Consider the following 57,671-nt stretch of genomic DNA (forward strand, 5'->3'; position numbering starts at 1 on the left):
CATCTGACCGAGCGCAACGCGCCGAACCGGCGGCTGGACGTGGTCTTCCGCCTCTATGACGACGGCCTCGGCTTCCGCTACGAGGTCCCGGAACAGCCGGGGATGACCACCGTCAACATCGCCGCCGAATTGACCGAGTTCGCCGTCGCCGACGCCGGGACGGCCTGGTGGATTCCCGCCTTCGAATGGAACCGCGAGGAATACCTCTACAACCGCACCCGGATCGACGCCGTCGGCGTGGCCCAGACGCCGTTGACGGTCCGCACCGACGACGGTCTGCACGTCTCGATCCACGAGGCGGCCCTGACCGACTATTCGGGCATGAACCTGCGCCGGGTCGAGGGCGGGCGGTTCAAGGCGGCTCTGACCCCTGGCCTGACCAATGCGGCGGTCCAGCTGACCGCGCCCTTCGTCACCCCGTGGCGCACCATCCAGATCGCCGACAAGGCCGCCGATCTGGTGACGTCCAGCCTGATCCTGAATCTCAACGAGCCCAACGCCCTGGGCGACGTCAGCTGGTTCAAGCCGATGAAATACGTCGGCGTCTGGTGGGAAATGCACCTGGACAAAAAGACCTGGGCCTCGGGTCCGAAGCACGGCGCAACCACGGAAAACGTCATCAAACACATCGACTTCGCCGCCGCCCACGGCTTCGGCGGCGTGCTGGTCGAGGGCTGGAACAAGGGTTGGGACGGCGACTGGTTCGGCAACGGCTGGGACTACAGCTTCACCGAGACCTATCCCGATTTCGACATCGAACGGATCGCCGCCTACGCCCGGTCGAAGGGCGTGGAAATCATCGGCCACCACGAAACCGGCGGCAACGCCTTCCACTACGAGCAGCAGATGGATGCGGGCTTCGCCCTGTACCAGCGGCTGGGCTGGCACTCTGTCAAGACCGGCTATGTCGCCGACGCCGGCGGCGCCCGCGTGCGCGGCCCCGACGGTTCGCCCAGGTTGGCCTGGCACGAGAGCCAGCCCATGGCGCAGCACCACCTGCGCGTCGTCCAGGCCGCCGCCCGCCATCAGGTCGCCGTCAACGCCCACGAACCGTTCAAGGACACCGGCCTGCGCCGGACATATCCGAACATGATCTCCCGCGAGGGCGCGCGCGGCATGGAGTTCAGCGCCTGGGGCCAGCCCGGCAATCCGCCCGAGCACGAGGTGAACCTGGTCTTCACCCGCCTGCTGGCCGGACCGATGGACTACACCCCGGGCATCTTCGGCATGGAGACCCGGGCGCCTGACGGGATCGCCACCACCTGGGCCAAGCAGTTGGCGCTCTATGTGACCATCTATAGCCCCATCGTCATGGCCGCCGACCTTCTGGAGAATTACGAAGCCAACCCCGGCCCGTTCCAGTTCATCAAGGACGTCGCCGTCGACTGGTCGGACACCCGCGTGCTGAACGGCGAGGTCGGCGACTTCGTCACCATCGCCCGCAAGGACCGCAACTCCGACCAGTGGTTCCTGGGCGCCATGACCGACGAGCATCCGCGCGTGCTGGACGCCTCCCTCTCCTTCCTCGACCCCGGCCGCCGCTACCGCGCCGAAATCTATAGCGACGCACCCGACGCCCACTGGAAGACCAACCGCGAGGCCATCGTCATCGAGGCGCGCGAGGTCACCGCCGCCGACACCCTGGCCCTTCGCCTCGCCCCCGGCGGCGGTCAGGCCATCCGCTTCGTGCCGCTGGGCCGGGGCCGCCGCGCATGACCGAGACTGACAACGTCTGGCGTACGCGCCCGCGCCTCAGCGGCCTGTCGATCTGGAACATGTGCGTCGGCTTCTTCGGCATCCAGATCGGCTTCGGCCTGCAGAACGCCAACACCAGCCGCATCTTCCAGACCCTGGGCGCCGAGGTGGATTCCCTGGCCATCCTGTGGATCGCCGCCCCCCTGACCGGCCTGCTGGTCCAGCCGATCATCGGCTATTTCAGCGACCGCACCTGGACGCCGTTGGGCCGCCGCCGGCCCTATTTCCTCGTCGGCGCGATCCTGACGACCCTCGCCCTGATCGTCATGCCGCATTCCCGTGAACTCTGGATCGCGGCCTCCATGCTCTGGATCATGGACGCCTCCATCAACATCACCATGGAGCCGTTCCGCGCCTTCGTCGGCGACAACCTGCCCCAGGAGCAGCGCGCGACCGGCTATGCGATGCAGAGCTTCTTCATCGGCGCCGGCGCGGTCTTCGCCTCCTGCCTGCCGTGGATCCTGTCCAACTGGTTCGACGTCGCCTCGACCGCGCCGGAGGGCGTGGTCCCGCTGAGCGTCCGCATTTCCTTCTACGTCGGCGCCGCCGCCCTGCTGGCCGCCGTCCTCTGGACCGTCGTCACGACACGCGAATACAGCCCCGAACAGATCGACGCCTTCGAGAAGGCCCGCGACGCCTCCCATGCCCCAGCCGCCGCCCGCTCGCGCACCGCCTGGTATGCGGGCGGCCTGTCCTGGGGCTTCGCAGGCGCCGTCGGGTCGGGTCTGATCGCCGCCTTTGGCCTGCAGAAGGAGCTCTACGTCCTCGCCGGATTTCTCGTCGCTTTCGGCCTGATGCAGATGGCCGTCGGAGCGCTGGCGGCCGCTGGCCGATCCAATGCCCTGACCGACATCATGGGCGACATCTTCGCCATGCCCGGGACCATGCGCGGCCTTGCGGTCGTGCAGTTCTTCAGCTGGTTCGCGCTGTTCTCGATGTGGATCTACATGACCCCGGCGGTCACGGCCGTGCACTACGCCTCGCCCGACGCGGCCTCCGCCGGCTACGCGGAGGGCGCCGACTGGGTCGGGGTGCTGATGGGCGTCTACAACGGCGTCGCGGCGCTGGCCGCCTTCGTCATCCCCGTTCTGGCCGCGCGGACCGGTCTGCGCGGCGCTCACGCCGTCAATCTGACGCTCGGCGCGGCCGGCTTCTTCGGCCTGTTCCTGATCCGCGATCCGGCCCTGCTATGGATACCCATGATCGGCGTCGGTTTCGCCTGGGCCTCGATCGTCTCCCTGCCCTACGCCATCCTCGCCAACGCCGTGCCGGGCCGGAAGATGGGCGTCTACATGGGGGTCTTCAACATCTTCATCGTCGTGCCCCAACTGGTCGCCGCCACCCTTCTCGGCGCGACGCTCAAGGCCCTGTTCGCGGATCAGGCCATCTGGGCCCTGGTCATCGGCGGGGTCAGCTTCCTGATCGCCGCCGGCGCCAGCCTGATGGTCCCCCGGGAGGAGTTGTGACCCCGGACCGCCGCACCCTGCTGGCCGCCCTCGCCGCCCTTCCGCTGGCGAGCGCGGTCCGCGCCGAGGCCCCGACCGAGGGCCGCCTTGTCGAGCATCCGCGGATGGCCTCGGCCCATGTCCAGCCGCGCGACGTCACCGTCTGGCTGCCCCCCGGCTACGACGCCTCGGACGCCCGCTACCCCGTCCTGTACATGCACGACGGCCAGAACCTGTTCGATGGTTCCCGCGCGGCCTACGGCAAGGAATGGGGTGTCGATGAACACGTCGCCCGCCTGTCCGCCGGCGGCCAGATCCGCACCCCCATCGTCGTCGGCATCCACAACACGCCGCTGCGCCTCCGCGAATACGTCCCCGCCGACCTGATCCGCTCCCTGCCGGGCGACATGCGGGGGGACATTCAGGCCATCTATGGCGGCGAGCCCCTGTCCGACGGCTATCTGCGTTTCATGGTCGAGGAGCTGAAATCCTTCATCGACCAGACGTACCGGACCCGGACCGGTCGCGACGACACCGTCGTCATGGGTTCCAGCATGGGCGGGCTGATCTCGCTCTATGCCCTGATGAAACACTCCGACGTGTTCGGCGCCGCCGGCTGCGTCTCGACCCATTGGCCCATCCGCATCGACCAGATCACTGACGAGGCGGCGCTCGCCCCATGGCGCCAGCGGCTGGTCGCGGCCTGGACCGAGGTAGTCCGCGACAGCCTGCCCGACCCGCGCAGCCATCGCCTCTATTTCGATCGCGGCGACGAGACGCTGGACGCCTTTTACGCCGTCTTCCAGTCGCGCATCGACGAGACCATTCGCGCCGCCGGCTGGGGCTCCGACCGCTTCCGCAGCCTCGTCTTCCCCGGCGCCGAACACAACGAAGCGTCGTGGAACCAGCGCCTCGACGTCCCCCTCGCCTTCCTGCTTCCTCCTGCCTGACGAGTCCCCCCATGCGCATGATCTTCCGCCTCGCATCCGGCGTCGCCCTGGCCGCCCTCGCCGGCTGCGCAACGCACGACGCCGCACCGGTCGCGGACACGCCGGCGCCGGTCGTCTCTTCCGTCGCCCCCCGCGCGCCCGGCGACCGGCCGACCTGGGTCAACGCGGCCAAGACCGGCGTCGGCGCCTCGTACGAGGCCTATGTCGACGGCCAGTATCGTAACGGCGGACGCACCGGCGACGTCAGCCGGGTCTGGTTCTCCATCGCCGACGGCGTCCTGACCGAGACCATGTACGGCCTGATCCACGAGGCCCAGATCAAGCAGTTGCGCTTCGCCGTCGTCACCGACACGGGGTTGTCGGTCGAGGGGGCGGACACCAGCAGCCGCACTGAATATCTGCACACGGACGATCAGGGCCGCCCGCTGTCGCCGGCGTATCGGGTGATCACCACGGACCGGCAGGGCCGCTACGAGATCGAGAAGCGGATCTTCACCGACCCGGACTCCCAGTCGCTGGTCGTCCGCGCAACGATCCGGGCCCTGAAGGGCCGGATCACGCCCTACGTCCTGCTCGAACCGCACATGGCCAATACTGGCGTCGGCGATTCCGGCGAGGCCCAGCGCGGCGCGCTCTACGCCTCGGAAGGCGATGTCCATCTGGCGCTCCGGCCGACCTTGCCATTCGAGACAGCAAGCGTCGGCTTCGTGGGCGCGTCTGACGGCCTGACCGATCTGGCCGACGGTCGCCTGGGCCAGGTCCACGAGACCACCGGTAACCAGCCGGGCAACATCATGTTGACGGGCGGCTTGCCGCAGCTGGGGCCGAACCAGTCCTTGAGCCGCGACTTCGTCATCGGCTTCGGCTCGACCCGGACGGCCGCCAGCAGCGCCGCGAACCGGACCGTGGCGACCGGCCTCGACGAGGTGCTCGCCCGCTTCAATGGCGAAGGCGACCGCGTCGGCTGGGAAGACTATGTCGCCTCGCTGGGCGACCTGTCCCGCATCGCCGAACAGTCCACCGACGGCGGCAAGCTCGCTTACGCCTCCGCCCTGATGCTGAAGGTGCAGGAGGACCGCACCTACGCCGGCGCCCTGATCGCCTCCCTGTCCAATCCGTGGGGAGACACCGTCGACGCCACCGAATCCTCGACCGGCTACAAGGCCGTCTGGCCGCGCGACTTCTATCAGGTGGCCATGGCCCTGATGGCCTTGGGCGACGCCGAGACGCCCGTCGCCGCCTTCCGCTACCTGCCCCAGGTTCAGGTCCGCGCCGACACGCCGGGCAATACCGGCGCCACGGGCTGGTTCCTGCAGAAGACCCATGTCGACGGCCAGATCGAATGGGTCGGGGTCCAGCTCGACCAGACGGCCATGCCGATCATGCTGGGCTGGAAACTGTGGAAGGCCGGCCGGATCGGCGACGCCGAACTGGCCGTCATGTACGCGCGGATGATCAAGCCCGCCGCCGACTTCCTCGTGGACGGCGGCCAGGCCGGCATCCTGTGGAACGACCGCCAGATCACCCCGCCCTGGACCCAGCAGGAACGCTGGGAGGAGCAGGAGGGCTACTCCCCCTCCACCACCGCCGCCGTCATCACTGGCCTGACCGTCGCCGCCGACATCGCTCGCGCCTCGGGGGATCCGACCTCCGCCGCCCGCTACCAGGCCGCCGCCGACGACTATGCGTCGAAGGTCGAGGCGCGGATGTTCACCACCGACGGCGAATACGGCGACGGCCGCTACTTCCTGCGCCTCAGCCGCAACGAGGACCCCAACGACAAACTGCCGCTGGGCGAGAACAACGGTCAGCCCGCCATGCCCGAGGACCGCATCATCGACGGCGGTTTCCTGGAGCTGGTGCGCTACGGCGTGCGCGCCGCGGACGCGCCCTCGATCACCGCCAGCCTGCCCGAATACGACGACCAGATGCGCGAGGCCCGGTTCCGCGTCCGCTACGATCTGAACGGCGTTCCCGGTTTCCGCCGCTACGGCAACGACGGCTACGGCGAGAACACCGACACCGGCGGCAACTACGGCGTGGGCGGGATGACGCCGGGCCAGCGGGGCCGGGTCTGGCCTATCTTCACGGGCGAACGCGGCCACTACGAACTGGCGGCCCTGCTGGCCCATCCGTCCGCCGATCAGGACTGGAACGCGGCGCAGCTGAACCTCATCCGCCAGACCTATGTCCGCGGCATGGAGTCCTTCGCCAACGGCGGCCTGCTGCTGCCGGAACAGGTCTGGGACGGCGTCGGCGACGACACCCCCCGTGACTACCGTCCGGGCGAGGGCACCAACTCCGCCACCCCCCTGGCCTGGACCCACGCCGAATACGTCAAGCTGCTGCGCTCACTGTCCGATCGCGCGGTCTGGGACCGCTACGCGCCGGTCGAGGCGCGTTACGCGTCGCCGGGAGGGCGGAACCCTCGCTAGACATGGTTCCGGCCTCGATGGCCGCGGCGCGTTAAGGCGGATCAGGCTCCGGTCCGGTCGAATCGCTCAAGCCGGAACGGCGTCAGATCGATCGCCGGATCGCGGCCCTCGGCGAGAGCCGCCATCAGCTCGGCCGTGATCGCCGCCATTGTCAGACCCAGGTGCTGGTGGCCGAAGGCATAGAGGATGCGCGGCTCGCCCTTCAGCCGGCCGATGGCGGGCAGATAGTCGGGCAGGGTCGGCCGTGGCCCGACCCAGCGGTCCGGCTCGGGCGGGAAACGGATGCCGAGGTCGGAGAGCCGCTGCTCAAGCATGCGCCATTTGCGCGGATCTCCCGGCGCGTCAGGCGATCCGAACTCGACGAAGCTGGAGGCGCGCAAGCCGCTGGTGAAGCACGACACCACCATCGAATGTTCCTCGAACACAGTCGGCGGCAGGGCCTGATCCCAGCCGTGCTCGGCGCTCTGCACCGAATATCCGCGCTCGGCGATAACCGGAGCCTCGAAGCCGAGCCCGCGCATCAGCCGGCCCGCCCAGGCGCCGGCCGCAACCAGCGCGCCCTCCGCCTCCCGCTCGCGGCCATCGTCGAGGTGCGCCACGACGCGACCGCCGGTTGACAGGCGTTCAACCCGGGCGTGGACCACCTCGCCCCCGCGCGCCAGGAACGCGGCCATGAGGGCGTCACGGGCAGCCTGGGGTTCGCTGACCTGGGCGGTGCCGGAAAAGCGGATGCCGCCGGCGGGGGGCCGCGCCATGACCGCCGCCCAGGAGTCGAGTTCGTCCTCCCCCAGGGGCCGAAAGGCTGCGCTGCCCGTTGCGGCCCCTTCCCAGCTCCGGCGGCCCGCTTCCGCCGCCCGCTCCGACATCCAGACCACGGCGTGGCCGTCGCGGCCGACGACGTCCGGCGCGCCCGAAAACTCCGCCAGCCGCCGCCACGCCGGCAGGGCGTGGGCGAGAATGGCGGTCAGGGCCTGCTGTCCCCGCGCATGACGAGCCGGATCCGAGGCCGCGATGAACCGGATGGCCCATGGCGCCCAGAGGCCGGCGTCCCGCCAGCGGAAATCCAGCGGACCGCCGAGGCCGAACAGCCGACCGGGAAAGGTTCGCAGGCTCTCACGCGACGCCAGCGGCGAGACCTGCTCGGCCGCGATATGGCCGATGTTGCCGAATGACGCCCCGCGCCGGCGATCTCCCGGATCGATCAGGGTCACGGCGAAACCCGCCGCCTGCAACCGCAGCGCGGAAGCGGCCCCGACCAGACCGCCGCCGACCACGAGATAGGACTTCGGCTGCATCGGATCCCGTTGCCTCGACCTGAAGATCGTATACGATAATGACTTAATTCACCGGAGGCGAGCGCCGCATGTCGATTTCCTGGGAGGGCGTAATCCCCGCCGCCACGACTCAGTTCACGGCGGATTTCTCCATCGATTTCGGCTCCACCGCCACGGTGCAGGACGGATTGATCCGCGACGGGGTGCACGGCCTGATCGTCATGGGCACGGTAGGCGAGAACAATTCGCTGGACGCCGACGAGAAGCGCGCCGTCCTGACCGCCACGGTGAGGACGGTGGCGGGCCGGGTCCCGGTCATCGCCGGCGTGGCCGAACTGGACACCCGCCGCGCAGCGGCCTTCGCCCGCGACGCCGAGGCGATCGGCGCCGATGGCCTGATGGTGCTGCCCGCCATGGTCTATGTGCCCACCCAGGCCGAACTCGCCGCCCATTTCCGGACTGTGGCCGAGTCCACCGGCCTTCCGATCATGCTCTACAACAATCCGCCGGCGTATCGCGTCAGCATCGGTTTCGAGGCCCTGCACGCCCTGTCGGATCTGCCCAACGTCGTCGCGGTCAAGGAGAGCGCCCCCGACTCGCGCCGCTTCACCGATCTGCTGAACGAATTCGGCGACCGCTATGTGCTGTTCGCCGGCCTCGACGACGTGGCGCTGGAAGGCCTGATGTTGGGCGCGCGCGGCTGGGTCTCGGGCCTGACCAACGCCTTCCCGAAGGAATCGCTGGCCTTGTGGGACGCCTTCAGGCGTGGCGACATGGAGAAGGCGCTCGCCATCTACCGCTGGTTCATGCCCCTGCTGCACCTCGACGCCGAGCATGACCTGGTCCAGTCGATCAAGCTCGCCGAACAGATCATGGGCCGGGGCCATGAACGGGTCCGCCCGCCGCGCCACCCGCTGGTCGGCGCCCGCCGGGCCGAGGTCGTCGCCATGGTCGAAAAGGCCGCGGCGTCGCGGCCCGTCCTCTAGCCATGGCGCGCCACGTCTTCCGCTGCATCGACGGTCACACTGCCGGCAATCCCGTGCGGCTGGTGATCGAGGGCGCGCCGGCGCTGGACGGCGCCACCATGAGCGCGCGGCGGCAGGACTTCATGACGCGCTACGACTGGATCCGCACCGGCCTCTGTTTCGAGCCGCGCGGCCACGACATGATGAGCGGCGGCTTCCTCTATCCTCCGACCACGCCCGGCGCCGATGTCGGCATCCTGTTCATCGAGACCAGCGGCTGCCTGCCGATGTGCGGCCACGGAACCATCGGCATCGTCACCTTCGCCCTGGAAAACGGCCTGATCACGCCGCGCACGCCCGGAAAGGTCACCGCCGAAGTCCCCGCGGGCGTGATCGAGCTCGACTATGTTCGCGACGGCGGGCGCGTCCGGTCGGTTCGCATCCGCAATGTTGCGTCGTGGCTCGACCGGCAGGGGATCGAGATCGAGGTGCCCGACTTCGGCCCGCTGACGATCGACGTCGCCTATGGCGGCAATTTCTACGCCATTATCGAGCCGCAGGGCGCCTATGCCGGGCTGGACGACCTCGGCGCCGCGCGGATCCTGCAGCTGTCGCCGGTCATTCGCTCTCTGGTGCGCGAATCCTTCACCCCCGTCCATCCGCTCGACCCGACCATTCGCGGCGTGTCCCACCTGCTGTGGGCTGACAAGCCCAAGGGCGAGGGAGCGGACGGGCGCAACGCCGTCTTCTATGGCGACAAGGCCATCGACCGCAGCCCCTGCGGCACCGGCACCTCGGCGCGGCTGGCCCATCTGCACGCAACCGGCCGCCTGCCGGTCGGTCAGGCCTTCGTCCACGAAAGCTATATCGGCAGCCGCTTCATCGGCCGGGTCGAGGCCGAGACCGAGATCGGCGGCCGGCCCGCCATCATCCCCTCGGTCGAGGGGTCGGCCATTGCGACCGGTCTGAACGAGATCTGGATCGACGACGAGGACGTCTTCGCCCACGGCTTCCAGGTGGTCTGAGGATGACCAGCCGCGCGTCCCGCCCCCCGCCCGACCAGGTCTTCGCCGAGGCGCGGGAGCGGATCCTGTCCGGTCGCCTGCCCGCCGACACGCCGATCCGTCAGGACGCCCTGGCGCTGGAACTCGGCGTCAGCAAGATTCCGCTGCGCGAAGCCCTGGCGCGGCTGGAAAGCGACGGACTGGTGGTCTCTCACCCCAACCGCGGCTTCATCGTCCGCCCGCTGTCGCGCGCCGACGCCGAGGATGTGTTCGACCTGCGCCTGCGCATCGAGCCCAACGCCTGCGTGCTGGGCGCGCTCGAGGCGGATCAGGCCGCGCATGACGCCGCCCGCGCGGCCTTTGACGCTCTCGATGCGGCGCTTCGGAACGGCCTCGCCGATATCGGGCGGCGCAATCGGGAATTCCATCTCGCCCTGGTCCGCCCGTCTGGCCGGGGCGTCACGATCGAGACGGTCGACAGGCTGCTGGCCTTGTCCGAACGCTATGTGCGGGTGCACCTGGGCGAGCACCGCCGGCTGGACCGCGCCAGCCATGAGCATGAAACCCTGATGCAGGCGTGGCTGGACCGCCGAACCGAAACCGTCCGCCGCGAGGCACGGGTCCATATCCGCGCGACCCTGGTCGACCTGCGCGCCCAGTTGCCCGAGGCCTAGGCCGCCGGCCAGGCCGGAACGTCGGCGAAGGGTTCCTCCAGACTGTGCTGCGGCTGTGTGAACCACTCGGGTCCCGTGTCGGTCATGTGGAAATGGTCTTCCAGCCGCACGCCGAACTTCCCCGGTACGACGATCATCGGCTCGTTGGAGAAACACATGCCCGTCGCCAGCGGGGTCGTGTCCCCCTTCACCAGATACGGCCCCTCGTGGATATCTAGGCCGATGCCGTGGCCCGTGCGGTGCGGCAGCCCGGGCAGGCGATAGCCGGGACCGAACCCGTCGGCCTCCAGCGAGCGCCGCGCCGCCGCGTCGACGGCTTCGCAGGCGACGCCGGGCCGGGCGGCTTCGAAGGCCGCGGTCTGGGCCCGCTTCTCGGCCTCCCAGACGGTCCGGACCTCGGGCGTCGCCTCGCCGAACACATAGGTTCGGGTGATATCAGAGCTGTAGCCGTCGATCCGCGTGCCCGTGTCGATCAGCACAACGTCTCCGGCCGCCAGGGCCCGATCGCCCTCGCCGCCGTGCGGCAGGGACGTGTCCTCGCCAAAGGAGACGATGCAGAAGGAATTGCCCGATCCGCCAAGGGCGCGATGCTGGTCGTCGATGAACCGGACCACCTCCGAGGCGCGCTGGCCAATGTGAAGCTGTTCATGGGCGCGGCGGTGGACCTCGATCGTGATCGCCTTGGCGTGGCGCATCAGGGCGATTTCGGCCGGCGACTTCCGGCTCCGCAGCGGATGTATCAGCGGCGCGGCGTCGGCGAGGCGGGCGTCGTCGATCTCGGCTCTCAGACTCCGGTACATGGCCAGGGCGATGCGCTCATCGACGGCGAGACGGCCCTTCGCCCCGATCCGGTCCGCGACCAGCCGCCAGGGACTCTGGTCCTCCTCCCAGGTCTGTATCCCGCCAGGGAGACTGATCAGCCCCTCGACCTTCTCCAGCTCGAAGCGCGGCGCGATGTAGTCCAGTCCGCCAGAGACATGCACCACGGCGCCCAGCAGGCGTTCGGATGGATACCAGTCGATCCCGGTGAAATATCGCAGGCTCGACGTCGAACCGAGCAGCACGGCTTCCACGCCCGCCGCCTCCATGCCGCGCCGAAGGCCGGTCAGACGAGCCTGCCGTTCAGCCGACCCGACAGGGGCGGGAACCGATCCCGTAACGTTCGCCATCGTCCGCTCCCGCCTTCACCAGATTGAGTATCGTATACGATCGTGCTCAGGTGGGCGGCGAACGGCAAGGGGGAAGACCTTGGTCCTGACAATTCTGCTGACCGCCCTCGCCTTGCTGGCGGCCGCCTTCGTCGTGGTGCTGGGCCGCGCCGCCCTGAAGCGCGGCGTCGGCGCGCCGGGGCCCGAATCGATCCTCCTCGGCGCGGTCGCCAATTTCTTCGACACCCTGGGCATCGGCTCCTTTGCGCCGACGACCGCCTGGCTCCGCTTCCGCAGGATGACGCCGGACAGTTTCATCCCCGCCACCCTGAACGTGGGCCACGCCCTGCCGACCATGGTCCAGTCGGCCGTCTTCCTCGTGCTGCTGGGCGTGCATGTCGACCCGATGCTGCTCGTGGCCTGCATTGTCGCCGCCGTCGCCGGGGCCGTGGTCGGTGCGCCGCTGATGGTCCGGGCGCCGGTCCGCGTCGTGCAGGGGGTGGTGGGCGTCGCCCTGCTGATCGCTGCCGCCCTCTACGCCATGAGCAACCTCGATCTCATGCCGATCGGAGGAACCGCCACGGCGCTGGAGCCCCGTCTGCTCTGGATCGCCGTCGCCGCTCACTTCGTCATGGGGATGCTTATGGCCTTCGGGATCGGCCTTTACGCCCCGTCCCTGATCCTGCTCAGCCTGCTGGGCCTGGACCCGCGGCTGGCCTTCCCGGTGATGGCAAGCGCCTGCGCCTTCCTGATGCCGACGACCGGCTTCCGGTACATCCATGCCGAGCGCATCGACCTGCGGATCGTGATCGGCGTCGCCCTTGGCGGTATTCCGGCCGTTCTCGTCGCCGCCTTCGTGGTCAAGGAGATGCCGATCGAGCCGCTGCGGTGGGCTGTCGTGGTCGTGGTGCTCTACGCAGCCCTGCTGCTGCTGAGAGCGGCGTTCTCGCCCCGACCCGACAGGTCCCTGAAATAGTCGCTGCGGCTGCCTGACACCGCGCAAGGTGTTCTGGCTCCGCATCTCCTGATAGGTGCTTTTACGTGGCGTGGCTGTTCACCGCCGCGCCGTCCTTTTTGAAGCTGCGCCATCTTGGAAGCCCCCCTGCCCTCATCCATTCGACCGCTGTCCCCGGCCTCGGCCCTGGCGTTCGTGCGCGAGACGAGGGCCGGCGTCCTGCTGTGCCTTGCGGTGACCTTGGCCGCCGTCGGTCTCACCAGCCTTGAGCAGTATCTGACCGGAGGCGTGTGGCTGGAGACGCTCGTGCTGGCGATCCTGCTGGGCGCGGGTCTGCGCGCCGTCTGGACGCCGGATTCGCGCTTCGAGGTCGGCATCGCCTTCAGCGCCAGGACCCTGCTGGAAATCGCCGTCGTACTGCTCGGAGCGTCGGTCAGCGCCGCCACGCTGTCGGCTCTGGGGGCGACTTTGGTGTTCGGCATCCTCGCCCTGGTGGCGCTGACCATCGTCATCGGTTTCGCCATCGGACGGATGCTGGGGTTGAACACCTCCATGGCCCTGCTGATCGCATGCGGCAACGCCATTTGCGGCAACTCGGCCATCGCCGCCGTCGCTCCGGTGATCGACGCCGACGGCGAAGAGGTCGCCACCTCCATCGCCTTCACGGCCGTGCTGGGGGTGGTCGTGGTGCTGACCCTGCCGCTCCTCGGGGGGCTGCTGTCCATGACCGACATGCAGTACGGCGTGCTGGCCGGGCTGAGCGTCTATGCGGTGCCTCAGGTTCTCGCCGCAGCCGCCCCGTTCGGCCTCGCGGCGATCCAGACCGGGACTGTAGTCAAGCTGGTGCGGGTGCTGATGCTGGGACCGGTGATCCTGGTCCTGTCCTTGCTGTTCCGCGACCGCACCCGGCCGGGCGGCAGGCCGGGCCTGCACCGCCTGCTGCCCTGGTTCATCATCGGCTTCATTCTGATGATCGGCCTGCGCTCGATGGACCTGATCCCGCAGACCTTCCTGCTGCCGCTCGCCGCCGCATCCAGCCTGCTGACCGTGATCTCCATGGCGGCGCTGGGATTGCAGACCGACATCCGCGCGGTGGCCCGCGCCGGCGGCCGGGCCGTCGGGACCGTCACCCTGTCCCTGGCAGTCCTCATTGTGCTCGGCCTGGCGCTGATTCGCCTTCTGGGTCTGTAGTCGCAGGCGTCAGCCCGGCGAGCTCATGCCCGGCGCGCGCTGACGGAAGCCTGCCCGCCGATCTTCGGCAGAAGATGGCGAAACTCGCGGACGGCGATGGGCCACATCTCGATCAGGCGGAGCGCGAGCGGAGACCGGGTTTCCGCCGCATGTCGCGCGACCAGCGCCTTCAGCCGCTCCGCCGCCTCGCCCGCGACGCCGCCGCCCGCGACCGAGTCGCCGTTGACCCGCACAAGGGCGGTTCCGTCGGGATCATGGATGAAGGCCTCGCCGCCCGACATCCCGGCCCCGAAATTCCACCCGGTCGAGCCGAGGATCACGACCGTTCCGCCGGTCATATATTCGCAGCCATGCGCACCGCATCCTTCCACGACCGCGTCGGCGCCGGAATTCCTGACCGCGAACCGCTCGCCCGCCGCGCCCGCGGCGAACAGGGCGCCCGAGGTGGCTCCGTACAGGCAGGTGTTGCCGATCAGGGCTTCCCCGGCGGCCCAGGCCGAAGGGCGCACGATGATCTCCGCGCCCGACAAACCCTTGCCGACATAATCATTCGCCTCGCCGTCCAGTTCGATGCGCAGGCCCCCGACGCCCCAGGCCGCCAGCGACTGCCCTGCCGCCCCGCGCAGCTTCAACGTCAGATGACCGGCGGGCAGTGTCGAGCCGTAACGCCGTACGATATGCGATGAAATCCGGGCTCCGATCGCTCTCTGCGTATTGGCCACGGCATAGGTCAGCGACATCTTCTCGCGCTGTGTCAGAAAGCCGGCCGCATCCTCGACGATCCGCGCGTCCAGCGTGTCCGGAACGGCGTTCCAGGGCGGCTCTGCGCAGCGTGTCTCTCCGTCCCCGACCCGCACCAGCAGCGGGTTCAGGTCGAGATCGTCCAGGTGGGCATCGCCGCGCGACACCTGGCGCAGCAGGTCGGTCCGGCCTACCGCCTCATCAAGGGACCGCAGTCCCATGGCGGCCAGCACCTCGCGCGTCTCCTCGGCGATGAAGCTGAACAGATTGACCACCTTCTCGGGCGTGCCGGTGAACATGGCGCGCAACCGCTCGTCCTGAACGCAGACGCCGACCGGACAGGTGTTGGAGTGGCACTGGCGCACCATCAGACAGCCGACCGCGATCAGGCTGGCCGTGCCGATGCCGAACTCCTCGGCGCCCAGCATGGCCGCAATGACGATGTCCCGCCCGGTCCGCAAACCGCCGTCGGTCCGCAGACGAACCCGCCCCCGCAGACCGTTCAGGCTCAGCACCTGATGCGCCTCGGACAGGCCCAGTTCCCACGGCAGGCCGGCGTGTTTGATCGATCCCAGCGCCGAGGCGCCCGTTCCGCCGTTGTGGCCGGCGATCAGGATCACATCGGCCTTGGCCTTCGCCACCCCGGCCGCGACCGCGCCGATGCCCGACTGGGCCACCAGCTTGACCGTCACCCGCGCGTCCGGATTGACCTGTTTCAGGTCGTAGATCAGCTGGGCCAGGTCCTCGATCGAATAGATGTCGTGGTGCGGCGGCGGGCTGATCAGGCCCACGCCCGGCGTCGAATGGCGCATGCGGGCGATGAATTCGGTGACCTTGAAACCGGGGATCTGGCCGCCCTCGCCCGGCTTGGCGCCCTGGGCCACCTTGATCTCGATCTCGCGGCACTGGTTCAGATATTCGGCGGTGACGCCGAACCGGCCCGAGGCGATCTGCTTGACCGCGCTGTTGGCGTTGTCGCCGTTGGGACGCGGCGTATAGCGTTCGGGGTCTTCCCCGCCTTCACCCGAGACGGACCTCGCCCCGATACGGTTCATGGCGATGTTCAGCGTCTCATGCGCCTCGGGCGACAGGGCGCCCAGGGACATGCCGGGGGTGACGAACCGGCGGCGAATGTCATTGACGCTCTCGACCTCGTCGACGGCGACCGGAATGGCCTCGCGGAAGTCCAGCAGGTCCCGCAGGGCCGTCGACGGCAGCTCCCGGACCCGACGTGAGTAGGCCTTGAACCGCCCATAGTCGCCGCGCGTCGTCGCGTCCTGAAGCCGGTGGATCAGCTCGGCGTCCCAGCCGTGGGTCTCCTCGCCCGCCCGGATGCGATGCGAACCGCCGATGCGCAGCGCGGGCCGCCAGGCCTCGAAGCCGCGCGCCGTCTTGCGGATGACCTGCGCCTCGATCCCGGCCAGGCCGATGCCCGAGATGCGCGACGTCATGCCCGGGAAGAATTCGGCCACAAGGGCGCGGCTCAGCCCCAGCGCCTCGAACTCGCACGCCCCGCGATAGGCCGAGATGACCGAGATCCCTTTCTTGGCGAGGATCTTCATCAGCCCGGCCTCGACCGCGGCCTTGTGATTCAGGCAGGCGTCGCGAAGCGTCAGGCCCGGATAGCGCCCGCTCGCCAGCCGCTCGAGGAAGGTTTCCTGCGCCAGCCAGCCGTTGACCGCCGTGGCGCCGCATCCGACCAGGACCGCGAACGTGTGGGCGTCGATGGCCTCGGCCGCGCGCACCACCAGCGAGCAATAGGTGCGCAGCCCCTCGTCAACCAGCCGGCCGTGCACGGCGGCCGTGGCCAGGATCATCGGGATCAGCGGCCGGCCCTCGCCCATCCGCTCGTCGGTCAGCACGATCAGGCCTGCGCCGCCCTTCGCCGCCGCCACCGCCTCGTCCCGGATGCGGTCCAGCGCCTGTTTGAGCGCGCCCTCTCCGGCGGGGAAGGTGCAGTCGACGACCGTGGTCGCCCCGGCCCCGACGACATCCAGCATCCGGTCGTACATGCCGGTCGTCAGCACCGGACTGTCCAGCACGAAGACCTGCGTCTGGGTCTCGTCCTGGGCGAGTATGTTGCCCAGGTTCTTGAACCGCGTCCGCAGGCTCATCGCCCCCGCTTCGCGCAGGGAGTCGATCGGCGGATTGGTGACCTGGGCGAAGGCCTGGCGGAAATAGTGGGCGAAGGGCCGGTCCTGAAGCGACAGCACGGCGGGCGGCGCATCGTCGCCCATGGACGCCACCGCCTCCTTGCCCTCCCCGGCCATCGGATCCAGCAGGGTGTCGATATCCTCCTGGGTCCAGCCGACGGCGGCCTGGAAGCGCGTCAGCGCCTCGCCCGACAGGCGGCGTGGCTCGGGCCCGGGACCGACCAGCGGCTCCAGCTCGACCATGTTCGACAACCACTGGCGGTACGGCAGCGCGGCCGCCAACCGGTCGACGGTCTGCGTCTCGTCGTAGAGGACGCCCGCCTCCAGATCGACGGAGATCATACGCCCGCCGCCGATGTGCAGACGCCGCTTGATCCGGTCGTCCGCGATCCCGGTCATCCCGACTTCGGAACCGCAGATCAGCAGGCCGTCGACCGTCTCGGCCACCCGCAGGGGACGCAGGCCGTTGCGGTCCTTGCCCGCCACCACCCAGCGTCCGTCCGTGGCGCAGATCGCCGCCGGTCCGTCCCACGGCTCCATGACCGCATTGCAATAGGCGTAGAGGGCGCGGTGGTCGTCGCTGATCACCCCCTCGATCGGAGCCTCCGGCATGAGCAGGGCCTTGACCATGGGTGCGGGCCGGCCGGCGCGGACCAGAACCTCGAATACATTGTCCAGCGCCGCCGAGTCGGAACCGCCCGCCTGTATCACCGGCTTGACCGTCGCGTCGTCGGCGCCGAAGGCCTCGGCCGTCATGCGGATCTCGTGGCTGCGCATCCAGCCGGCGTTGCCGCGCAGGGTGTTGATCTCGCCATTGTGGGCCAGCATCCGGAACGGCTGGGCCAGTCGCCATTCGGGGAAGGTGTTGGTCGAATAGCGCTGATGGAACAGGGCCACATTGGCCTCGACCCGAGGGTCGTTCAGGTCCGGATAAAAGTCCGCCAGCGCCTGAGCCAGCATCATCCCCTTGTAGATGACCGACCGCGCCGACAGCGAGCAGACGTAGAAATGCTGCAGACCCGCCGCCGTCGCCCGCGCCTCGATCCGGCGACGCAGCAGGTACAGCGCCCGCTCCAGCGCCTCCCCCTCCAGACCTTCGGGCGCGCTGAGCATGATCTGCTCGATCTCGGGCCGGGTCGCGGCGGCGCGCTGGCCCAGCACCGACACATGGGTCGGCACCTGCCGCCAGCCGTAGAGCCAGAAGCCCGCCGCCATCACCTCGCGCTCGACGATGGTCCGCGCCCGTTCCTGCGCCCCCAGATCGACCCGCGGCAGGAAGATCATGCCGACGGCTATGGGTCCCGGGCGGGGCTCGTGACCGGCGTCGCGCACCTGGGCTTCGAAGAAGGCGCGCGGCAGACCGATCAGGATGCCCGCCCCGTCGCCGGACCTGCCGTCCGCGTCCACCGCCCCGCGATGCCAGACGGCCTTGAGCGCCTTCAGGGCCAGGTCGACCACTTCACGACGCGGTCTCCCGTCGATGGCGGCGACTAGACCGACGCCGCAGGCGTCGCGCTCGGACGCCGGGTCATAGGCGTGGGCGTCGATCAGCCGCTGGCGGTCAGCCTGATATTGCCCGGGATCGAAGGTCACGCCGCCGCCCTCTCGCGGCTGGTCAGCCATGCCTCGATCTCGGCCGCCGCGTCCTGTCCGTCGCGCACCGCCCAGACCACCAGCGAGGCTCCGCGCACGATGTCGCCCGCGGCGAACACGCCCTCCAGGGTCGTCGCCTTCGTGCGGGCGGCGGTGCGGATCGTCCGCCATTCGGTCAGGGCCAGATCGGGCTCGGCGAACAGTCCCGGCATGTCCTCGGGATCGAAGCCGAGGGCCTCGATGACCAGATCGGCGGCGAGGTCGAACTCCCCGCCCGGAACAGGTTCGACGCTCCAGCGCCCATCGGCCGACTGCGCCGCCAGCGCCATCCGCTGCGCCCGCACCCCGGTGACCCGCTCGGCCTCGCCCAGCACGGCGCGGGGCGCGGCCAGCCATTCGAAGACCACCCCCTCCTCCTCGGCGTTCGCAACCTCGCGCGCGCTGCCCGGCATGTTGTCCCGGTCGCGGCGGTACAGGCAGGTCACGGAGGCCGCACCCTGGCGCACGGCGGTGCGCACGCAGTCCATGGCCGTGTCGCCGCCGCCGATCACCACCACCCGCTTGCCCGAAGCGTTCAGGGCGCCGCCGTCAAAGGCCGGCACGGCGTCGCCGAAGCCCTTGCGGTTCGAGGCGATCAGATAGTCCAGCGCCGCGACCACCCCGTCCGAGCCACACCCGGGCGCGGTCAGCCGCCGCGCCTGATAGACGCCCGTCGCCACCAGCACTGCGTCATGGGCCGCCCGCACCTCGCCGAACGGCAAATCTCCGCCGACGTCGACCCCCAGCCGGAACCTGACCCCGCCCTCGATAAGCCGGTCCAGCCGGCGCTGAACCACATGCTTCTCCAGCTTGAAGCCCGGGATGCCATAGGTCAGCAGACCGCCCGCGCGGTCGTGCCGGTCATAGATCGTCACCGCATAGCCCGCCGACCGCAGCCGGTCCGCAGCCGCCATCCCGGCCGGCCCGGCGCCGACGATCCCCACCGAGGCGCCGCGCTCGACCCGCGGCCGGATCGGATCGACCCAGCCGTTCTCGAAGGCCATGTCGCCCAGCCAGCGCTCGACCGAACCGATGGTGACCGTCTCCCAGCCCGCCTGTTCCAGGGTGCAGCTGCCTTCGCACAGCCGATCCTGCGGACAGATGCGGCCGCAGATTTCGGGCAGCGTCGACGTCGCCTCGACCTGCCGCCACGCCTCCTCGGCCCGGCCTTCGGCGGCCAGCCTCAGCCAGTCGGGAATGTTGTTCTGCAGCGGACAGCCCGTCTGGCAGAAGGGCACGCCGCACTGCGCGCAGCGGCTCGACTGCCCCTTCCCCGCAACCGGCGTGAAGTCCGCATGGATTTCATCGAACCCGCGCACGCGATCGGCGGCGCCCGCCTTGGCCGGCCCGATCCTCGGAGTCACGACAAAAGTCTGGTTTACGGACGACACGTCGATCCCTTCGCTATTGCACAAGAACTACGGCCGCGAGTGGAGCATAGCAACTTCCGTGCAAGCCGTGCACGTCATGCGGATCGACACGCAAAATCACACCGATCATGCACGAAAAATAGCAACACCCCACCAATCTGCCTTGTGCGACGCATTCAGAACAGGGACTCGATTCAGCCACGGCGCAGACGCCGGAAAGCGGCCCAGTCAGGTCGTCGTCATGATATCGGACATAGATCGCGCCAGGTCGGTGACGACGTACGGAGAGGGACGCGCCGCTTCTGCAAGGCGATGCTCGCACTGCAGCATCTATTGCCGTCCCGCGCCGGTTCGTGGAGTGGCATCGCCGGTCCGCCGGTGTTGGAGGGCGTCTCCCTGACCGGCATGGGCAAGACCATCCTCGCCAGCCCTCAGGCCGTGGCCTGGGGCGAAGCCGGGAAGTCGTAACGCTGGGGAACCGGCGACCATGAGTTCGGCCCCTCGCGAGTCGGCGGATACTCTGGGCCGTCGCGCGGAACAGGCGTTGACACCGGTTACCATGCACCCCCATTCTGGGGTCGGATGTCGCCGACAGCCGCTCGGAAACAGGGCGGATCGGCCGGGAAACACGGGACGAGGCGATCATGAGCAACGTTGCAGGCGCGACCGCGAACCAACCCGCGCCCGCGGGCAAATACCGCTGGGTGGTGGTGTGGCTGCTGTTCGCCGCCATGGTCATCAACTACGTCGACCGTCAGGCGATCGGGGTGCTGAAGCCCACCCTGATGACCGAGTTCAGCTGGACCGAGGGCGACTTCGCCAACATCATCTTCTGGTTCCAGGCCGCCTATGCCGTGTCCTACCTGTTGTGGGGCCGGATCGTGGACCGGATCGGGGCCCGCTGGGGCTTCGGCCTGGCCTTCATCATCTGGCAGATCGCCTTCATCGCCCACGCCGGAATTCGCAACATCAACCACGCCATCTTCGCGCGCGTGGCGCTTGGCGTCGGCGAGGGCGGAGGCTTCCCCGCCGGCATCAAGGCGGTCACGGAGTGGTTCCCCAAGCGGGAACGCGCCTTCGCCGTCGGCCTGTTCAACGCCGGCACCAATATCGGGGCGATTGTGACCCCGCTGATCATTCCACTGCTCGCCTCGGTCTGGCTGGGCACGGCCGAGGATCCGAACTGGCGGATGGCCCTGATCATCACCGGCGTCGCCGGCCTGATCTGGGTGCCGATCTGGTTCATGGTCTACAAGCGGCCCCACGAGCACAAGCAGGTCACGCCCGAAGAGCTGGACTACATCGCCCAGGACGCGCCCGACCCGGCCCACAAGATTGGCTGGCTGAAGCTGCTGACGGTCAAGGAAACCTGGGCCTACGCCCTGGGCAAATTCCTCATCGATCCGATCTGGTGGTTCTTCCTCTTCTGGCTGCCGGGCTTCCTGGGAACCCAGTACGATCTCAACCTGCTGACCTTCGGTCCACCGCTGATCGCCATCTATCTGCTGAGCGACGTGGGCTCGATCGGCGGGGGCTGGCTGTCCAGCCAGTTCCTCAAGCGCGGCATGAGCCTGAACGCGGCGCGCAAGCTGACCATGCTGATCTGCGCCCTGGCCGTTATTCCGGTCGCCTTCGCCGGCATGGCGTCCAACGTATGGACGGCGGTCCTGATCATCGGCATCGCCACGGCCGCCCACCAAGGGTTCTCGGCCAACCTCTACGCCATGCCGGGGGACGTCTTCCCGCGCTCGGCGGTGGGCTCGGTCGTGGGCATCGGCGGCATGATCGGCGGCTTCGGCGGCATGGCCATGGCCAAATACGCCGGCTACGTCCTGGACAAGATCGGCAGCTACACGCCCATCTTCGTGGTCGCGGCCTCGGCCTATCTGATCGCCCTGCTGGTCATCCACCTGCTGTCGCCGCGCTACGAGCCGGCCAAGGTCTGATCCCCTCCCTGAGGCCGCCGCGCCTGTGCGTGACGGCCTCAGCCGGCGGGCCTTCCGTGAGGTAACCCTATGAATAATCACGTGCCTGCCGCGCGCACGGCGTTGTAGGCTGGTCGCCGTCCCATCCCCGGAGCGACCCGATGCCGTCCCTCAAGCCCTCGTATCCCCTATATCTGGCCAATGAGGCGCTGACCCCCAATCAGGATCTGGCGGTCACCGACAAATACTCGGGCGAGGTGGCGACGCGGGTGGCCATGGCCGACGCAGCGACCATCGACAGGGCCATCGGCGCGGCCGTCGAGGCGACCCGGCCCATGGCGGAAATGGCGTCCTATGAGCGTCAGGCCGTCCTCGCCCACTGCGTGACGCGGTTCCAGGAACGGTCCGATGAACTGGCCTACGCCCTGTGCATCGAGGCGGGCAAACCGATCAAGGATTCCCGCGGCGAGGTCAGCCGGCTGATCGACACCTTCCGTATCGCGGCCGAGGAATCGGTACGCATGACCGGAGAGGTTCAGCCGCTGGACATCTCCCCCCGCGCCAAGGGGTATCAGGGCATGTGGAAGCGCGTGCCGATCGGCCCCTGCTCCTTCATCTCACCGTTCAACTTCCCGCTCAATCTCGCGGCCCACAAGATCGCGCCGGCGCTGGCCGTGGGTTGCCCGTTCGTGATGAAGCCCGCCTCGCGGACGCCGCTGGGCGCCCTGATCATCGGCGAGGTGCTGGCCGAGACCGACCTGCCGAAGGGCGCCTTCTCCATCCTGCCGGCGACCCGCGACGGGGCCGACCTTTTCACCACCGACGACCGGCTGAAGCTACTGTCGTTCACGGGCTCGCCCGAGGTGGGCTGGGCCCTGAAGGCGAAGTCCGGAAAGAAGAAGGTAGTGCTCGAGCTGGGCGGCAACGCCGCGGTCATCGTCGACCGCGACTCCGATCTGGACGACGCGACCGACCGGATCATCTTCGGCGCCTTTTACCAGTCGGGCCAGTCCTGCATCGGCGTCCAGCGCATCCTGATCCATGACGAGGTCTATGACGCCCTTCGGGACCGGCTGGTCGCGAAGACCCGGGCGCTGGTGTCCGGCGATCCGCAGGACGAGAACGTCTTCATCGGCCCCATGATCGACGAGGGAGAGGCGCGCCGGCTGGAGGACTGGATCGCCGAGGCGACCGCCGCGGGCGCGACCCTGTTGTGCGGCGGACGACGCGAGGGCGCGATGCTCGAGGCGACGTTGCTGGAAGGGGTCGGACGCGGCCTGAAAATCCGCGAGGAGGAAGCCTTCGGGCCCGTGGCCATACTGTCGCGCTTCTCCGATTTCGAGGCGGCGCTGGAAGAGGTCAACGACAGCCGCTTCGGCTTGCAGGCCGGTGTCTTCACCCGCGACATCCACAAGGCCATGCGGGCATGGGAGGTGCTGGAGGTCGGCGGTATACTGATCGGCGACGTGCCCAGCTATCGCGTCGACAACATGCCCTATGGCGGCGTCAAGGACTCCGGGCTTGGCCGCGAAGGCGTCCGGTTCGCGATGGAGGACATGACCGAGATCCGCAATCTCGTCATCCGGAAGCGGCCCTAGACCACGCCTCGCCCCTCCTCAGGTGCCCGGCTGGATATAGGGGACGTTGGCGAAGAAGCGGCGCTCGTCTCCACGCGGATCAGTCTCGAGGCGCGTCTCGACATCGAACACCATCGTCTCGCGGCCGGGCAGCCCATAGGGCGTCCAGGCGGGAAGTCCGGCGTGGTTCGGATCGCCCGACCGCGCGAAGGCGATGAAGGCGTCGCTCAGGCCGGCGGCGACGGCGTGGGCCCCCGGGCCCGCGACCCGCGACCCGACGGCGTCCACATTGTCGAACGCCAACGGGATGTCCACCGTGTGGAAGGCGCCCGACCGGCCGTTTTCAAGCGTTCCGGGGAAGTCCATCTGATAGACCCAGGCGGGCGCGCCCTGAACCGCCCGGGCCTCGGCCTCGATGACCGCGGCGCGCCACGAACGTCCGGCTGTCGAGGCCCCGATCAGGACCTGATCGGGCGACCAGTCGGGATACAGACGGCGGTATTCGGCGATGACGATTTCGGGCGCGACGTCGATGCGCATGACATCGGGCGACATCCGCGCCGGCAGGGTCTCCCACGTCAGTCCGGCGTTGGCGGGATCGCCGCCCAGGAAGGCCAGGGTCTCCTCGCGCGTGTTGCCGATGATCATCGGCAGGCCGGCCGACCGGGGCGGGGCGTCCGGATAGAAGGGGTGACGGAACAGGGTCTGGTGATCCACCACGGGGCCGAAATACAGGCTGCCGTAGCCGAGGACCGGGTCCGTGGCCCGCGCCGCCTCAAGTAGGACTTCGGCCGGCAGGTCGAGCAGGTCGCGCACCCTGTCCGGCGCGACGCCGGCGGCCTCAAGCCATGCGCGCGTGCGCCGCGTGGCGTTCAGCGGCCCGGACGCCGTCACCTGCTGGCCGCTCATGGTCGCGGCGCGGTGAAACAGGCCGGCGGCGGATGGCGTGGCCATCAGGGTCGCGATCTTGGCGCCCCCGCCCGACTGGCCGAAGAGCATGACCCGGCCGGGATCGCCGCCGAAGGCCGCGATATTGCTCCGCACCCACTGCAGGGCCTGAATCAGATCCAGCTGTCCCGCATTGCCCGAATGGGGGAAGCCCGCATCCAGCCGGGCCAGGTAGGCATAGCCGAACAGGTTGAGCCGGTGGTTCAGCGTGACCACGACCACGTCGCCGCGCGCGGCCAGCCTCGAGCCGTCATACAGGGGCGACGACCCCGAACCCGTCGAATAGGCGCCGCCGTGGATATAGACCATGACCGGCCGCCGTCCCGCGTCGAGGCCCGGCGTCCACACATTGAGGAACAGACAGTCCTCGGATTGTTTGGCTTCGCCGCCCGACTGCGGAGAGGCATGGCCGTAGTCGAGCGCTTCGACCGGCCGGGTCCATGGCGCAGGCGGGCGCGGCGGCTGGAAGCGGACGGGCTGCGTGTCGGCGCCGTAGCGGACACCCTTGAACGACAGGACGCCGTGATCGCGCGATCCGATGACGGGACCGGGGATCGTTCGCACGCGGGGCGATGGGGCCGCAGCTCGCGCAGGCGTGACCGAAACGGCGGTCGCCGCCAGCGCCCCGAGGGTTTCGCGGCGGGTCAGCGTCACCGGATAGAGCGGCCGTCGCCGCCGGCCAGCAGGGCCGCGATCTCCTCGCGCGACACCATCGAGGCGTCGCCGGGCGTGGTCATGGCGAGAGCCCCATGGGCGGCGCCCCAGGCCACGGCTTCGGAAACCGACAGACCCTCCATCAAGGCCCAGGCCAGGCCGGAGACGAAGCTGTCCCCGCCCCCGACCCGGTCGAGGATTTCCAGATCCGCCCAGACCGGCGCCGTATGCAGTTCGCCGCCGCTCCATGCCGCCGCCGACCAGTCGTTGCGGCTGGCCGTGGAGGGCCGGCGCAAGGTGGCGGCGACCACCTTCGCCTGAGGATATAGGGCGGCGAACGCCCCGGCGGCCGCGGCGAACGCCGACGGGTCGAGCCCGACTTCGCTGTCGGCCTTCGGCTTCTTCACGTCGATCCCGAGGCAGGTTTCGAACCCGTGGCCGTCGCCGATCATCACATCGACGGCGCCGGCGATGGCGCGGTTCACGCGGCGCGCGGCGTCGGCGTCCGGATGGCTGTCCCACAGGCTGGCGCGATAGTTGAGATCGTAGGACACGACTGTCCCGTGCCGCCGGGCGGCCTCGACCGCCTCGATGGCGACCTCGGCCGTCGACGACGACAGGGCGGCGAAGATGCCGCCGGTGTGGAACCAGCGCACTCCCTCGTCGCCGAACAGCCGGTCCCAGTCGATCTCGCGGGGGCGCATCTGGCTGGCCGCCGAATTGGCGCGGTCGGACAGCCCCCGCGCGGGCCGGACGCCGAAGCCGCGCTCGGTGAAGTTCAGACCCAGCCGGGTGTTGCGGCCCATACCGTCCGCTTCGCGCCACGAAATGTGGCTGCGATCCACCCCGCCCTGGGCGATCAGATCGTCGGCGAGCCGGCCCAGGTCATTGTCCGGCAGGGCCGTAACGATCGCGCCGCGCAGGCCGAACGATTTCGCCATGGCCCGGACGACGTTGTATTCGCCGCCCCCCTCCCAGACGTCGAAGGATCGCGCGTTGCGGACCCGTCGTTCGCCGGGATCGAACCGCAGCATGACCTCGCCCAGGGCGACCATATCCCAGCGGCATTGTTCGGGCGGGCGGAGGTTCGGCAGGGCAGACATACTGGATTCCTATACGCCGTATCCCGACGGCGGTAGCGACCAGAAGAAAGAAGAGCCGGCGACTTTCGCCGCCGGCCCGAAGTGACGTTCAGGAGAACGCGTTTCTAGAAGCGATAGCGGGCGCCGACGAAAATCTGACGTCCTGTGTGATGGTAGACCGAGGTGCTTTCGCGATCGGCGCCGTCGCCGACGAACTGGTGGTTCGCCTCGTCCGTCAGGTTCAGGGCCTCCAGGGTCAGTTGGACCTGGTCGGTGATCTGGTAGGAGGCAGACGCGTCGAGGTTGAAGGTTTCCTTCTTGCCCTCAATGTTGTTGCCGTTCCGGCCAGGCACGTTCTGGAGATAGGCGTCCCGGACGGCCGCAGAGATCCGCGCCGAGAACTTGTCATCCTCGTAGTAGAGGGTCCCGTTGTACGACTGGGGCGACAGGTTGATCAGGTCAGCGGTGACGAACGTCAAGCAGGTCGCGTTGTTGCAATAGTCGATCTCGGACTCGACGTGGGTGTAGTTCAACTGCACCCCGGTGTTGGCCAGGAAGCCCGGCAGGAAGCGGAAGGGCTGCTGGTAGCTGATCTCGAAGCCCTTGAGCGGGCCGCCTTCGGTGTTCACCGCGGCGGTCAGCTGGAAGATGGTCGAGGCGGTGCAGGTTCCGGTGCAGAAGCTCGGGGCGAAGGCCGACGGGTTCAGGGCGGTCAGGGCCGAATAGGGCAGGTCCTGACGGACGAGCTGAATGTAGGTGTCGATGTCCTTGTAGAAATAGGCGAAGGACAGCAGGCTTTCCGGGGCGAAATACCATTCGACGCTGAAGTCGTAGGTGTCGGCCCGGAACGGCTCCAGCTTCACATTGCCGATCGTGGCGGTGAAGTTCGGCCCGGTGTTCAGCGAGGTGGTCGGAACGAGGAAGTTGGTGCCGGCCAGGTTGTTGTTGATCGGCGGCCGCGCCATCACCTTGGCCGCGCCGAAGCGCAGGAACAGATCCTCGATCGGCTCCAGCACCAGGTTCAGCGACGGCAGGGTATCGGAATACTCGTTCTCGCCGGTCACCAGGGTGCCGCCGCCGGTCGAGCTGTAGCCCTGCGCTTCAAGGACCGTATTCGCGTGGCGTACGCCGATGTTGCCGCGCAAAGGCATGTCGAAGACTTCGGTGTCGAAGTCGGCCTGGATGTAGAAGGCCAGGTCCTGTTCGTGGATCGACCGGTTGCCGCCGCGGGCGTTGCCGTTGGTGATGCTGGCCAGACGGAAGTCGCCGCCGGGCACGCCGGTGTCGCAGTTGCAGTAGATGTTGAACAGATCGGCGATGGCCTCCAGGTCCGGACGCAGCCAGCTGGTATCCGTTCCGGTGGGGACCAAATCCTGGCCGAAGCCCGTCAGCAGGCTGGAGATGTCGGCGACGGTGACGCCGGCCGGCAGTTGCGGCACCCGGGTCTCGTCGGCGCGACGCGATTCATGGGAATCAGAGTCGTACGTCTTGAAGTTGACGCCCGCCTTGAAGGTGACGAACTCGGTGGCGTCGTATTCGATGTCGGCCTGGGCGGTGGTGAACCGCGTGTCCACGCCGTTGGGCCGCAGGCGGATTTCCGAACGCGGCAGCGCGGCGACGCCCGTGCCCAGGTTTGCACCTCGCCAAGCCCAGTTGGCCGGGTTGGCGACGTCAAACCCGTAGCTGATCAGCGGCGCGTCCGGGTTGCCCCGGAAGTCCCATGAATAGCCTTGGGTGTTCTGCCGGTCGAAGGTGACGGTGGTCTGGATCGGGTTCTCGAAATTCGACGTCGCATTGCCGTAGTAGAAGCTGCCGCGCAGGCGGTCCGAGAAGTCATGCTCGGCCGTGAAGTCGATCTGGGTGTACTCGGTCGTGAGCACGTCGAACCGGCTTTCCGAGCGGATGTCGACGTTGTCGAACAGGCCGTAGACCAGCATGTTGTTCTCGACCACGGCGTCGCGGACGTGGATCTGGGTCTGGCCGCCGGCCGCGGCGTTGCGGCTGAAGGACAGGGCTTCAAGGAAGTCCTCCTGACGCGTGGCGTCCAGTTTTGAATACAGGACATCCACCGTGAACAGGGTGCTGTCGGCCGGCCGCCACTGGAAGGAGCCAGTGACGCCCAGACGCTCCTGTTCGTGGGTCAGGCGACCGTAGCGCGGCAGGCGCGGAATGAAGACGTCGGCCTGGTTGGCGGTCGTATAGGCGGTGTTGTTTGCCGCGGTGTTGGCGGGACGGGCGACGCCGGTGGCGCAGTTGGCGGCGTTCGAGCCATTCGCGCCGCTGTTGCCCGGGGTCTGGGGCGAGAAGCCGACCGGGGAACAGAAGCCGCCGCTGTTGGTCGCGCCAGGAGCGGCGGCCGGCGCCCAGCGGACGGAGCTGAAGCCCTCTTCCAGCAGGCTGCGTTCACTGTAGGCCAGCGAGATCAGCGCTCCGAACTCGTCATTGGCGCCGAAGGTGTTGCTGAGCAGGAAGGCGTAGCGCGGGTTGTATTCCTCGGAGAGGTCGTTGTAGCCGGCCTGGACCGAAGCGGCGGCGGTGAAGCCGTCCCGGTCGAACGGGCGCGTGGTCAGCAGATCCACGGTGGCGCCGAGCGAACCCTCTTCTGTTTCGGCCGCGGCGGTCTTGCGCACGGTGATCGAGTTGAAGAGTTCGGAGGCGAAGATGTTGAAGTCGAAGCCGCGGCCGCGGTTGGCGCCGCCCGAGGAGTCGGTGCCTCCGGCGGTGGCCTGGGCCTCCATGCCGTTCAGACGGGTCCGGGTGAAGTCGGGGCCAAGGCCGCGAACAGTGATCGTACGACCCTCGCCCGCGTCGCGGTCGATGGCGACGCCAGGAACGCGCTGGATCGACTCGGCCAGGTTCAGGTCAGGGAAGTCGGCGATGTCCTCGGCGACGATCACGTCGACCATGTTGTTCTCGCGCCGCTTGGCGTCGAGGCCGGCGCTCAGGCTGGCGCGAAAGCCGGTGACGACAACCTCGTCCACTTCGGTCGGCTCATCCTGCGGCGCAGTCTGTGCGGTAGCGACGCCAACCCCCAGCGACAGGGCGACGGCCAGGCCGGACGCTCCTGCAAACAAGGTACGGCGAAAGGCGCGGGTCATCCCCGGCTGAATGGCTTGCATCATATGCCTCCTCCCAATTGGGCATACAGAACGCCGAGGTGACCCCGGTCTATCGATTTTTGCGGTTGGACCTTGAACTGGCCGCCCCGTTTGACACCGGTGTCATATTCGCGTGGAGTAGTTTCTGACACCGGTATCAATCGGAGCCTACCCTCATGATCCGCGTTTTGGGAAGCCCTCTTGTGCGCACGACGCTGGCAAGCGCGGCCATAACGCTGGTCTACGTGACTTTGGGAGCACACCCGGCGTGGACGCAGGACGCCGCCGCCGGACCCGTCGCCTTTCCCGGGGCCGAGGGTGCGGGCAGGATGGCGGTCGGCGGACGCGGCGGACGCGTGCTGCGTGTGACCAATCTGGGCGACGCCGGCCCCGGCAGTCTGCGCGCCGCGGTCGAGGCGGACGGTCCGCGCACGGTCGTTTTCGATATCGGCGGGACGATCCGGCTGACGTCGCCGCTGACGATTCGGCGTGGACGGATCACCGTGGCGGGCCAGACGGCGCCCGGCGGCGGGATCACCCTGCGTGATTATCCGCTGGTGGTGGCCGCCGACGACGTCGTCGTCCGCCACGTCCGGTCACGCCTGGGCGACGAGAGCGGGATCGAATCGGACGCCGTCTCCATCGAGCGGGGCAGCCGCATCATTCTGGACCATGTCTCGGCGTCGTGGTCGGTCGACGAGACCCTTTCGGTCGGCAGCCGCTATGACCCTCCGGAGCGCGGCGTCTACGACGTCACGGTGCAGTGGTCTGTCATCGCCGAGTCCCTGAACGCCTCGCGCCACGCCAAGGGCGAACACGGCTATGGATCACTGATCCGGGGCGGGCACGGCGCGCGGATGACCTTCCACCACAATCTGTGGGCGGCGCACCGGGCGCGGATGCCACGGCCGGGCAACTACAATTCGCCGCCGGTCGACCCCGAGGGACCACGGCTGGAGTTCCGCGAGAACGTCTTCCACGACTGGGGCGGATCGCACTCGGGCTACAACGCCGACACGGAGAGCCTGTCGGTCTACGCCTTCATCGGCAACGCCTACATCCCCGGTCCGGACTCGACCGGCCGGTACGCGTTCGAGGAGTCCAATCCCCTCGCCCGGGCCTGGTTCGAGGGCAATGCGATGGACGGCGAGGTCCCGGCGGACCCCTGGAGCCTCGTCAAGGATTCGGAGCGTCCCGACTACCGGCTGACGTCGCGGCCGGACTGGGCCGCAGCCGCGACCGGGACAGCGATCGAGGTCGAGGCGGCGGTGCTGTCCCGGGCCGGGGCGGGTCCTGTTCGGGACGCCGTGGACGAGCGGATCGTCGCGGGCGTGCGAGCGCGGGCGCTGCGCATCATCGACAGCCAGTCACAGGTCGGCGGCTGGCCCGAACTGGCGACCGGAACACCGTGGGCCGATGGCGACGGCGACGGCATGCCCGACGGTTGGGAAACCGCGAACGGCCTGAATCCGGCCGACGCCGCAGATGGTCCTGCCGACCGCAACGGAGACGGCTGGACCAATCTGGAAGACTGGCTGAACAGTCTGGCGGGCTAGCGCGCCAGCCAGCCCCCGTCGACGGCCAGCACCGTTCCATGAACATAGCTGGCGGCGTCTGACGACAGGAAGACCGCCGCCCCCGCGAGATCCGAGGGCTTGCCCCAATGGCCGGCGGGGATGCGGGCGAGGATGTCCCGGTTGCGCGTCTCGTCGGCGCGCAGGGCCTCGGTGTTGTTGGTCTCGAAATAGCCGGGGGCGATGCCGTTGACGTTGATACCCTTCGACGCCCATTCGCAGGCCAGAAGCCGAGTCAGGCCGGCAAGGCCGCTCTTGGACGCGGTGTAGGACGGCACGCGGATGCCGCCCTGGAAGGACAGCATCGAACAGATGTTGATGATCCTGCCGCCCCGACCGCCCGCGACCCAGGTCCGGGCCACGGCCTGGCTGAGGAAGAAGGCGGTCTTCAGATTGGTGTCCATGACCGCGTCCCAGTCGGCCTCGCTGAAGTCGAGGCTGTCGGCGCGGCGGATGATGCCGGCGTTGTTGACCAGGATGTCGACGGGACCCGCCTGTGCGACGACGTCCGCGATCGGCGCGGTCGAGCCGAGGTCGGCGGAGATCGCCTTGAACGACCGGCCCAGACCGATGACCATGGCCTCGGTTTCGGTCGGCGCCGAACGGCCGACCGCGACGATGTCGGCCCCGGCCCCGGCCAGGCCGACGGCGATGGCCTGGCCCAGTCCGGTGTTGGCGCCGGTGACGAGGGCCGTGCGGCCGCCGAGGTCGAACGGGTTCATTTCAGCTGGCTCGCGGTTGGTTGAAGCGTGATCCGACATATATTCGTCCGGCCTTCGGGTCACGGATTGTGCGCATAGGTAACCGGTGTCATAATCCGATGCAAATGAAGGAGCCGGCCAGGCCTGTCGGCGCGATGAACAGAAGCCGGACCGCTGAAGGGCTGACCGGGATGTGTTGATCGGCCGCCCTCCGCCCCCTTTGCCATGAGGAACGCCATGAAAATCGCCCTGATCATCGAGAACAGCCAGGCCGCAAAGAGCGAGACGGTCCATGCGGCCCTGACCGCGGTGGCCGAACCTCTGGGCCACGAGGTCTTCCACTACGGCATGTACACGCCCGAGGATAAGGCCTCTCTGACCTATGTGATGAACGGCCTGCTGACCGGGATCCTGCTCAACTCCGGCGCCGCCGACTTCGTGGTCACGGGCTGCGGCACCGGCACGGGCTCGATGCTGGCCGCCAACGCCATGCCGGGCGTGTTCTGCGGCCTGATCATCGACCCCACCGACGCCTTCCTGTTCGGCCAGATCAACGACGGCAACGCGATCGCCATGCCCTACGCCAAGGGCTTTGGCTGGGCGGCCGAGCTGAACCTGCAGGACGTCTATCGCAAGCTGTTCGAGGGCGAACGCGGCCTAGGCTATCCCAAGGAACGCGCCGAGATCATGCGCAGGAATCGCGGCGTCCTGAAGGACCTCAAGGCCGTCACCTGCCATGATATGCTGACCGTCCTGAAGACCGTCGATCAGGAGCTGCTGAAGGCCGCCGTCGCCGGCGAGCGGTTCCAGGAGTATTTCTTCGCCAACGCCACGGACGAAGGCATAAGGAACTATATCAAGGGCCTGGTCGGCAGCCCTCGCGTTCTCGAGAACGCCTGAGCCTGCTTTCGGGGATCCGGGGGCCGGGGGAATGTCCCGCGCGCCCGCCGGCCCGGGCCGGGGCGGGCCGGACCGGACCGATCTAGAGCACCGCCAGCGCCTTCGCTGCAACATAGACCGCGACAATCAGGACCAGGCCGGCGAACAGCCTCCGCCCGAGCGCGGCATTGGCGCCGAGCCGCGTTGCGACGGGAAGGCCGGCAAATGTGCCCGCGATCCCGCCGACCGCCATCGCGGCTACCAGGGCCGGATCGACCCAGCCCGACAGGGCATAGTTGCCCGCCGTGGTCGCTCCGAACGCCGCGACACTGAGAAGCGAGGTCGCCTGTGCGGTGGCGAGGCCCATGCCGGCGGCCGCCATGAGCCCGGGCACGATCAGGAAGCCGCCGCCGATCCCGAAGAAGCCGGCCGCAGATCCGACCCCGGCCCCCGCCAGACCGATACGTGGAGATATGGCCCAGTTCAGCCTGGGCTCGGGCCGGACGACGACCGCTCCGGGACGCAGCATCGACAGGCCCACGGCCGCCATGGCGATGGCGAAAAACAGGAGGAGCTGCTGGCCGTCGATCATCTTGGCGAGCGACGATCCGAACCATGCCCCCGCGGCTCCGGTGACGGCGAACAGGGTTGCGCAGGGCCAGCGAACCCGGCCCGCCCTCGCATGACCGGCCAGCGCCGTCAGGGCGTTCAGCGCCACGCCGGCCGCCGATACGCCGATGGCGACGTGGGGATCGGGGACGCCGACCACATAGAGCAGCAGGGGCACTGCCAGCACCGATCCGCCACCGCCAAACAGCGTGAGCAGGAGGGCGACAACGCCTCCGCTCAATACCGCGAGCAGCAGGGGAAGAAGTTCGGTTGTCATGGTTCTACGCGACCTTCATCGCACCACGCGATCAGTTCGATCGGCCGGGATTAGCCCGCTCTGTTGCAAGGCCTTGGGCCTTCCAGCCGTCGAGGCCGCCCGCCAGCACGAAGGCTTCGCCGGGGACGCGCGCGGCCAGACGGGCGCAGTTCAGACCCGTGCGGGTCCCGGTGCGGCAGGTGTAGATCACGTCCCGTCCGTCCGGCAGCTTGAGCGGAACCTGGTCGAACGAGGACAGCGGCGCATGGATCGCCCCCGCCACATGCTCTCGCGCGAACTCGTCCGGCTCGCGGATGTCGATCAGCACTGCACTGTGAGTCTTCAGCCGGTGAGCGACGTCGGCGGGCTTCAGCGGGGTCAGGGTCGTCATGGTGTCACGCCTTTCTGGCAGGGAGAGGAGGGCAATAGATTTCGGCGAGGGCGGCGATGACCTTCAGAACCGCCGGCTCGGCGATGCGATAGAAGATGGCCGTGCCCTCGCGGCGGGTGGCGACCAGGGCTTCGTCGCGCAGCTTTGCGAGATGCTGGGACAGGGCGGACTGGGACAGACCGACGAGCGGCAGCATCTGGCCGACCGACATTTCCCGATCCCCGAGCTGGCACAGGATCATCAGACGCTTTTCATGGGACAGGGCTCGCAAAAGGCTCGCGGCCTCGCCGGCGCTGGCTTCGAAGCGGTCCAGGGGGATGTGTTCAAAGTCGATCATGACCGGCAATATATGCGTACTTGCTAAATTAGCAAGATCTAATATATTGGCGCTGAAAGGAGCTTTCCATGGCTCACCATCCTGATGTCCGGGGTTTCTTCGATCCCGCGACCCACACCGTCACCTACCTCGTCAGCGACCCCGCGACCGGCATGGCGGCGATCATCGACCCGGTCCTGGATTTCGACGCCGCGACCGCCCGCACGTCTTCCCGGTCCGTCGATGCGGTGATGGCCGCGCTCAGGGAGGCGGACCTGACACTGGCCCTGGTCCTCGAGACCCATGCTCACGCCGATCACCTGACCGCCGCCGATCGTCTGCGCAGGACACACGGCGTCGCCATCGGCATCGGCGACCGCATCACCGAGGTTCAGGCGACCTTCGCTCCCTTGTTCGGCGCCGCCGATGTCACCCCGAACGGCACGGTGTTCGACCATCTCTATGCGGACAGGGACACCTTTGCTCTCGGGGCGATGACGGTCGAGGTGATCCACACCCCCGGACACACGCCCGCCTGCATCAGCTATCGGATCGGGGACGCGGTCTTCACCGGCGACACCCTGTTCATGCCGGACTATGGCACGGCCCGCACGGACTTCCCGGGCGGCGACGCGCGGACCCTCTATCGATCCATTCAGCGCCTGCTGGCGCTGCCGGCCGGGACCCGCATCTTCGTCGGTCACGACTATCTGCCAGAAGGCCGGACCGACTATCGCTTCGAGACGACCGTCGCGGAGCAACGGGATCACAACATCCACATCGGCGGCGGCGTGTCGGAGGACGCCTTCGTGGCGGTGCGGGAGGCACGCGACGCGACTCTGAAGCCGCCGCAGCTGATCCTGCCATCCCTTCAGATCAATATCCGCGCCGGCGCCATGCCGCCGCCGGACCCGGACGGGAACCGCTATCTGAAGCTGCCGCTGGACGTGATCTAGACGTCGCCGAGGGCGGGGAGCGGCGCCGTCGAGTCCCGCACGACCAGCGACGGATCGACCTCGGGCTGAACCATCGTCGCGGGGTCGAGCCCCCGGCTGCGCGCCGTCAGCTTTTCGGCCGCCATCCGACCCATGTCGCGGATCGGCAGGCGCACCGTGGTCAGGTTGGGCCAGACCCGCGAGGCCATCGGCAGGTCGTCAAAACCGACGATCGACAGGTCTTCGGGCACACGCAGACCGGCGTCGCGGGCGGCCTTCATCACCCCGATGGCCATTTCGTCATTGCCGGCGAAGATGGCCGTCGGCCGTTGCGGCAGGGCCAGAAGTTCGGTCGCCGCCTCGACGCCGGACTCGAACGTATAGGCGCCGCGCCGGATATAGGCGGGGTCCAGGGTCACGCCGTGCTCGGCCAGCCCTTCGGCGAATCCCCTGCCCCGTTCGTGCGACGACCGGAAGGTGTCGGGGCCCGAGATGAAGGCGATGCGGCGGTGGCCCAGTTCAGCCAGGTGCCGTGCGGCCCGCGCCCCGCCGCGGCTGTCGTGGGTCACGACCATGCGGGCGGGTTCGTCCAGCGAGACCGAGGCGATGCGGACATAGGGGCAGTCCGCCTCGCGCAGGATGGCCACGACCCTGTCGTCCTCCGACACCGAGGGCGGCATGACCACGCCGAACAGCTTTTGCCGGACGATGAAGGCCTGGACCTCGTTCAGGAAGGTCGCAGAGCCGCGGTTGCAGGGATGGACCACCAGTTCGAGGCCCGAACCGCGCACCCCGTCCAGCACGCCCTGCTGCATGTTGACCACATAGTTCGGGCTGGGATTGTCGTAGATCATCCCGACCAGGAACGAGCGCCGGAAGGCCAGGCCCCGGGCCTGGGGATCGGGGATGTAGCCGTGCTCGGCGATCACCGCCTCGACCCGTTTACGGGTGTCCTCCTTGACGAAGGGCGAGTTGTTGATGACCCGCGAGACGGTTTTCTTCGACACCTCGGCCAGCCGGGCGATGTCGTTGATGGTAGCGGGCTTTCCGCCTGTCCGTCGGGTTTCGTTCACGTCAGGATTCTTTCTGGCCGAACGCTGTCCTTAGCCCTTGCCGCGAGGTCTGTCAGCGGTCACGTCCCGCGCCGTACAGCCGGCCGGTCCAGCACCTCGTCGCGCAGCGGAGTCATGAAGCGCAGGTCCCAGTCATCGGGGTTGAACGGCTTGCGCGTCGCCTCGACCACCGGAGGATAGCCGCCGACCTCGCGCTCATGGTCGATGATCTCGCCGCGGCCCTCGGCCACCTCGGCGATCAGCAGGACGTCGCGCATGTCGCGGTCCCACGGACGGGCCCCGACCTGGGACAGGACGGCGACCTGCACCTCATGCGCCGGGATGGGGTTCAGCCCCTCCCACCAGACAGGCGGGCGGCGAGTCTCGATGATGCGGGCGTTGGTGGTGGTGTAGCGGCCGAACATGCGGATCGGCTCGCCGACCTGGTCGACGGCGATGTTGTCGCGGCCATAGTATTCCACATCGCCCGCACCGCCGATCATCATGAAGGCCAGACGGTCGGTGGGCGTCGACGGGCCGGCGCGCAGGACGTTGCCGACCACGGTCATCCTGCCGACCTCGTACGGGTGGGCCAGCCACTCCTCGGGGGCCAGGTTGTAGTGGATGGCGCGCGGACCCGGATTGTAGATCAGGTTGTTGGCGATGATCCCGTGAACCCCGCCCTTGAACAACGGGCTGCGCTCATAGTTGTGGGCGTACAGATTGCCGACGATCAGCAGGTCGGTGACATTGTCGTGGATCAGCGACCCCTTGGAATGCTCGCCCTTGGAATGGGTCGAATAGGCCAGGCTCTCGCCGTTCAGATTGTTCGAGAAGGTGATGGCGTGGCTGGTGCCCTGGCGCCATTCGGCGGGCGTCGAGCCGGTAAAGCGAGGGCCCGAGGCCGACAGGTTCTCGTCGGTGGCCCAGGTCAGGCTGCAATGGTCGATGATGACATTGTACGCGCCGACGGTGGAGACGCCGTCCTCGTCCCAGCCGCTCATCCATTCGCCGCCGGCCGAGCCGGGGCGTATGCGGATGTGCTGGATGACGACGTCGTGGGCGGTGATGTCCATGCCGCCGCGGATAAGGGTGATCCCCGGCGAGGGGGCGGTCTGGCCGGCGATGGTGATGAAGGGGTTCTGCAGCTTCAGCGTCTTGCGGCCCAGGTCGATGACGCCGCCGACCTCGAACACCACGATGCGGGGGCCGTCGGCCTCGATGGCGGCGCGCAGGGATCCGGGGCCCTCGCTGTCCAGATTGGTGACGCGGATGATCTGCCCGCCCCGCCCGCCCGGCGTGGACGCGGCCCAGCCGAGTGCGCCGGGGAAGGCGGGCAGCGCGGTGGCGGCTTCGGCAGGCGTTTGCGCCTGTATCGCGCCTGCCGGGACGACCGCTGCCGCCAGCAGGGCGAGGAGCGGAGCGAGGAAGATTGCGGGCCGCAAGAACCGGGTCATGTTTCCATCCTGTGCCGGGTCGCTGTCGTCGCGACCCTTAGCTATAGCGCCGCCGGAAGGGCGTCGCCGGATTCAAATTGACACCGGTTTCCTTCCTGCGCAATGTCCGCGTCAAACGGGAGGCGGCGTGAGTCACGCATTCGATAAAACCAGTTCGTCGCCCACCGCGCGCGCCTTCGTCGAGGCGCGGCGCGCGGGCCGGATGCTGTCGCCCTATCCCGGACCAACCCCCACCACCCTGGCCGGGGCCTACGAGATCCAGGACGAGGCGATCGCCGCCTGGCCCGACCGGATCGCGGGCTGGAAACTCGGGCGTATCAAGGAACCACTGGATCAGCAGTACGGCGCGGGCCGGCTGGCGGGCCCTATCTTCTCGCGCAACGTCTGGCAGGCCGGCGCCGAGCCGACGCGCTTCCCGGTGATCGATGGCGGCTTCGCGGCGGTTGAGGCGGAATACATCATCCTGCTGGGCTCAACCGCGCCCGACCGCGGCGACTGGACCGCCGACTCCGTAACGTCGCTGGTCGGACAGGTCTTCACCGGGGTGGAGATCGCCGGCAGCCCCTACCCCGGCATCAATGAGTCGGGACCCGCGGTGACCGCATCGGACTTCGGCAACAACGCCGGCCTGATTCTGGGCGACGAGATTACCGGCTGGCGGGACCGCCTGGCGGAGCTGAGCTGCACAGTCGCGATCGACGGCCAGATTGTTGGCCGCGGCGGCGCCGTGGACATTCCGGGCGGGCCGCTGGACTCGATGGCCTTCCTGCTGAACCTGCTGCATCAGCGCGGGCGGCGGCTGGAGGCGGGACAGCTGATCTCGACAGGCGCGGCGACCGGGGTGCATCAGATCTTCATCGGCCAGTCCGCCGTCGCCGACTTCGGGCCGGACGGACGGATCGCCTGCGAGGCCGTGGCGGCTGCCGCGATCGCCTGACGTAGACGGACGGCGGCGCCACCGGCTATCTGCATCGCTCCTGCCGTCGGAGCGAAGCCCATGAGCGCGTCATCGATCCCCGCTCGCGCCGGCTGGCGCTTCTGGATCGATCGCGGCGGCACCTTCACGGACATCGTCGCCCGCGCGCCGGACGGGCGGCTGGAGACGCGCAAACTGCTGTCCGACAATCCGGAGCAGTACGCCGACGCCGCCGTGGAGGGGGTGCGCCGCATCCTGGGCGTCGCGCCGGGGCCGCTGCCCGAGGGCCGGGTCGAGGCCATCCGCATGGGCACGACGGTGGCGACCAACGCCCTGCTGGAACGCAAGGGCGAGCCGACGCTGCTGGCCATCACGCGCGGCTTCGGCGACGCCCTGCGCATCGGCTGGCAGAGCCGGCCCGACATCTTCGCCCGCAACATCGTTTTGAACGAACAGCTCTACGACCGGGTCGTCGAGATCGGCGAACGGGTTCGGGCCGACGGAACGGTCGAACAGGCGCTGGACGAGGACCGGGCCCGCGCCGACCTGACCACGGCCCATGCGGCGGGACTGCGCGCGATCGCCATAGTGCTCATGCACGGCTGGCGGTTCACGGAGCACGAGACGCGGCTGGCGGAGATCGCGCGCGAGGTCGGGTTCGAACAGGTTTCGGTCAGCCACGAGATCGGGGCGCTGATCAAGCTGATCGGGCGCGGCGACACCACCGTGGCCGACGCCTATCTGTCGCCGATCCTGCGCGCCTATGTCGATCGCGTGGGCGCCGATCTGGGCGAGGCGACGCCGCTGCTGTTCATGCAGTCCAGCGGCGGGCTGACGGCGGCGAACGCCTTCCGGGGCAAGGACGCCATCCTGTCGGGACCGGCCGGGGGCGTGGTCGGCATGGCCGGGACGGCGCGGGCGGCGGGCTTCGACCGGGTCATCGGCTTCGACATGGGCGGGACCTCGACCGACGTGTCGCATTTCGCCGGGGACTATGAGCGGACGTCGGACGCCGTGGTGGCGGGCGTCCGTCTGCGTGCGCCGATGTTGAGTATCCATACGGTGGCGGCGGGCGGGGGCTCGATCTGCCGCTTCGACGGATCGCGGCTGCGGGTCGGACCGGAGTCGGCGGGCGCCGTGCCGGGGCCGGCCGCCTATCGCCGCGGGGGACCGCTGACGGTGACGGACTGCAACGTCATGCTGGGCAAGCTGCGCCCTGACCAGTTCCCCGCCGTCTTTGGCCCGGACGGCGACCAGCCGCTGGACGCCGGCGCCGTGCGCGAGAAGTTCGCGGCGCTGGCCGTCGAGGTCGCGCAGGCGACGGGTCGTGAGACGACGCCGGAAGCGCTGGCCGAGGGCTTCATCACCATCGCCGTTCAGAATATGGCTGAGGCGATCAAGTCGGTGTCGATCCAGCGGGGCTACGACGTCACCCGCTATGTGCTGAACTGTTTCGGCGGCGCGGGCGGGCAGCATGCCTGTCTGGTCGCGGACGCGCTGGGCATGACGCGCGTCATGCTGCACCCGTTCGCGGGCGTGCTGTCGGCCTATGGCATGGGGCTGGCCGACGTCCGGGCAATCCGGCAGGCGACGGTGGCGGCTCCGTTGGAAGCCGCAGGCGATGCGGCGCTCAGCGACCGGGCCGGGGCCCTGACCGCCGACGCGCGCGGCCTGCTGACCCGGCAGGGTTTCGCCGACGATGCGATCACCACCGTCGTTCGGGCCGAGATCAAATTCGCCGGATCGGACACGCCGCTGACTGTGCCCTACGGCCCGGCCGGTGAGATGCGGGCGGCCTTCGAAGCCTTGCACCGGCTGCGCTTCGGCTTCTTCGCCGAGGACAAGGCGCTGGTCGTTGAGACGCTGGAAGCCGAGGCCGTGGCCGCATCGGATCAGGCCGCGTCGACGCCCTTCGCCGGGCGGCATGACCGCGCACCGCCGGCGGTCGCCCGCGTGCCCGTGCGGATGGCGGGCGCCGGGCATGATGCGCCCGTCTATCGCCGCGACGCCTTCGGGCCCGGCGCCTCGGTCGAAGGTCCCGCCGTGATCCTGGAGGACACCGGTACGACGGTGCTGGAGCCTGGTTGGCGCGCCACGGCGGACGAGGCGCTGAACCTGATCCTCGCCCGCGTGACCGCCCTGCCCGCTCGCGCGGCGCTGGGCACGGATGCCGATCCGATCATGCTGGAAGTATTCAACAGCCGCTTCATGGCCGCCGCGGAACAGATGGGCGAGGCGCTGAGGGCCACAGCCTATTCGGTCAACATCAAGGAGCGGCTGGACTTCTCCTGCGCCGTGTTCGACGCGACCGGCGCCCTGATCGCCAATGCGCCGCACATCCCGGTTCACCTCGGCTCGATGGGCGAGAGCATCCGCACCGTGATCCGGTCCCGGGGCGGTGCGGCCGACGGCCGGGGGATGCAGCGCGGCGACGTCTACATGCTGAACGCGCCCTACAATGGCGGCACCCACCTGCCCGACATCACGGTCATCATGCCGGTCTTCCTCGAGGCCGACGACGCTCCCGCCTTCTTCGTCGCGGCCCGGGGTCACCACGCCGACGTCGGCGGGATCACGCCGGGATCAATGCCGCCCTCCTCGAAGACGGTCGAGGACGAAGGCGTGCTGATCGACGACTTCCTGCTGATCGACGCCGGACGGCTGAGGGACGCCGAGACCCGGGCCCTGTTCGCCTCGGGCCGCTATCCGTCGCGCAACGTCGGCCAGAACATGGCCGATCTGAAGGCCCAGGTCGCCTCGTGCGCCCGCGGCGCGGACGAGCTGACCCGCATGGTCGCCGAGTTCGGCCGGGAAGTGGTGGCCGCCTACATGGTTCATATTCAGGATAATGCCGAAGAGGCCGTCCGCCGCGCCATTGTCGCCCTGAAGCCCGGCGTCTTCGAACTGGAGATGGACGACGGCGCGGTCATAAAGGTGCGGATCGATGTGGACGCCACGGCCCGCAGCGCGGTCGTCGACTTCACCGGCACCAGCGACCAGCGGCCCAACAATTTCAACGCGCCGCTGTCGATTACCCGGGCCGCGACCCTCTATGTCTTCCGCACCCTGGTGGACGACGCCATTCCGCTGAACGAAGGCTGTCTGAAGCCGATCCGGCTGATCGTGCCGGAGGGCTCGATGCTGAACCCCCGCTATCCCGCCGCCGTCGTGGCCGGCAATGTCGAGACCAGCCAGGCCGTGGTCGACTGCCTGTACGGCGCCCTGGGCGTGCTGGCGGCCAGCCAGGGGACGATGAACAATTTCACCTTCGGAGACGACGCCCGGCAGTATTACGAGACCATCGCCGGAGGGTCGGGGGCGGGCCCCGGCTTCGATGGGGCCTCGGCGGTGCAGACCCATATGACCAACAGCCGGCTGACCGATCCCGAGGTGCTGGAAGCCCGTTTCCCGGTCCTGTTGGAGGAGTTCTCGATCCGGCGTGGATCGGGCGGAGACGGCGCGAACCGGGGGGGCGACGGCGCGGTCCGGCGCGTGCGCTTCCTCGAACCCCTGACGGCGGCCATCCTGTCCAACCATCGGCGCACGGCCCCCTTCGGCGCGGTCGGGGGTCAGGACGGAGCGACGGGCGTCAACCGGATCGAACGGGCTAACGGCGCGCGCGAGGCCCTGGCCTCGACGGCCGAAGTCCGCATGGCGCTGGGCGACGTCTTCGTCATCGAGACGCCGGGCGGCGGCGGCTACGGGCCGAAAAAGGCTTCCTGAACGGCGCGATCGGCGCAACCATCCGCGGAGGGGAGAATCCGAATGCTTGTGCTTCTGGGGATCGCGGTCGTCGTGCTGGGCTTCATCGCCCGCATCAATCCGCTGCTGGTCATTCTGCTGGCGGCGATCGTCACGGGGGTGGCGGCGGCCGTCGCGCCCGGCGTCGGCGTGCGCGCGCTGTGGCTGGCGGCGGTCAACACGCTGGCGGCGTTCGGGGACGCGTTCAACGACAACCGCTATTTCCACATCACCTGGCTGGTCCTGCCGGTGATCGGCCTGCTGGAGCGGGCCGGGTTGCAGGAGCGGGCGCGGCTGCTGATCGCGCAGGTCAGGGCGGCGACGGCGGGTCGGCTGCTGATCAGCTATCTGCTGGTGCGGCAGGCGACCTCGGCCCTGGGTCTGACTTCGCTGGGCGGGCATCCGCAGATGGTCCGGCCGCTGGTGGCGCCGATGGCCGAGGGCGCGGCCGAGGTTCAGGCGGGCGGCTCCCTGCCCGACGCCCTGCGCTATCGCATCCGCGGCATGTCGGCGGCCACGGACAACGTCGGCCTGTTCTTCGGTGAGGACATCTTCATCGCCATCGGCTCCATCGTCCTGATGGTCGGCTTCCTCGAACAGGCGGGGATCATCGTCGAGCCGTTGCAGATGTCGGTCTGGGCCATACCGACCGCCATCGCCGCCTTCGCCGTCCACGGCGCGCGGCTGCTGCTGTTCGACCGGTCGGTGAAGCGCGAGATCGCGGCCGCCGCCGATGCGGGAGCGGCGCAATGATCACCCTGGACCACGCCTATGTGCTGGTGGGGCTGATGTTCGCCGCCTTCGCCGTCCTGACCCTCGGAGACGGGACGCACCCGACGCGCGTCCGCAGCGCCGTCTTCTGGGGCCTGATCGCCGTGTCCATGCTGTTCGGTTCGTGGCTGGGCGGGCTGTGGAACGGGATTCTGGTGCTGGCGCTGGTCGCGGTCGGCGGGCTGAAGAAGCTGGGCGTCGGCCATCCCCCGACGACGACGCTGGACGAACGGCGCGAGGGCGCGTTGCGTCGGGGCGACGCCCTGTTCATCCCGGCCCTGATCGTGCCTCTGGTCGCGGTCGGCGGGACGCTGGCGGCCAAGCATACGGGGGCCGGAACATGGCTGCTGTCCCCGGTCCAGACGACGCTGATCGCCCTGGGGCTCGGCTGCCTCATCGCCCTGTTCGCGGCCATGGCCTGGCTGCGGCCGCCGGTGATGGCGCCGGTGCAGGAAGGCCGGCGGCTGATGGATTCCATCGGCTGGGCCGCCGTGCTGCCGCAGATGCTGGCCTCGCTGGGTGCGGTCTTCCTTGCGTCCGACGTGGGCGGGGTGGTGGGTCAGCTGGTCAGCCAGGCCGTGCCCCTGACCTCGCCGCTGATCGCGGTCGTCGTCTATTGTCTTGGGATGGCGCTGTTCACGGTGATCATGGGCAACGCCTTCGCCGCCTTCCCGGTGATGACCGCTGCGATCGGTCTGCCCTTCGTGGTCGTCCAGTTCGGCGGCAACCCCGCCATCGTCTGCGCGATCGGCATGCTGGCCGGATTCTGCGGGACGCTGATGACGCCCATGGCGGCCAACTTCAACGTCGTGCCGGCCAATCTGCTGGAACTGCCCGACCGTGACGCGGCGCTGAACGGGGTGATCCGGGCCCAGATTCCGACGGCCCTGATCCTGCTCATGGTCAATATGGCGCTGATGTACGCCTTCGCCTTCAGGTTCTGAGATGACGCACCGCCTCGACGCCGCCACGGCCTCCCGCTTCGCCTCGGCGGCGCTGGGCCATGTGGTCCGCGAATATCCGAACAAGATGGACCACGTCCTGACTGGACCCGAGGACGTGCAGGGACCGCGCGCCCTGCATCCGATCTTCTTCGGCAGTTTCGACTGGCATTCGTGCGTGCATGGATGGTGGACCCTGTTCACGCTGCTGCGGCTGTATCCCGACATGCCGGAAGCCGCGCGGATCCGGACGCTGGCCGACCAGATGTTCACACCGGACAACGTGGCGGCCGAAACGGCCTATCTGGATCGTCCCCTGAGCCGCCCGTTCGAGCGGCCTTACGGCTGGGCCTGGCTGCTGATGCTGGGCGCCGAGCTGGAGCGGCACGGAGACGGGATGGCCGACAGGCTGCGTCCGCTGACGCAGGCCTTCGCCCGGCGGTTCACGGACTTCCTGCCCCTGGCGGATTATCCGGTGCGGGTCGGGACGCATTACAATACCGCCTTCGCCCTGAGGCTGACGCTCGACTACGCCGAGGGCGCGGGCGACGCCGCCCTGATCGCCCTGTGCCAGGAGCGGGCGTTGCGCTGGCATTCGGGCGACCGCGACTGTCAGGCGTGGGAGCCGTCGCAGGACGAGTTCCTGTCTCCGGCCCTGATGGAGGCGGTGCTGATGCGGCGGGTGATGGCGCAGGACGCCTTCACCGGCTGGTTCGACGCCTTCCTGCCCCGGCTGGACCGGCGCGAACCCAGGACCCTGTTCCAGCCCGCCGGCGTCAGCGACCGGTCGGACGGCAAGATCGCCCATCTGGACGGGCTGAACCTGAGCCGCGCCTGGTGCTGGCGCGAGATCGCCGCCGCCTTGCCATCAGGCGACCCTCGCCGGGTTATCATCCTGGAGGCCGCCAGCGACCACCTCGACGCCGCCCTCCCGCACGTCACCGGCGACTATATGGGCGAGCACTGGCTGGCCAGTTTCGCCTTGCTGGCCTTGCTGGCCGAGGGCTAGAGCGGGCCTCGGAATACGAACCAGGCGCCGGCCAGGATCAGGGCGAAGCCGACCGCGTGGTTCATCGTCAGCTTCTCGCCGAGGAAGGTGACCGAGAAGACGGCGAAGACGATCAGGGTGATGACCTCCTGCATCGTCTTCAGCTCCGCGGCCGAATAAACCTGATGCCCGATCCGGTTGGCGGGCACGGCGAGGCAGTATTCGAAGAAGGCGATCCCCCAGCTGACGATGACCACCAGCCACAGGGGTTTCGAGCCGAATTTCAGATGCCCGTACCAGGCCAGGGTCATGAAGATGTTGGACGCCGTCAGCATCAGGATGGGTGCGAGCTGGGCGAAGGAGATCGGCATGCGGGACCCGTGGCGGCGTCCCCTCATGCATCAGCCGGGAGCGAGTCCGTCAAGATGCGGGAGCGGACACAGGAACCGGGATCGGCGGCGTCCGTTCCCGGCCCGAGCCACGGCAACCGGTTCGGTGATGGAAGACGCTGCGATGCGCGCTGTTCGTGAAATCTGGCCGGTGCTGATCGGCGCGACGATCCTGTCGGCCGCCAGCGTCTGGGTGGTGGTCAAGCTGGACGGCGACGGCGCCTCGATCCGGCAGGATCGGTACGAACGCTTCATCAACGGTACGCGGGGAGTCTAGCCGCTCGACGGCTCAGTCCGGAGCGTCCTGCGCCAGGGCGATGGCGCCCAGCGGACCGGCCCGGTCGGCCAGGGCGGGAGCCGCGACGAAGTCCTCGATCCGGGCGGCGATCTCCGGCGCCGCGCCGTAGCCGTTCAGACTCCGGATCAGCGCCGTTCTGATCCGGGGCAGCAGGAAGGGTCGCCCGCCGACGACGCCGCCGCCGATCAGGATCCGCTGCGGCGCGGTGGTCAGCGCCAGATTGTGCAGCAGGGCGGCAAGCGCGTGAACCACCTCGTCCCATGCAGGATCGGACGGCGTCAGCCGGTCGCCCGGCTCTCCCGACTTGGCCTGGATCGCCGGACCCGAGGCCAGACCCTCCACGCAGTCTCCATGATAGGGGCAGACGCCGGCCCAAGTCTCGCCGGCCAGACGGGGGATGCGCAGATGCCCGGCCTCGGAATGACCCAGCCCCCGGACGGTGCGACCCCGCACCACGGAGCCGACGCCGATGCCCGTGCCGACGGTGACATAGGCATGGCTGTCCAGGCCCTGCGCCCCGCCCCATCGTCCCTCGGCCAGGGCCGCGCCGTTGACGTCCGTGTCGAACCCGATCGGGACGCCGAACCCGCGCAGCGGCACCAGCACATCGGCGCCGCTCCAGCCGGGTTTGGAAGTGTTGACGATGCGGCCGTATCCGGCGGCGCCGGGGTCCAGCACGAGCGGTCCGAAACTGGCCACGCCGATGGCCGCGAAGCCTTCGGCCTCATGCCAGCGCGTCAGGACGGCCTGGATCGCGGCGAGGGTTTCTCCGGGCGAGGTCGTCTCGATCCGCACCTGCTCGCGGATGTCGTCGGGGCCGGAAGCCAGCAGGCAGACGCATTTTGTCCCGCCCAGCTCCACCCCGGCGAGCAACGGCCCCCGGTTTGACATCAGATCCCTCCCCGCGAACGCGCCCGGCATGGACACAATCCATCGCCCGTCGCGGGACCGCACACAAGGTTCGGGCGACGGCCGACGCCTCCGCCCATTCGGACGGAGGCGCCGCCGTGAGGCTTACCAGCTGACGTTCAGCTTGACGCCGATCTGGTTGTCCTGGAGGCGTTCGCTGAACAGGCCGCGGTAGCCGGCTGAAACGGTGACGCCCTCGCCGGCGCCGACCTCAAGGCCGAAGTCGACGAGACCGGCCATCGGCGGGGCTTCGGCGCCCTCGACGGTGAAGGTCCCGAAGCCGACCGGCGCGCCGGTGAAGCGCATGTCGCCGGTGGCCTGACGGTCGCCCGCGATGGCCATGACGCCGGCCCCGCCGTAGATGCGGAAGCCCTGGCCGTTGACGCGATAGTCCTGCGTCGCGCGGGCGGTGAGCTGCAGCGACTGCCAGTCACGCTCCTGACCCGAGGCCTGCAGCGACAGGCCGCCGGCGCCGGTTTCGGTATAGCCGTCGACCGAGGCGTTGGACGCCGTGCCGATGGCGCCCAGGGCGATCATGCCGGTGTCCGACACCTGGAAGCGGCGCGCCACGCTGGCCGACAGCGCCTGGCCCTCGACGTGGGTATTGCCGCTGGCCGTGCCGCTGAAGGCGCCGACCGTGATCCCGCGGCGGGTGTCCAGATCACCGCCGTAGAACGAGGCCGACAGGTCAGCCGCCCAGACGCCGTCGTCAAAGGCGACATAGCCTGCCGCGTGCGACAGATCGCTTTCGTAGTGGCCCCGACGCGCCACGACATCGCCTTCCAGACGGGTGACCCCGCCGGCGCCGCCGATGCTCATGGAGCCGTTGCGGATTCCGTAGCCGCCCGCGAAGCCGTTCAGGCTGCTTTCGACCCTGGCCTGTCCCGGCTTGCCGTCCAGCGTCTGATCGCCGGACCAGGCCGAGACCCAGCCGCCGGCGCCGCGTTCCGTCGAGGCGGACGGATCGAAGGCGCCGAGGACGTCGCCCAGACGGTCGGCGCTGTTCTCGCGGCCGCCGGCGAAGCTCAGGCTGTCGACGAAGTTCAGGGCCTCGCCGCCGTCGTTGCGACCACCCATCCCGCCATCGCGCACGGCGGTCAGGAAGGTGTCGTTGGCGCTGAACATCGAGGTGGTGACGTCCGCCAGCGGTTCGCCGCTGATGCTGTCGAAGGCCGCGGCGCGATCGGCGGCGTTCAGGCCGGCGATCAGGCTCAGAATGGCCGCCCAGTCGTCCGAGGCCGCCAGCTGGCCGCCCGACAGGGCCTGGCCGACACCGCGCTGGTTCCCCGTTCCGGTCGCGCCAGGATCGAAATCAGTCAGCTCGCGCAGTTCCAGCACCGCCGCGTTCGGGCTCAGGTCATAGCGCACCCGCCAGAACAGGCCTTCCTGGGCCGCTGCGGTGAAGGTTCCGCCGTTGGCGAAGGTCCCCACCAGGTTGTTGGCCTGCAGGAACAGGTAGCGAGTGGAGAAGTTGAAGTCCGTCGCCGCCGCGCCCTGGAAGGTCGGGGCCAGAAGGCCGCCGGTCAGGGTCGCCGTGCCGTTGATGCGCAGCTGGTCGATCAGGTTGCCGCCCGAGGTTCCCAGCACGTCGATGGCCAGGATTCCGCCGTTCAGCGTCAGGCCGCCGGCGGTGAAGCCGCCGATGCCGTTCTGCAGGCCCGCCAGGCCGGGCGACAGGATCGCGCCGTTGGAGGCCGTCAGGGCGCCGCCGATCGTGCCTGCGCCGGTGACGCTGCCGCCCGAGGCCGAGATGCCCCCGGTGGTCGTGCCCGCGAAGCGCAGCTCGCCGCCAATGTTGCTGATCGAGGCGATCGTGTGATCGCCGGTCAGTGTGAACAGGCCGCCGGTGTGAACCAGCGAGCCCGTGCCCGACAGGCGTCCGCCGAAGCCGGACTCGACGCCGCCGAAGGTCAGGCGGCCCGCGCCGACGTTGACGTCGCCGGTCCCGAACAGGGCGCCGATGCGCTCGTTGAAGCCGTTGACATGGAAGGTCGCGCCCGAGGCCACCGACACGATCGCCGCGTCGGACAGGCGCTCATCGGCCCCCAGCCGCAGCGTGCCGGCGTTGATCGACACCTGCTCGCCGCCCGCCGTCCCGGTCAGGGTCGAGACCCCGCCCAGGTTGAACAGGGTTCCGGCGCCGAGGTTGGCGTTCACCGTCGCCGCGTTCAGCTGGTACTGGGCCGCGGTCAGCGTTCCGGTTCCGGCCAGTACGCCGTTGACGACGGCCAGGCCGACCGTGTCGTTGAAGGCGTTCAGGTCCAGCGTCGAACCCGAAGCGACCAGGACCGTGGCCGTATCGGCCAGACGGTTCGAGGCGCCCAGAGCCAGCGTTCCGGCCTGCACCACCACATTGGCGGCGGCGCTCGTCCCCGTCAGCGTCGAAACGCCGCCGGTGTTGAACAGGTCGCCGGCCCCGAGGTTGGCGTCCACCGTCGCGCCGCTCAACTGGTACTGGCCCGCCGTCAGCGTCCCCGTGCCGGCCAGCGTGCCGTTCAGCAGCGCCAGATCGACGGTGTCGTTGAAGGCGCCGAGATCCAGGGTCGCGCCTGAAGCGACCAGGACCGTGGCCATGTCAGCCAGACGATCCGAAGCGCCCAGCGTCAGCGTGCCGCCCTGCACAGAGACCAGCCCGGCGCCGCTCAGGCCGTTCAGCGTCGAAACACCGCCGACGTTGAACAGATTGCCCGCGCCGAGGTTGGCGTTGACGGTCGCGCCGTCGAGACTGTACTCGCCGGCGGTCAGCGTGCCCGTGCCGTTGAGCGCGCCGTTCAGCGCCAGCAGGTCGATCGTCTCGTCAAAGGCGCCGAGGTTCAGGGCCGCGCCCGTCGAGACCGTCACCAGGGCGTTGTCCGCCAGACGGTTCGCTGCGCCCAGGGTCAGGACGCCGTCGTCAACCAGCACATCGTCCGCCGCCGCCGTCCCGTTCAGCGTTGAGACGCCGAGGCTGTACATCACGCCCGCGCCGAGGTTGGCGTTCACCGTCGCGTCGACCAGCAGATAATCGGTCGCCGTAAGCGTACCCGTTCCGTCCAGCGCGCCGCCCAGCACGGCCAGATCGACCGTATCGTCGAAGGCGCCGAGATCCAGGATCGCACCCGAAGCCACAAGGACGGTGGCCATGTCGGCCAGACGATCCGAAGCCCCCAGCGTCAGCGTCCCGGCGCCCACGAACACGAGGCCGGCGTCGCTTGTTCCGTTCAGCGTCGAGACGCCGCCCGTATTCAGCAGATCGCCCGCGCCGAGGTTGGCGTTGATGGTCGCGCCATCGAGATCGTACTCGTCGGCCGTCAGCGTGCCCGTGCCGTTCACGGTTCCGGCCAGGCCCGCGAAGGCCACCGCTTCATTGAAACCGCCGATGTTCAGCGTCGCACCGCTGGAGACTTCGAGGGTGGCCGTGTCCACGATGCGGTCGGACCCGCCCAGTGTGAGCGAGCCGCTGAGCACCGACAGCAGATCGGCGCTTGAGAGGCCGTTCAGGGTCGAGGCGCCGCCGACGACATAGACGGAACCGCCGGCCAGGTTGGCGTTGACCGTCGCGCCGTCCAGCTGATGCTGGACCGCCGTCAGGGTTCCCGTTCCGGCCAGCGTGCCGTTGATCTCGGTCACATTGACCGTGTCGTCGTAGGCGCCGAGGTCGAAGGTGGCGCCCGCCGAAACCTGTAGATCGGCCGTGTCGACGATCCGGTCCGAGGCGCCCAGCGCCAGGGTCCCGCCGTCGACGACCACCAGGTCCGCATTCGACGTGCCGCCAAGCGTCGAGGTTCCGCCGACGTTGACCAGAAGCCCCGCGCCGAGGTTGGCCTGCACCGAACCGCCGTCCAGCGCGTACACGCCGGCGGTCAAGGTACCCGGCCCGTTGAGGACGCCGTTGATGAAGGCGCTGTCCACAGTTTCGTCGAAGCCCTGGAGCTCGACCACGCCGCCGGTGTTGATCAGCAGGTCGGAAGCGTCGGCGAGAACGCCGGAGGCGCCCAGACGGAGGACGCCGTTCACAATCGTCGCACCGGTCGCGGTGTTGGCGCCTGTCAGTGTCAGCCCGTAGGCGGAACCGATGGTCAGACCGCCCGCGCCGCTGATGACGCCGTCGTAAGTGGTCGTTTCGGCCCCGGCCAGCGTCAGACGACCGCCGTCGAGATCGACGAAGCCCGACCCGGTCAGCGCGCCGATGGTTTCGTCGTTCAGCAACGCCAGGGTTCCGCCGGCGCCGATGTTCACGAACGCCGCGTCATTGATGGCCGAACCGCCCGAGGCCGCCAGAACGCCGGCGTTGACTGCCCATGCGGCCGTCGATGCGTCCGTCCCGGTCAGCACCCATGCGCCCGCGCCGTTCTTGGCGCGGCTTTCGAAGTTGAGCACCTGGCCGATATCCAGCGAGCCCACGCCCGAACCATCCAGCACGAAGGCGTCCGCGCCGTCGGCGCCGTCGATGGTCGAGGTGAAGCTGGCGGTGTCGAGCAGGGTGACCGTGTCGGCGCCGTCGCCCGCGTTGAGAGCGCCGTCCAGCGTGCCGCCCAGCGAGATGCTGTCGGCTCCGGCCGCGGTCAGGACCGCGCCCGTCGTGGTCGATCCGGCCTGCAAGGTGAGGATGTCGTCGAAGGCGCCGACGCTTTCGATGGCGTTGACCGAACCGGAGATCGCGCCCGAGCTGGTCAGGTTCAGAGCGGCCAGCGAACGCACGCCGCTTTGTCCGCCGGTGATCACGCCGGTGTTGGCGACGGCGCCGCCGCCCTGCATCAGCAGGCCTTGACCGGTCGTTCCGGTGATCGTCCCGGCGTTCGTGACCGAGCCGGTCAGGAAGTTTACGCCGTTCGTCGCGCCGGTGATCGAACCGCCCGCCAGATTGTTGACGGTGGTCACGCCGTTGCCGACCATGCCCGACCCGACCGTTCCGATCAGGATGCCGTCGTTGGTGATCGTGCCGCCGCCGCTGACGAAGTTCACGGCGTTGCCGCCGCTGATCGTGCCCGAGTTGATGACGGTCGCGTTGATTCCATCCAGGTAAAGGCCGACACCCGTGCCGGTCGTCGTGATCTCGCCGGCCGCCAGGTTGGTGACGCTGGAGTTGGCGCCGAACAGCCGTACGGTGGACGCCGCTCCGCCGCCCTGGATCAGGCCGCTGTTGGTCAGCGTGCCCGCGCCCTGGGTGTAGATGGCGTTGGTGCCCGACGTGATCGTGCCCGTGTTCGAGATCGCGCCGGTCCCGCCGGCGTAGATGCCCGAGTTGTTGAAGTTGGTCACCGAGGCGCTGATCGCGCCCGCGTTGGCCATGTTCAGGTCGCCCAGCGTGCTGATCGCGAACTGACCGCTCATCGTTCCCGATGCGATATTGTTCAGCGTCAGGTTTCCGACCGAGGAGACCGCGGTCAGACTGCCCGTGATCGTCCCCTCGTTGTACACGCTGAGAGCGAAGCCGGTAGTGCTGCTGACGCCCGTGCCGCCGGAGATGACGCTCGCGCTCCCGTAGTTCCAGACAGAGCCGCCCGTGGTCAGAACGCCCTGAGCCGTGCCCTGGATCGAGCCGTAGTTGTAGACCGAGGACCCTAGGCTTTCGACGCCGGTTCCGTTCTGGCTGACGACGGAACCGCCCGACGCGACCGTGAGGAGCGCGTTCCCGGCGAGATGGACGGCGGAGCCTGAAGCCACGTTCACGTTCGAGACCGTCGCTTCACCGCCGCTGTAGACGTCCACGCCGCCCGAAGCGGTGATGGCGCCGCTCAGGGTCACCACGCCGTTGACGCCGACCGAGCCCGCGCCGCTGACGGCGTTGGCGAAGTCATGATTGTCGTTGCGGGAGAAGACCAACGTCGAGCTGTTGGCCAGCACCACAGGGCCGGCGATCGAGCCGGCCGTCGCGCCGTCGCCGATCTGCAGCGTGCCGGCGTCGACGGTCGTTCCGCCAGTATAGTCGCTGTCGCCCGCGAGGATCAGCGTGCCCAGGTCGGTCTTGACCAGACCGCCGGCGCCGGTCAGCGCCGAGGCGATGGTCGCCGACCAGCCGGCGCCGGGCGCCGTGCCGTCGCCGACGCGGATGACCGTGGCGGGATCGGCGAGGGTGATCGCGTCGCCCTCGATCCGGTAGCCGTCGGCCGCGAACTGCATGCCGGTGACGCTGACGAGGCCGTCCACATCATCGACGGTGACCGTGCCGCCCGGGGCCTGGAAGATGGCGAAGCCGGGCTGGGGTTCCATTGCGCCGTTGTAGAGGCCGCCGGCGTCGGTCCAGTTCGAACCCGCCGCCGTCCACACACCCGAGCCGCCGTTGACGGCGCCGTTGTCGTGCTGGGCGCCGTTTCCGCCATCCCAGAACAGCAGTTCGTTCGGCGCGTGGACGATGTTGATCTGACCCGCGACCGAGGTCTGGACCGACACGCGCTGGGCGCCGCCGGGGGTCGTGCCGACCGCAAGACCGTTGTCGGTCAGGGCGCCGCCGTAGGTCATCAGGCCGTAGACGCCGAAACCATAGGCGCCGGTGCTGGCGATATTGACCGTGCCGTCCAGGATCAGATCGCCGGTCACGGCGAACAGGGCGGGACCGCCCGCGCCGCTGAAGGTGGCGTTGATGGTCGAACCGGACGCCAGGGACAGCGAGCTCATGGTCAGGGTGTCGCCCTGCGAGCCGATCAGGGCGCCGCCGTCGGCGACCGTGACCGCTCCCGCGATGGAGCCGCCGCCGCTCAGCGCGGCGCCGCTGGCGACGCCGACGGCGCCCAGCAGATCGCCGTCGACAATCAGGGCGCCGCCCTGGACCGAGACGCCGGCCGCGAAAATGCCGGTTCCGGTCGTCGTCAGCGTGCCCGACTGGTGCGCGAAGGTTTCGAAGAAGCCGAGATTGCTGAAGTTCAGCGAAGCGGAGCCGCCGGCCAGGTTCGAGATGAGGCTGTCCGTGCCCGTTCCTGCGTCGATGAAGCCGCTGAACGATCCACCCTGATAGATGAAGCTGTCCGCTCCGGCGCCGAGGATGGCGCTGGTCATCGAGCCCGTGCTGGCCAGGGTCAGGTTGTCGACGCCGGTGTTGGCTCCGTTGGCGCCGTCGTAGACGCCGTCCAGGACGCCGGCGACGGTGACGGTTCTCGTGCCGGTCGATGTGGCGATGATCTGGCCCGTGGCGGTCGATCCCGCCTGCAGATCGATCGTGGTGGCGCCGGCGCCGGTGATCAGGATCGAACCCGTGCCGCCCGAGATCGCGCCGCCCGACCGGTTGATGATCGTCGTCGTGCCGCTCGCGCTGTTGTTCTGGACGCCAAAGTAGCCGGCGCCGCCGGTGACTGAACCGTAGTTGTCCAGCGAGCCCGCGCCGTGGAAGGTCACGCCCGCGAAGGACGTCGCGCTGACGGAACCGGTGTTCGTCATCGTCAGCGCGCCGACCGACGACACGCCTTCGCTGGCGCCTGTGATCGTGCCTGCGTTGGTGAGGGTGAGCGCGCCGGTCGACGACCGGACGCCGAACAGGGCGCCGGAGATGGTTCCGCCGAGCTGGTTGGTGACGACGCCGCCGGCGTCCAGCAGTACGCCGGCGTCGGCGCCCAGAACGCCACTGGCGTCGATCAGCCCCGCGTTCACGACCGTACCGCCGTTGACCATGCGCACGCCCGCGGCGCGGCCGGCGATCTCGCCGGTGGCCAGGTTGGTCACCGTGCCGCCGTTGACCAGGGTCACCCCCGTGGCGCTGGTCGGAGCGCTGCTGCGATCCGCGCCGGCCAGCGACGTGGCCGCGTCCGTCACAGCGCCGGCGACAATCACGCCGCTGTTGGTGATGCTGTGGGCGAAGCCCGAACCGGAGATGCCGTTCTGGACGCCAGCGATCACGCCATTGTTGATGACAGTGTTGACCCCGCCCGCGAGGGTCGCGCCGTTGTACGCGCCGGCGATCACCCCGCCCGCATTGTTGGTGAGCGACGAAACGCCGTTGGTGTTCACCGCCGTGGCCGTCACGCCCGCGCCGCCGACCGAGCGGATCACGCCGCCGTTGGTCAGGGTCAGGCCGCCGCTGATGGCGCGGACGCCGTAGCCGTCGGTCGCCAGGATCAGGCCGCCGGCCTGGTTGGCGACCGTGCCGCCCGCGTTCAGTAGCACGCCCAGGGCGCCGGAGATCGTTCCGCCGTTGGTGATGCTGGCGCTGGCCGCGTTGGTCTGGATCCCGCCCAGCGTGCCATAGATCTCGCCGCCGGACTGGTTGTTCAGCGTCAGGACGCCGCTGGTGCTGACGCCATAGCCGCCGACCGTGACCGTGCCCGCGATGTTGCGGCCGATCGTGCCGGCGTTGGTGACGCTGACCGCGCTGCTGGAGGCGCTGCCGACGCCGTTGCCCACCGCCGTCGTGATGTAGCCGCCCGCGAAGTTATTGACGGTCAGGCCGCCGGCCGTGTTCTCGATACCGTTCCAGACGTCGCCGACGATCAGGCCGTAGTTGTTGATCACCAGAAGGTCGGTCGAGCCGCTCTCGTGCCGGATGCCGGCGTTGAAGCCCTGGATCGTCGAGCCCGCGCCCGTGTCGGTGAGCGAGCCGTTGTTGATCGTGGTCGTGCCGCCGGCGCCGCCGTTCTGGATATAGACGCCCGCGCCGACGCCGCCGTCGCCGCCCGTGCCGGCGTTCTGGATCAGGCCCAGGTTGGTCACGCTGGCGTTGGCGCCGGTGACGCGAACGCCATTGTATTGGCCGCTCTGCAAGGATGCGCCGTTCGCGACCGTGAGACTGCCGCCGGTGGCGCTGAGGAACACGCCGGTGTTGCTGGCGCCGCTGCGCGAACCGCCGAGGATCAGACTGGACCCCGGGCCGCTGACGGTCAGCTGGCCGGTGGTGGTGATCGCGCCGGCCAGGGTCACGTCCGTGCCGTTGATGTTGATCGCGCCGGAGCCCGAGATGTTCTGGCTGGCCGTGCCGGCGGCGGTGTTCTGGTAGGTCAGCGTGCCGTTGTTGACGATGCTCGCCCCGGAGATCGAGGCGGTCGTGCCCAGCAGGGTCGCGCCCGAGTTGATCCGGGTGACGCCGGCCCAGCTGTTGAGGCCGTTCGTCAGGGTGATGGAGCCGCCGTTGAACGTGACGTACTGACCCGCGCCGCCGACGCCGGTGGTCTCGTAGATGCGGCCGGCCAGGGTGATGGCGCCGCCCGAGGTGTTGTTGAGAATGGTCGGATCGGCGGCCTGCTGGCCGTCGACCACTTCCAGCGAGATGGGGTTGTTGTAGGTCCCGGTCGCGGCGAAATCGATCTGCGGATCGATCATCCGGATCACGCCCGTGCCGGCGCCCGAGGTGTGGCCCAATCGCAGGATGCCCGAGTTGACGACGGTGCCGCCCGTGTAGGTGTTGTTCCCGGAAAGAAGGACCGTGCCCAGCCCGCTGAGGCTCAGCACGCCGGCGCCGCTGACGACGCCCGACTGGGTCAGCGTCTGGCCGGAGGCGGCGTTCAGCGTGCCCGCGCCGGTCATGGCGAGGGTCCGTGTATTGCTCAGCGACGCTGTGGTCGTGATCGAGCCGTTGCCGGTCAAGGTCAGGCCGGTGGCGCCCTGGAACTGCTGGGTGTTGCTGATCGTCAGCGCCGCGCCGTTGATCGTCACGCCGGAGGTGAAGCTGTTCTGGTTGCCAGTGCCGGTCAGGGTCCAGGAGCCGCCCGTGAACGAGCCGGTTTCCCAGCCGCTCAGATTGTCGACGCTGAAGCTGCGCGAGCCCGAACCGCTGAAGGTCAGGCTGTCCGTGCCCGAACCGGCGTGCAGCAGGGTGTAGCCCGTAGCGCTGGTGTTAAGGGTCAGGTTGACGGCGCCGCTGTTGCCGGTGGCGTCGAGGTTGCCCGAGAGCGCGCCGGCCAGGACGAGTGTGCGCGTGCCCGAGCCGGTCGCCACGATCGAACCCGTGGCCGTGGACCCGGCCTGCAGATCGATGGTCGCCGAGCCGGTCCCGCCAAGGAGGAACGAGCCGAGCGCGCCGCTGATGTCGCCGCCCGAAAGGTTCGTCAGGCTCATGGAGCCGCCGTCGAGAACCACGCCGTAACCGCCCGCCGTAGCCGCCGAAATCGTGCCGGCGTTGCTGGTGTTGGTCGTGCCGCCCGTGGTGCGCACCCCGGCGAGGGCGCCCGTGAGCGAGCCTCCGACCAGGTTGTTCACGTTGAGAATGCCCGCGGCGCCGACGGCCGCCGAGCCGGAACCGCCCTGGGTGAAGGCGCCCGCGCCGTCGACCGAGCCGGCGCCGAGGATGCCGCTGTTGTTGACCGTGACGGTGCCCGCCCCGCGGTTCTGGACGCCGCCCGCGCCGCCCCCGACGATCAGGCCGGTGCTGTTGTTCGTGACCGTGACGTTGCCGCTGTTGATCAGCACGCCCGCGCCTTCGCCGGTCGCGCCATAGATGACGCCGCCGCTGTTGTTGGTGACCGTGGACGCCCCGGCAAGTTCGACGCCGGCGAAGCGGTCGCCCTGGATCCTGCCGGTGTTCGTGACGATGCCGCCGGCGTCGGCGCGCACGCCGGCCCAGCGGCCGGTGATCGAGGCCGCGGCGCTGTTGGTCAGCGTCAGATTGCTGGTCGTCGTGTTGACGCCGTAGCCGGCGTCCGTGATGAGGCCGCCCGAATAGGTGATCGTGCCGGTGTTGCCGACCGTGCCGCTGCCGATATTGATCCCCGAGACGGCGCCGCTGCCCGAGGTGATGGTTCCGGCGTTCTGGATGTTGTTGCCGTTCACCGCCGAATAGATGACGTGGCCGGTGGCGCTGACCTGCGAACCGAGGTTCAGCGTCAGGGCGTCCGCCGTCGTCAGGGTGAAGGCCGAGCCCGCGACATTGGTCAGCGAGCCGCTCAGCCGCATCGAGGTCGGCGTGCCGCCGTCGATCAGCCAGCCGGCGCCGCCGTCGCGGCTGCCCGTCAGCGTCAGCGAGCCGCTGACCAGACGATAGGTGTCGAAGTCCGACAGGTCGGCCAGGTCGATGGAACGGCTGACCGCAGTGCTGCCCAGATCGACGAGAAGGCTGTCCGTGCCCGTGCCGCCGCTGATCGTGCCGGCGAAGGTCCCGCCCTGGTAGGTGAAGATGTCGTTGCCGGCGCCGAGCGTTACGCCTTGAATCGAACCGGTCGATCCAAGAATGAAGGCCACCACGCCGCTGCCGGCCGCGCCCTCGAAGTCGCCCGTCAGGACGCCGTTGACGGTCACGGCCCGGGCGCCGGTGTCTTCAGAAACGATGTCGCCGGTGACGGTCGAGCCGAGCTCGAGATTGAGCGTCGCCTGCTCGTTGCTGCTGAGCAGAATGGCGCCCTGCCCGCCCGTGATCGCCCCGCCCCACTGGTTGGTCAGGGTGATGAGCCCGTCCAGGATTTCAACGCCGTAGCCGTGGGTCGCGTCCCCGCCGCCGGTGATCGCGCCACTGTTGGTGATCGTGCCCGTGCCGAACACGTAGGTGGAGTTGATCACGACGCCCGCGAGGCCAGCCCCGCCGGTACCGCCGACTGTGCTGATCGTACCCGTATTGGTCAGGGCCACGGCGCCGCCCGTGATGTTCACCCCGTTGGCGACGCCGCTGAGCGTGCCCGAATTGGTCAGGGTTCCGCCGAAGCTGCTCCAGATGGCGTCATAACCGCTGATGGCGTTG

At 68.9% G+C, this 57,671-nt stretch carries 37 protein-coding genes (2 of these 37 running past the window's edge); 21 read left to right on the forward strand and 16 right to left on the reverse strand.

Annotated features, from left to right (window positions below):
- The 4 genes in view from BrevBR_RS10160 to BrevBR_RS10175 are tightly spaced (at most 11 nt apart) and all read left to right on the forward strand, a layout consistent with a single transcriptional unit that may run on beyond the window.
- Window positions 1-1,716 carry the 3' portion of a glycoside hydrolase family 97 protein gene (locus BrevBR_RS10160; RefSeq protein ID WP_340000858.1) on the forward strand. 369 nt of this gene lie to the left of the window's left edge, so 1,716 of the gene's 2,085 nt are visible here — the last part of the coding sequence; its start codon lies off the left edge, out of view; the stop codon is at window positions 1,714-1,716.
- The gene (locus BrevBR_RS10165; RefSeq protein ID WP_340000859.1) at window positions 1,713-3,221 is read left to right on the forward strand and encodes an MFS transporter; all 1,509 of its coding nucleotides are present in this window, start codon (window positions 1,713-1,715) and stop codon (window positions 3,219-3,221) included. The genes BrevBR_RS10160 and BrevBR_RS10165 overlap by 4 nt, the downstream gene beginning before the upstream one ends.
- Window positions 3,218-4,150 (forward strand): alpha/beta hydrolase, encoded by a 933-nt coding sequence (locus tag BrevBR_RS10170; RefSeq protein ID WP_332641377.1) that lies wholly within the window; start codon window positions 3,218-3,220, stop codon window positions 4,148-4,150. Before BrevBR_RS10165 ends, BrevBR_RS10170 begins: the two co-directional genes overlap by 4 nt.
- 11 nt (window positions 4,151-4,161) lie before the next feature.
- Window positions 4,162-6,585 carry a glucan 1,4-alpha-glucosidase gene (locus tag BrevBR_RS10175; RefSeq protein WP_340000860.1) on the forward strand — a complete coding sequence of 808 codons (2,424 nt, stop codon included), beginning with the start codon at window positions 4,162-4,164 and terminating at the stop codon, window positions 6,583-6,585.
- A 41-nt stretch (window positions 6,586-6,626) separates the two neighbouring features.
- Here BrevBR_RS10175 and BrevBR_RS10180 read toward each other — a convergent pair whose 3' ends face one another.
- A complete protein-coding gene (locus BrevBR_RS10180; protein WP_340000861.1) occupies window positions 6,627-7,880 on the reverse strand; it encodes an NAD(P)/FAD-dependent oxidoreductase in 1,254 nt (417 codons plus the stop codon).
- A 68-nt stretch (window positions 7,881-7,948) separates the two neighbouring features.
- Between BrevBR_RS10180 and BrevBR_RS10185 the strand changes: the two genes are divergently transcribed.
- Genes BrevBR_RS10185 through BrevBR_RS10195 form a run of 3 tightly spaced genes read left to right on the forward strand, consistent with a single transcriptional unit; the run spans window position 7,949 to window position 10,502 of the window.
- Window positions 7,949-8,845 (forward strand): dihydrodipicolinate synthase family protein, encoded by an 897-nt coding sequence (locus BrevBR_RS10185; RefSeq protein ID WP_332641380.1) that lies wholly within the window; start codon window positions 7,949-7,951, stop codon window positions 8,843-8,845.
- A 2-nt stretch (window positions 8,846-8,847) separates the two neighbouring features.
- A complete protein-coding gene (locus BrevBR_RS10190) occupies window positions 8,848-9,849 on the forward strand; it encodes a 4-hydroxyproline epimerase (RefSeq protein WP_332641381.1) in 1,002 nt (333 codons plus the stop codon).
- Between the two features lie 2 nt (window positions 9,850-9,851).
- On the forward strand, window positions 9,852-10,502 hold the full coding sequence (locus BrevBR_RS10195) for a GntR family transcriptional regulator (RefSeq protein WP_340000862.1): 651 nt from the start codon (window positions 9,852-9,854) through the stop codon (window positions 10,500-10,502).
- On the opposite strand, the gene BrevBR_RS10200 is transcribed toward BrevBR_RS10195, so the two are convergent.
- Complete coding sequence (locus BrevBR_RS10200) at window positions 10,499-11,671, reverse strand: M24 family metallopeptidase (RefSeq protein ID WP_340000863.1); 1,173 nt, start codon at window positions 11,669-11,671, stop codon at window positions 10,499-10,501. The genes BrevBR_RS10195 and BrevBR_RS10200 overlap by 4 nt on opposite strands.
- A gap of 79 nt (window positions 11,672-11,750) precedes the next feature.
- On the opposite strand from BrevBR_RS10200, the gene BrevBR_RS10205 reads away from it, so the two are divergent.
- Both BrevBR_RS10205 and BrevBR_RS10210 read left to right on the forward strand, forming a co-directional pair.
- Window positions 11,751-12,626 (forward strand): TSUP family transporter, encoded by an 876-nt coding sequence (locus BrevBR_RS10205; protein WP_340000864.1) that lies wholly within the window; start codon window positions 11,751-11,753, stop codon window positions 12,624-12,626.
- Between the two features lie 114 nt (window positions 12,627-12,740).
- Window positions 12,741-13,796 (forward strand): YeiH family protein, encoded by a 1,056-nt coding sequence (locus tag BrevBR_RS10210; protein WP_340000865.1) that lies wholly within the window; start codon window positions 12,741-12,743, stop codon window positions 13,794-13,796.
- Window positions 13,797-13,819: 23 nt separating this feature from the next.
- Here the strand turns inward: BrevBR_RS10210 and gltB are convergent, their stop codons facing one another.
- Together gltB and BrevBR_RS10220 are read right to left on the reverse strand one after the other, a co-directional pair.
- Window positions 13,820-18,313 carry a glutamate synthase large subunit gene (gltB, locus tag BrevBR_RS10215; protein ID WP_340000866.1) on the reverse strand — a complete coding sequence of 1,498 codons (4,494 nt, stop codon included), beginning with the start codon at window positions 18,311-18,313 and terminating at the stop codon, window positions 13,820-13,822.
- Complete coding sequence (locus tag BrevBR_RS10220; RefSeq protein WP_340000867.1) at window positions 18,280-19,686, reverse strand: NAD(P)-dependent oxidoreductase; 1,407 nt, start codon at window positions 19,684-19,686, stop codon at window positions 18,280-18,282. Before BrevBR_RS10220 ends, gltB begins: the two co-directional genes overlap by 34 nt.
- A 339-nt stretch (window positions 19,687-20,025) precedes the next feature.
- Between BrevBR_RS10220 and BrevBR_RS10225 the strand changes: the two genes are divergently transcribed.
- The 3 genes from BrevBR_RS10225 (at window position 20,026) to BrevBR_RS10235 (ending at window position 23,215) form a co-directional block, all read left to right on the forward strand.
- Entirely contained in the window at window positions 20,026-20,160 is a 135-nt protein-coding gene (locus tag BrevBR_RS10225) for a hypothetical protein (protein ID WP_340000868.1), read from the forward strand.
- A gap of 176 nt (window positions 20,161-20,336) precedes the next feature.
- On the forward strand, window positions 20,337-21,638 hold the full coding sequence (locus BrevBR_RS10230; protein WP_332641389.1) for an MFS transporter: 1,302 nt from the start codon (window positions 20,337-20,339) through the stop codon (window positions 21,636-21,638).
- 140 nt (window positions 21,639-21,778) lie between these two features.
- Window positions 21,779-23,215, forward strand: a complete 1,437-nt coding sequence (locus tag BrevBR_RS10235; protein WP_332641390.1) for an aldehyde dehydrogenase family protein — start codon at window positions 21,779-21,781, stop codon at window positions 23,213-23,215.
- A gap of 18 nt (window positions 23,216-23,233) precedes the next feature.
- On the opposite strand, the gene BrevBR_RS10240 is transcribed toward BrevBR_RS10235, so the two are convergent.
- The 3 genes from BrevBR_RS10240 to BrevBR_RS10250 all read right to left on the reverse strand — a co-directional run bounded on the left by BrevBR_RS10240 (window position 23,234) and on the right by BrevBR_RS10250 (window position 29,000).
- Window positions 23,234-24,796 (reverse strand): carboxylesterase/lipase family protein, encoded by a 1,563-nt coding sequence (locus tag BrevBR_RS10240; protein WP_340000869.1) that lies wholly within the window; start codon window positions 24,794-24,796, stop codon window positions 23,234-23,236.
- Window positions 24,793-25,899: a sugar kinase gene (locus tag BrevBR_RS10245; protein WP_340000870.1), complete on the reverse strand. Its 1,107-nt coding sequence runs from the start codon at window positions 25,897-25,899 to the stop codon at window positions 24,793-24,795. Before BrevBR_RS10245 ends, BrevBR_RS10240 begins: the two co-directional genes overlap by 4 nt.
- 104 nt (window positions 25,900-26,003) lie before the next feature.
- Window positions 26,004-29,000, reverse strand: coding sequence for a TonB-dependent receptor (locus tag BrevBR_RS10250; RefSeq protein WP_332641393.1), 2,997 nt, complete (start codon window positions 28,998-29,000; stop codon window positions 26,004-26,006).
- Window positions 29,001-29,152: 152 nt separating this feature from the next.
- On the opposite strand from BrevBR_RS10250, the gene BrevBR_RS10255 reads away from it, so the two are divergent.
- Window positions 29,153-30,532, forward strand: coding sequence for a pectate lyase family protein (locus tag BrevBR_RS10255; protein WP_340000871.1), 1,380 nt, complete (start codon window positions 29,153-29,155; stop codon window positions 30,530-30,532).
- On the opposite strand, the gene kduD is transcribed toward BrevBR_RS10255, so the two are convergent.
- Window positions 30,529-31,311: a 2-dehydro-3-deoxy-D-gluconate 5-dehydrogenase KduD gene (gene kduD / locus BrevBR_RS10260; RefSeq protein ID WP_340000872.1), complete on the reverse strand. Its 783-nt coding sequence runs from the start codon at window positions 31,309-31,311 to the stop codon at window positions 30,529-30,531. The genes BrevBR_RS10255 and kduD overlap by 4 nt on opposite strands.
- Before the next feature lie 177 nt (window positions 31,312-31,488).
- On the opposite strand from kduD, the gene BrevBR_RS10265 reads away from it, so the two are divergent.
- The gene (locus BrevBR_RS10265; protein WP_340000873.1) at window positions 31,489-32,151 is read left to right on the forward strand and encodes an RpiB/LacA/LacB family sugar-phosphate isomerase; all 663 of its coding nucleotides are present in this window, start codon (window positions 31,489-31,491) and stop codon (window positions 32,149-32,151) included.
- An 82-nt stretch (window positions 32,152-32,233) separates the two neighbouring features.
- Here the strand turns inward: BrevBR_RS10265 and BrevBR_RS10270 are convergent, their stop codons facing one another.
- The 3 genes from BrevBR_RS10270 to BrevBR_RS10280 are packed head-to-tail and all read right to left on the reverse strand — an operon-like array spanning window position 32,234 to window position 33,723.
- Window positions 32,234-33,016 carry a sulfite exporter TauE/SafE family protein gene (locus BrevBR_RS10270; RefSeq protein ID WP_340000874.1) on the reverse strand — a complete coding sequence of 261 codons (783 nt, stop codon included), beginning with the start codon at window positions 33,014-33,016 and terminating at the stop codon, window positions 32,234-32,236.
- 31 nt (window positions 33,017-33,047) lie between these two features.
- A complete protein-coding gene (locus BrevBR_RS10275; protein ID WP_340000875.1) occupies window positions 33,048-33,386 on the reverse strand; it encodes a rhodanese-like domain-containing protein in 339 nt (112 codons plus the stop codon).
- A gap of 4 nt (window positions 33,387-33,390) precedes the next feature.
- A complete protein-coding gene (locus tag BrevBR_RS10280) occupies window positions 33,391-33,723 on the reverse strand; it encodes an ArsR/SmtB family transcription factor (RefSeq protein WP_340000876.1) in 333 nt (110 codons plus the stop codon).
- A gap of 68 nt (window positions 33,724-33,791) precedes the next feature.
- Here BrevBR_RS10280 and BrevBR_RS10285 point away from each other — a divergent pair, with 68 nt between their 5' ends.
- A complete protein-coding gene (locus tag BrevBR_RS10285) occupies window positions 33,792-34,658 on the forward strand; it encodes an MBL fold metallo-hydrolase (protein ID WP_332641400.1) in 867 nt (288 codons plus the stop codon).
- Here BrevBR_RS10285 and BrevBR_RS10290 read toward each other — a convergent pair.
- Complete coding sequence (locus BrevBR_RS10290) at window positions 34,655-35,710, reverse strand: LacI family DNA-binding transcriptional regulator (protein WP_340000877.1); 1,056 nt, start codon at window positions 35,708-35,710, stop codon at window positions 34,655-34,657. The genes BrevBR_RS10285 and BrevBR_RS10290 overlap by 4 nt on opposite strands.
- A 59-nt stretch (window positions 35,711-35,769) precedes the next feature.
- Window positions 35,770-37,146, reverse strand: a complete 1,377-nt coding sequence (locus tag BrevBR_RS10295) for a pectate lyase family protein (RefSeq protein ID WP_340000878.1) — start codon at window positions 37,144-37,146, stop codon at window positions 35,770-35,772.
- Window positions 37,147-37,273: 127 nt separating this feature from the next.
- Here BrevBR_RS10295 and BrevBR_RS10300 point away from each other — a divergent pair, with 127 nt between their 5' ends.
- Genes BrevBR_RS10300 through BrevBR_RS10320 form a run of 5 tightly spaced genes read left to right on the forward strand, consistent with a single transcriptional unit; the run spans window position 37,274 to window position 44,524 of the window.
- The gene (locus BrevBR_RS10300) at window positions 37,274-38,083 is read left to right on the forward strand and encodes a 2-keto-4-pentenoate hydratase (RefSeq protein WP_340000879.1); all 810 of its coding nucleotides are present in this window, start codon (window positions 37,274-37,276) and stop codon (window positions 38,081-38,083) included.
- A 60-nt stretch (window positions 38,084-38,143) separates the two neighbouring features.
- Window positions 38,144-41,785, forward strand: a complete 3,642-nt coding sequence (locus BrevBR_RS10305; protein WP_340000880.1) for a hydantoinase B/oxoprolinase family protein — start codon at window positions 38,144-38,146, stop codon at window positions 41,783-41,785.
- A gap of 42 nt (window positions 41,786-41,827) precedes the next feature.
- Complete coding sequence (locus BrevBR_RS10310; protein ID WP_340000881.1) at window positions 41,828-42,556, forward strand: DUF969 domain-containing protein; 729 nt, start codon at window positions 41,828-41,830, stop codon at window positions 42,554-42,556.
- Window positions 42,553-43,518, forward strand: coding sequence for a DUF979 domain-containing protein (locus tag BrevBR_RS10315; RefSeq protein ID WP_340000882.1), 966 nt, complete (start codon window positions 42,553-42,555; stop codon window positions 43,516-43,518). Before BrevBR_RS10310 ends, BrevBR_RS10315 begins: the two co-directional genes overlap by 4 nt.
- Window position 43,519: 1 nt before the next feature.
- On the forward strand, window positions 43,520-44,524 hold the full coding sequence (locus BrevBR_RS10320) for a DUF2891 domain-containing protein (protein ID WP_340000883.1): 1,005 nt from the start codon (window positions 43,520-43,522) through the stop codon (window positions 44,522-44,524).
- On the opposite strand, the gene BrevBR_RS10325 is transcribed toward BrevBR_RS10320, so the two are convergent.
- On the reverse strand, window positions 44,521-44,874 hold the full coding sequence (locus BrevBR_RS10325; protein WP_340000884.1) for a DMT family protein: 354 nt from the start codon (window positions 44,872-44,874) through the stop codon (window positions 44,521-44,523). The genes BrevBR_RS10320 and BrevBR_RS10325 overlap by 4 nt on opposite strands.
- A 142-nt stretch (window positions 44,875-45,016) precedes the next feature.
- Between BrevBR_RS10325 and BrevBR_RS10330 the strand changes: the two genes are divergently transcribed.
- Window positions 45,017-45,169 (forward strand): hypothetical protein, encoded by a 153-nt coding sequence (locus BrevBR_RS10330; RefSeq protein ID WP_332641409.1) that lies wholly within the window; start codon window positions 45,017-45,019, stop codon window positions 45,167-45,169.
- Between the two features lie 12 nt (window positions 45,170-45,181).
- On the opposite strand, the gene BrevBR_RS10335 is transcribed toward BrevBR_RS10330, so the two are convergent.
- Together BrevBR_RS10335 and BrevBR_RS10340 are read right to left on the reverse strand one after the other, a co-directional pair.
- Entirely contained in the window at window positions 45,182-46,081 is a 900-nt protein-coding gene (locus BrevBR_RS10335) for an ROK family protein (RefSeq protein WP_332641410.1), read from the reverse strand.
- 123 nt (window positions 46,082-46,204) lie between these two features.
- On the reverse strand, window positions 46,205-57,671 hold the 3' portion of the coding sequence (locus tag BrevBR_RS10340; RefSeq protein ID WP_340000885.1) for a hypothetical protein. The gene runs 1,478 nt beyond the window's last position; only the last 11,467 of its 12,945 coding nucleotides appear in the window; its start codon lies off the right edge, out of view; it ends in the stop codon at window positions 46,205-46,207.

It is taken from the genome of Brevundimonas sp. BR2-1 (assembly GCF_037626195.1).
Taxonomy (GTDB): Bacteria; Pseudomonadota; Alphaproteobacteria; order Caulobacterales; family Caulobacteraceae; genus Brevundimonas.

What these genes read in the sequence shown, in the direction of transcription:
- BrevBR_RS10165 (WP_340000859.1), top strand. Translation starts at nt 1,713, where the DNA reads ATGACCGAGACTGACAACGTCTGGCGTACGCGCCCGCGCCTCAGCGGC.
- BrevBR_RS10175 (WP_340000860.1), top strand. Translation starts at nt 4,162, where the DNA reads ATGCGCATGATCTTCCGCCTCGCATCCGGCGTCGCCCTGGCCGCCCTC.
- BrevBR_RS10180 (WP_340000861.1), bottom strand. Translation starts at nt 7,880, where the DNA reads ATGCAGCCGAAGTCCTATCTCGTGGTCGGCGGCGGTCTGGTCGGGGCC.
- BrevBR_RS10185 (WP_332641380.1), top strand. Translation starts at nt 7,949, where the DNA reads ATGTCGATTTCCTGGGAGGGCGTAATCCCCGCCGCCACGACTCAGTTC.
- BrevBR_RS10190 (WP_332641381.1), top strand. Translation starts at nt 8,848, where the DNA reads ATGGCGCGCCACGTCTTCCGCTGCATCGACGGTCACACTGCCGGCAAT.
- BrevBR_RS10195 (WP_340000862.1), top strand. Translation starts at nt 9,852, where the DNA reads ATGACCAGCCGCGCGTCCCGCCCCCCGCCCGACCAGGTCTTCGCCGAG.
- BrevBR_RS10200 (WP_340000863.1), bottom strand. Translation starts at nt 11,671, where the DNA reads ATGGCGAACGTTACGGGATCGGTTCCCGCCCCTGTCGGGTCGGCTGAA.
- gltB (WP_340000866.1), bottom strand. Translation starts at nt 18,313, where the DNA reads ATGGCTGACCAGCCGCGAGAGGGCGGCGGCGTGACCTTCGATCCCGGG.
- BrevBR_RS10230 (WP_332641389.1), top strand. Translation starts at nt 20,337, where the DNA reads ATGAGCAACGTTGCAGGCGCGACCGCGAACCAACCCGCGCCCGCGGGC.
- BrevBR_RS10235 (WP_332641390.1), top strand. Translation starts at nt 21,779, where the DNA reads ATGCCGTCCCTCAAGCCCTCGTATCCCCTATATCTGGCCAATGAGGCG.
- BrevBR_RS10245 (WP_340000870.1), bottom strand. Translation starts at nt 25,899, where the DNA reads ATGTCTGCCCTGCCGAACCTCCGCCCGCCCGAACAATGCCGCTGGGAT.
- BrevBR_RS10250 (WP_332641393.1), bottom strand. Translation starts at nt 29,000, where the DNA reads ATGATGCAAGCCATTCAGCCGGGGATGACCCGCGCCTTTCGCCGTACC.
- BrevBR_RS10255 (WP_340000871.1), top strand. Translation starts at nt 29,153, where the DNA reads ATGATCCGCGTTTTGGGAAGCCCTCTTGTGCGCACGACGCTGGCAAGC.
- kduD (WP_340000872.1), bottom strand. Translation starts at nt 31,311, where the DNA reads ATGTCGGATCACGCTTCAACCAACCGCGAGCCAGCTGAAATGAACCCG.
- BrevBR_RS10265 (WP_340000873.1), top strand. Translation starts at nt 31,489, where the DNA reads ATGAAAATCGCCCTGATCATCGAGAACAGCCAGGCCGCAAAGAGCGAG.
- BrevBR_RS10270 (WP_340000874.1), bottom strand. Translation starts at nt 33,016, where the DNA reads ATGACAACCGAACTTCTTCCCCTGCTGCTCGCGGTATTGAGCGGAGGC.
- BrevBR_RS10275 (WP_340000875.1), bottom strand. Translation starts at nt 33,386, where the DNA reads ATGACGACCCTGACCCCGCTGAAGCCCGCCGACGTCGCTCACCGGCTG.
- BrevBR_RS10280 (WP_340000876.1), bottom strand. Translation starts at nt 33,723, where the DNA reads ATGATCGACTTTGAACACATCCCCCTGGACCGCTTCGAAGCCAGCGCC.
- BrevBR_RS10285 (WP_332641400.1), top strand. Translation starts at nt 33,792, where the DNA reads ATGGCTCACCATCCTGATGTCCGGGGTTTCTTCGATCCCGCGACCCAC.
- BrevBR_RS10295 (WP_340000878.1), bottom strand. Translation starts at nt 37,146, where the DNA reads ATGACCCGGTTCTTGCGGCCCGCAATCTTCCTCGCTCCGCTCCTCGCC.
- BrevBR_RS10305 (WP_340000880.1), top strand. Translation starts at nt 38,144, where the DNA reads ATGAGCGCGTCATCGATCCCCGCTCGCGCCGGCTGGCGCTTCTGGATC.
- BrevBR_RS10310 (WP_340000881.1), top strand. Translation starts at nt 41,828, where the DNA reads ATGCTTGTGCTTCTGGGGATCGCGGTCGTCGTGCTGGGCTTCATCGCC.
- BrevBR_RS10315 (WP_340000882.1), top strand. Translation starts at nt 42,553, where the DNA reads ATGATCACCCTGGACCACGCCTATGTGCTGGTGGGGCTGATGTTCGCC.
- BrevBR_RS10320 (WP_340000883.1), top strand. Translation starts at nt 43,520, where the DNA reads ATGACGCACCGCCTCGACGCCGCCACGGCCTCCCGCTTCGCCTCGGCG.
- BrevBR_RS10325 (WP_340000884.1), bottom strand. Translation starts at nt 44,874, where the DNA reads ATGCCGATCTCCTTCGCCCAGCTCGCACCCATCCTGATGCTGACGGCG.
- BrevBR_RS10330 (WP_332641409.1), top strand. Translation starts at nt 45,017, where the DNA reads ATGCGCGCTGTTCGTGAAATCTGGCCGGTGCTGATCGGCGCGACGATC.
- BrevBR_RS10335 (WP_332641410.1), bottom strand. Translation starts at nt 46,081, where the DNA reads ATGTCAAACCGGGGGCCGTTGCTCGCCGGGGTGGAGCTGGGCGGGACA.